The following is a 57,671-nucleotide window of genomic DNA, read 5'->3' as shown; positions in this document are numbered from 1 at the left end:
ATGAGCGTGATCAGCGGCGAAACCGGCGCCGGCAAGTCGATCATGCTTGACGCCTTGGGGCTGACGCTGGGCGACCGCGCCGACAGCAGCGTCGTGCGCATCGGCGCAGACAAGGCCGATATCCTTGCCAGCTTCGACCTGGATGACATCCCGGATGCACGCGCTTGGCTGTCCGAACGCGATCTGGACTCTGACGGCCCTTGCATCCTCCGCCGCGTGATCACTGCCGAAGGTCGCTCGCGCGGCTATATCAATGGCACACCCTGCCCGCAAGGCGACTTGAAGGCACTTGGTGAATTGCTAATCGACATTCATAGCCAGCATGAACACCAATCCTTGCTCAAGCTCGATACCCACCGACGTCTGCTCGACGAATACGGCGGCAGCCAGGACCTGGCCCGCCAGGTGCACATGGCCGCGCAGCGCTGGCGCCAAACTCGGCAAACACTCGAACGCCTGAGCAACAGCAGCGATGAGCAGCGCGCCCGTCATCAACTCCTGAGCTATCAGCTCGAAGAGCTGGAAACCCTAGCCCTTGGCGAAAACGAGCTGGAACAGCTGGAAAACGAGCACAAGAATCTCGCCAATGCGGAGCATTTGCTCGGTGCGTGCCGCCAAGTTATCGACCTATGTAGCGAGAGCGATGCAGGGAACGTGTTATCGGCACTTACCTCGAGCCTGCAGCGCCTCACCGGATTCCAGAACCAACCTGGAGCGCTCGGCGAAGCGGTCAATCTCCTTTCCAGCGCGCAGATCCAAGTGGAAGAAGCGGTTGGCGAGCTGAACCGTTTCCTCGACCACTTCGATTCCGATCCGCAGCGTCAGCAGGCCCTGGAAGAACGCCTGGACAGCATCTATACCCTGGCGCGCAAACACCGAGTGCAGCCACAGGAGCTTCCGAGCTTGCAGCAGAGCCTGTTCGAAGAGCTGGAAAGCCTGAATGCGGACGATGACGCGCTGGAGCAGCTGGGCGAAGAGCTTGAAGCCTACACGCGCCATTACCAGGAAAAAGCCGAGGAGCTGAGCAGCGCTCGCCAGCAGGCGGCCGAGTCTCTTGCGGTCGCGGTCGAAGCGGAGATACAGCGATTGGGCATGCCTGGCGGCAAGTTCAATGTAGTACTCAAACCCACGCCCACCGGCGACTTGATGCCGCACGGGCTGGAGCAGGTGGAATTTCTTGTCAGCGCCAACCCAGGGCAACCATTGCGCCCGCTGGCGAAAGTTGCGTCCGGGGGTGAATTGTCGCGAATCAGTCTGGCGATCCAGGTCATTACCGCGCAGACCTCGCGCACCCCGACACTGGTGTTCGACGAAGTGGACGTCGGCATTGGCGGGCCGACAGCCGAAGTGGTCGGGCAGTTGCTGCGCCGTCTCGGCGAGCGCGGCCAGGTGCTTACCGTGACTCACCTGCCCCAGGTGGCGGCGCAAGGGCATCATCATCTGTTCGTACACAAGGCCCGCGGCAGTGACGAGACGCACACAGCGGTGGCAGCCCTGGAAGGAAGCGAAAGAGTAGAAGAAATCGCCCGGATGCTCGGCGGCGTCGATCTGACCGAGCAGGCCCTGGCCCACGCCCGACAGATGATAGGCTCGGCCCAGGCTTCTTAAGCAGACAAAAAAAGGCGACCCGCGGGTCGCCTTTCTGTTTCAGTACCGCTAGTCAGTCCGCCTTCTTGCGCACATAGAGCACCAGATTGTGGTCGACCAGCTCGTAACCGTGGCGTTTGACGATTTCTTTCTGAAGCATCTCGATCTCGGAATCGAAAAACTCGATCACATCGCCACTGTCGACGCAGACCATATGGTCGTGATGGCCGCTATCAGCCAGTTCGAATACTGCATGACCACCGTCGAAATTGTGCCGAACCACAAGGCCGGCCGCCTCGAATTGGGTCAATACACGGTAGACCGTCGCCAGGCCGACATCCTCACCGGCTTCCATCAATGCCTTATAGACATCCTCGGCGCTCATATGGCGCTGATCGGTGGTATCCAGCATTTGCAGGATCTTGACCCGCGGCAGGGTTACTTTGAGGCCAGCTTTGCGTAGTTCGCTATTTTCAACCATGGTTGGCTTTCTCGCTGCTGCTGTTTCGCAGCCTCCTTCAATACGGGTATGATCCGGGCTTTGCCCAGCCAAGATAGTGGAAGTCACCTACCGATGCAAAACACCAAGCTCATGCTGTCCAGTCTCACCCTTGTGGGCCTGTTCGCACTCGCCGGTTGTTCATTCCCCGGGGTTTACAAGGTCGATATTCAACAGGGCAATGTCGTTACGCAGGACATGATAGACCAGTTACGTCCGGGAATGACCCGTTCGCAAGTACGGTTTATCATGGGCAACCCGCTGATCACCGATACTTTCCACGCCAATCGCTGGGATTACCTCTACAGCATCCAGCCAGGCGGCAGTCTGCGCCAGCAGGAACGGGTCAGTCTGGTATTCAATGCCAACGACCAATTGGCCGGCCTCGCTGGCGATTTCAAGCCCGGCGTGAGTCGCGACGAAGCCATCCTCGGTACCGATCGCCCTGCCAGCGAGACGCCAGCCCGCACCGCGCCGGAAACACCCGAGCCCGGTTCACTGCTCGAAGAGATCCAGCGCGACGTCGATGCGGCCGAGCCCGTACCGGTACCGACTCCAGGTCGCCTGGAAACCAACTAACACTAAAATCGGCAGCCACGCGAACGCTGGCGTGACGGTTAAAAACGTAGCGAGCAAACATCAGGCAAGGCGCAACGACCAAAGGTAACAGGCAGAGGCCGGCCCGAAGGGCGAGCGCCGCGAGCCAGATAGCCGAAGATTGCGATTTACGAGCTGTAAAATGAGCGTTGGCAGAGCTCGCAACCGAGCTTGCTTTATTAACGCAGCATGGCCGAGCGCAACAGCCCGCACAGCCAACGTGCGGGCTTTTCGCTGTCCGCAACAATGATTTTTATTCGGCCGACCCGGCCGCCTTGCTCTGCGCCGCCCTCGCCGCGCGCTGCTTACGCACTTCCTTGGGATCGGCAATCAACGGGCGATAAATTTCCACCCGTTCTCCCTCTTCAAGCACACGCTCTTCGGCCTTGGGCACCGCCTTGCCGAAGATGCCAAGCGGTGAGTTCGCCAGATCAAGACCGGGAAAAAAGCTATCCATCTTTGAGCGCAACGCGGCCTGGCGCACCGTTGTGCCTTGCGGAACCGTCAAGCGCAGCAGTTTCTGCTTGTCGGCCAGCGCATAGGCCACCTCGACCGCTATGACCGACTCCGGTTTATCCATAAAGCTGCTTCGCCCTGTCACAGAACGCATCCACCAACGTATTGGCGGCCTGATTGAACAACGGTCCCAAGGTAGCGCGGACCAGCGGTCCAGCGTAATCGAAGGTCAGATCGAGGCTGATTTTGCAGGCCTTTTCGCCCAGCGCCTTGAACTCCCAGACGCCGTGCAAGTGACTGAACGGGCCCTCTTTGAGCGTCATCTCGATGCGCTTACCTGCCTGCAGCTCGTTGTGCGTGAGAAAGCGCTGACTCATGCCGGCTTTCGCCACCGTCATACTGGCCTGCATCTCAGTCTCGCTGCTAGACAGAACCTCGGTCGCCGAGCACCAAGGGAGGAACTGCGGGTAGCTGGCTACATCATTGACCATGTCGAACAGCGCGTGCGCCGGGTATGGCAGCAGCGCCGAGCGTTGAATATGCGTCGTCATTCAGTCCTTCTAGTTCATTTCGACGTCGGCAACCGAAGCCGCCAACAGCAACAGCACCTACCAAAAGCAAGTGATAACGCAAATTCCACCGCTGAGCGACTCCAGCGGCCGAACAGACGTAAAGATGGCATATTGTCGAGGATAAACGCACCCCTCTCAAGTTTCACACGGTCGCAGCATACTGGTTGTCGCCAGCCGCAACGCGACTCCCTATAATGCGCAGCCTATGGCCAAACAGAAGAAACAGTCCCCTGGGACAATCGCGCTTAACAAGAAAGCGCTACACGACTACTTCATCGAACAGAAATTCGAGGCCGGCCTCGTTCTAGCTGGCTGGGAAGTAAAAAGCCTACGCGCAGGCAAAGCCCAACTGGTGGACAGCTACGTCCTGCTAAAGGATGGTGAAGCCTGGCTGATGGGCTGTCACATCACACCGCTGACGACGGCCAGCACCCACGTGATTGCAGACCCTACCCGCACCCGTAAGTTGCTGCTCAACAAGCGTGAGCTGGGCAAGCTGTTCGGTGCCGTGCAGCAGAAGGGTTACGCCTGCGTAGCGTTGTCGATCTACTGGAAGAAGCACCTGATCAAATGCGACATCGCCCTGGGCAAAGGTAAAAAGGAATTCGACAAGCGCCACACCGAGAAAGAGCGCGACTCGGACCGTGAAATCCAGCGCGCCATGCGCACCAAGGGCAAGGAAGACTGAACTGCCCTAGCGTGGAGCGGAACACTCCGCTCCACGCTCAAGACATCTGCCTCCCTCCAAGCCGCAATCATTCCCCTCCGGATTTCCCCACCGCACCTTGCCGTCGCTGCGCTCTTGCCAGCCGCTGCGCCTCCTGCTGCCCTTCGGCGAGCACTTCCTGCACATAGCTGATGTGGCGATGGATCACCTCGCGCGCCTCGCTGGCCTGCCGGGCAATGATCGCGTCGTAGAGTTCTTGGTGCTGTTGCATCAGCATGTTGCGGGTCTCCTTGCGCAGCGCGTACATGCCGCCGATGTTAGTTACCACGTTGCGCTTGAGGAGATCGAACAAGCCGCGGATCGTATGCAGCAACACCGCGTTATGGCTGGCCTCGGCGATAGCGAGATGAAAACGCGCGTCTGCAGCGCCCTCTTCGGCCCGGGTCACCGTTCCTTCACGGGCATAGCAGTCTTGCAGTGCGGCGAAGGCTTCGCCTAGTCGCTGCCGATCAACGTCGGTCGCCCTCAACGCGGCGTAATAGGCGCAACTGCCTTCCAACGTATGGCGAAACTCCAGCAAATCGCGTTGTGCATCGGCATTGTTTTCCAGGAGATGCAACAGCGGGTCGCTGAACGTCGAGCCCAAGGACTCGGCCACGAAATTGCCACCGCCATGACGACTCACCAGCAGACCCTTCGCTGCCAGCTTCTGGATCGCCTCGCGCAGTGAAGGACGGGACACTCCGAACTGCTCGGCCAGCAGCCGCTCAGCCGGCAGCCGCTCGCCGGCCTTGAGCGTGCCTTCGAGAATCATGCCTTCGAGTTGCTCAACGATGTTATCGGCCAGCCTCCGCTGACGCACCACTCCCACTTCCATGACACCCCTCGATTGGTTTGACCACTATACGAACACAAGCGTAGCCAGCCGCACTAACCACCGCAACCCGCATCACTGCGACCAAAGTCTATAGCTTGCTGATTGACGCAGATACGACTGAGCTCTTACGCTGGCCGAACCTCGATGAAGATTGGTAATACCACTTTACACCATCATCCAACAATAAGAGGACTACTGAATGCGGCCTCCAGCTATCTGCTCATCACCCGTCCGCTCGGGCCCCTACTCGCTCAACTCGACCATGGGAGCCTGAAATGTCCAACGGACTGCTCGCCCTATTCGCCTTTACCCCGATCCTGCTCGCTGCGGTACTGCTTATCGGACTGCGCTGGCCGGCCAGCCGCGCGATGCCTGTTGTATTTCTCTTCACTGCCGCCATCGGTCTGTTTATCTGGGACATGAGCTTCACCCGCATCATTGCTTCTACCCTACAAGGACTGGTCATTACCCTCGGCCTGCTATGGATCATTTTCGGTGCGATCCTGCTGCTCAATACTCTCAAGCACTCGGGCGGCATTACCGCCATCCGTGCGGGCTTCACGACCGTCAGCCCTGACCGCCGCATCCAAGCCATTATCATTGCCTGGCTGTTCGGCTGCTTCATCGAGGGCGCGTCCGGCTTCGGCACCCCGGCCGCCATCGCAGCGCCGCTGCTGGTCGCGGTTGGCTTCCCGGCTATGGCGGCGGTACTGATGGGCATGCTGGTGCAGAGCACGCCGGTGTCCTTCGGCGCGGTGGGCACACCCATCGTTGTCGGCGTGAACAGTGGTCTGGACACCGCCACCCTCGGCGTGCAGCTGACCGCACAAGGCTCGAGTTGGCCGATCTTCCTGCAGCAGATCACCAGCAGCGTCGCGATCACCCACGCCATCGTCGGCACCGTCATGCCGCTGGTCATGGCAATGATGCTCACACGCTTTTTCGGCAAGGAAAAAAGCTGGAAAGCCGGCTTCGAAGTACTGCCCTTCGCCCTTTTCGCCGGCCTCGCCTTCACGCTTCCCTATGTGGCCACCGGCGTATTCCTCGGCCCTGAGTTCCCATCGCTGCTCGGTGGCCTGGTCGGCCTGGCCATCGTTACGACGGCTGCTCGCTTCAATATTCTAGTGCCGAAAACCACTTGGGACTTCGCCGACGCCAAGGACTGGCCTGCCGAATGGATCGGCACCATCGAGATGAAGCTCGACGACCTGGCGGCGCGCCCGATGAGTGCCCTCCGCGCCTGGCTGCCCTATGTCCTGGTCGGTGCGATCCTGGTGATCAGCCGCGTTTTCCCGCAGGTCTCCGCTGCGCTGAAATCCGTTTCCATCGCCTTCGCCAATATCCTCGGTGAGACCGGCGTCAGCGCCAGCATCGAACCGCTGTATCTGCCGGGCGGCATTCTGGTCGCGGTCGTGCTGATCACCTTCTTCATGCATGGCATGCGAGCAGCCGAGCTCAAAGCGGCTGTAAAAGAATCCAGCGGAGTGCTACTCAGCGCCGGGTTCGTGCTGCTGTTCACCGTGCCGATGGTGCGCATCCTGATCAATTCCGGCGTCAACGCCGGCGACCTGCCAAGCATGCCGATCGCCATGGCTCGCTATGTCGCCGATAGCATCGGCGGCATCTATCCACTGCTGGCACCCTCGGTCGGTGCGCTAGGCGCCTTTCTCGCCGGCTCGAACACCGTCAGCAACATGATGTTCAGCCAGTTCCAGTTCGGCGTGGCGCAATCGCTGGGTATCTCCGGCGCCATGATCGTCGCTATCCAGGCGGTCGGCGCCGCAGCGGGCAACATGGTCGCGATCCACAACGTGGTCGCGGCCTCAGCTACCGTCGGCTTGCTGGGCCGCGAAGGTGTCACCCTGCGCAAGACCGTTTGGCCTACGCTGTACTACGTGCTGTTCACTGGCGTCATCGGCATGGTGGCGATCTATCTGCTAGGCGTGACGGACCCGCTCGTCGGCGTCTAACCCTGTACATCCGTTGCTCCGAGGAAACTCGGGGCATCGGCGTTCCGAAACCCGGCCGGCGTCACCGCGCTCTTTGCAAGTACGATCAGCGCAAGGCCATACCCGATAACGATGCCCTCGTGAACACGGGGCCCATCACGAGACATACTTCGTTTCAACTGGTGAGAACAACGATGATCATCTCTGCTTCCACGGATTACCGCGCTGCCGCGAAACGCAAGCTGCCGCCGTTCCTGTTCCACTACGTCGACGGCGGTGCCTACGCCGAATACACACTGCGGCGTAACGTCGACGACCTGGCCAGCATCGCGTTGCGTCAGCGTGTGCTGCGAAACATGTCCGAACTCAGCCTGGAAACCCAGCTGTTCGGCGAAACCCTGTCGATGCCGGTTGTACTGGCACCCGTCGGGCTGACCGGCATGCTCGCCCGTCGCGGTGAAGTCCAGGCAGCGCGCGCCGCCGACAAGAAGGGCATCCCCTTTACCCTGTCCACCGTGTCGGTGTGCCCAATCGAAGAAGTCGCCCCAGCGATCAAGCGGCCCATGTGGTTCCAGCTCTACGTGCTGAAAGACCGCGGCTTCATGAAGAACGCGCTGGAGCGTGCCAAGGCCGCCGGCGTCACCACCCTGGTGTTTACCGTGGACATGCCAACCCCCGGGGCGCGCTATCGCGATGCGCACTCCGGCATGAGCGGCCCCAATGCCAACGTGCGTCGCATGCTGCAGTCCATGATGCATCCGTTCTGGGCATGGGACGTGGGCCTGCATGGCAAGCCGCACGATCTGGGCAACATCTCCACCTATCGCGGCCATCCGACCGGGCTGGAAGACTACATCGGCTGGCTGGCGACCAACTTCGATCCCTCGATCTCCTGGAAGGATCTGGAGTGGATTCGCGAGTTCTGGGACGGGCCGATGGTCATCAAGGGCATTCTCGATGCCGAAGATGCCCGCGACGCGGTGACCTTCGGCGCCGACGGCATCATCGTCTCCAACCACGGTGGGCGTCAGCTCGACGGCGTACTCTCCAGCGCCCGTGCGATGCCAGCTATCGCCGACGCGGTGAAGGGCGACCTGAAGATCCTCGCCGACTCCGGTATTCGCAGCGGTCTCGATGTGGTGCGCATGATTGCCCTGGGCGCCGATACCGTCATGCTCGGCCGCGCTTTCGCCTATGCATTGGCGGCCGATGGCGAAGCCGGCGTGGCTAACCTGCTCGACCTGATCGAAAAGGAAATGCGCGTGGCGATGGTGCTGACCGGTGCCAAGTCGATCAGCGAGATCACCGCCGATTCGCTAGTTCGCGAGCTGGGTCAGTACCAGACCACCAAACACGTCGAATGAGCGTCACGAGGCCGCGCGAGTCCGGCGCGGCCCGTTTGATTCCTGGAGCCCGCATGAACGCGCCTACCACCCTGCCGAACGACTTTCTCGCTGCCGTCGAGCAGTTGATTCCGGCGGAGCGGCGCTTCGACGACCCGCTCTCCACACTGGCGTTCGGCACCGATGCCAGCTTCTACCGGCTGATTCCGAAGCTGGTGGTGCGCGTCGAGTCCGAAGCAGAAGTGGTGGGATTACTCAGACTGGCCCATGCCCAACAGGTCCCTGTTACCTTCCGCGCCGCCGGCACCAGTCTCTCCGGCCAGGCGATCTCCGACTCGGTGCTGATCGTCCTCGGTGACAACTGGAACGGCCGCGAGATTCGCAACCGCGGCGAACAGATCCGCCTGCAGCCGGGCGTCATCGGCGCCAATGCCAACGCAGTGCTGGCGCCGCTGCAGCGCAAGATCGGCCCTGACCCAGCCTCGATCAATGCGGCCAAGATCGGCGGCATCGTCGCCAACAACTCCAGCGGTATGTGCTGCGGCACGGCGCAAAACAGCTACAAGACGCTCGCCGGCCTCCGCCTGGTGCTGGCCGACGGCACCGTGGTCGACAGTGAAGACGCCGCCAGCGTCGAGTCCTTCCGTCAGAGCCACGGCGCGCTGCTCGATCAGCTCGCCGAGCTCGGCCGCGCCACTCGCTCGAACAGCGAACTGGCTGCGAAGATCCGCCACAAATATCGGTTGAAGAACACAACCGGCTTTTCGCTCAACGCGCTGATCGACTACGACGAGCCAATCGACATTCTCAACCACCTTATGGTCGGCTCCGAAGGCACCCTCGGCTTCATCAGCGCCGTCACCTATGACACCGTGCCAGACCACCCGCACAAGGCCAGCGCACTGGTCGTCTTCCCGGACGTGGAGACTTGCTGCCTCGCCGTACCGGTGCTCAAGCAACAACCGGTCTCGGCGGTGGAACTGCTCGACCGCCGCAGCCTGCGCTCGGTAGAAACCAAGGCCGGCATGCCGGAATGGGTCAAAGCGCTGTCGGCCAACGCCTGCGCGTTGCTGATCGAATCGCGCGCGGCCAGCCAGTCGCTGCTGCATGAGCAGATCAACCTGATCATGGCGTCAATCGCGCATTTCCCGGTGGAGAAGCAGGTCGACTTCAGCGAAGACCCAGCGGTCTATAACCAGCTCTGGAAAATCCGCAAGGACACCTTCCCTGCCGTCGGCGCAATGCGCCAGACCGGTACCACCGTCATCATCGAAGACGTGACCTTCCCCATCGAGCGCCTCGCCGAAGGGGTCAATCGTCTGATCCAGCTGTTCGACAAGCATGCCTACAGCGAAGCGATCCTGTTTGGCCATGCCTTGGAAGGCAACCTGCATTTCGTCTTCACTCAGGGCTTCGAAGATCCGCAGCAAGTCGCCCGCTACGAAGCCTTCATGCAGGACGTCACCCAACTGGTCGCCGTAGAATTCGGCGGCGCGCTGAAAGCCGAGCATGGCACCGGCCGCAACATGGCGCCCTTCGTCGAGCTGGAATGGGGCCACGACGCCTATCAGCTAATGTGGCAGATCAAGCGTCTGCTCGACCCGCAGGGCATCCTCAATCCGGACGTGATACTCAGCGACGATCCACAGATCCACCTCAAACACCTCAAGCCGATGCCGGCGGCCGACGAGATCGTCGATAAATGCATCGAATGTGGCTTTTGTGAACCGGCCTGCCCGTCCAATGGACTGACCCTGACACCCCGGCAACGCATCGTCGTCTGGCGCGACATTCAGGCGAAAAAGCGCGCCGGCATCGACACCGCCGAGCTTGAACGACTCTACGACTACCACGGCGTCGAGACTTGCGCCGCCACCGGTCTCTGCGCCCAACGCTGCCCGGTGAACATCAACACTGGCGACCTGGTACGCAAGCTGCGCGGTCGCAACGCCGACAACACCCGCGCGGCCAACTGGCTCGCCGAGCATTTCAGCACCGCAGTCCAGGGCACGCGCTTCATGCTGCATGTGGCCAACGGCGCGCACCTGATGATGGGTACGCGTCTGTTGAGCAAAACCTCCGCGGCCTTCAGCAACGCCAGCAAAGGGCGTGTGCCGCAATGGACATCGGCCATGCCGCAACCGTTGCAACGCTTGCAACTGCCCAAACCGACGGGGCAAGACGAACGTCCTCGCGTTGTCTACTTGGCCGCTTGCGTGTCTCGCGCCATGGGCCCTGCAGCCCGTGACCAGGAACAGGAGCCCCTGCTCGACACCACGCGGGCTTTATTGGAGAAAGCCGGCTATCAAGTGGTCTTCCCGGACAACCTGAACAGTCTATGCTGCGGCCAGCCATTCGCATCCAAGGGCTACGCGGAACAAGCCGAACGCAAGCGCCAGGAAACCCTGGAAGCGCTGCTCAAAGCCAGTCGCGGCGGACTGGACCCCATCTATTGCGACACCAGTCCCTGCACTCTGCGCCTGGTTCAGGAACTGGCGGATGAACGTTTGCAGGTTTTCGACCCGGTACGCTTCATCCGCACCCACCTGCTCGACAAGCTGGACTTCGAGCCGCAGGATGGCCCGATCGCCGTACACGTGACGTGCAGCACCCAACATCTCGGCGAAGCCCAGGCGCTCATCGACATCGCCCGGCGCTGCGCCAAGCAAGTCGTGATTCCGGAAGGCATCCATTGTTGCGGTTTCGCTGGCGACAAAGGTTTCACCACGCCCGAGCTCAATGCGCACGCCCTGCGCCACTTGAAAGATGCCGTACAGATCTGCGACGAAGGTATTTCCACCAGCCGTACGTGTGAAATTGGCCTGTCACAGCACGGTGGCATCGATTATCACGGGCTGGTCTATCTCGTGAACCGCAACAGTCGGGCCAGACTGCTCATCACCCCAGCTTGATCGTCCGCGACCGGCGTGCCGATCAGAAAGATGAAACGCTCGAGCGCAACCGCAGTCCGAAGTAATGAGCCCAATGTTGGAAAGTGGCTCGACTCGCCTCGGCGCCGCCGCGCAATAGCAGAATCTGGCAGGCCCGCCGGGAAGTTAACGCCCTGGAGGATCTCATGAAAAAATTTGCCCTACTTGCTGCAGCCGCTCTGATTGCCAGCCCCGCTGCATTTGCCGCCGACAAGGACCTCTGTCAGCTCAACATGCAGGAAATCGACGACAACATGGCGACCAGCCAAGCGACGCTCGGCGAGCCGGCACGCAGCGAAGTCGAGGACCTAGTCGAAAAGGCCCGTCAGGCACAGCAGTCCGGTGACACCGAGACCTGCATCGCCCACTCGACTAAAGCGTTGCAAGAGCTCGAAGGACCCGGCAGCTCCGGCAGCACTGGCTCCGCCGGCAGCGGTTCTGGCACTGGCAACTAAGCCTGCCCAGGCAGGGCCACCTCGGTGGCTCTTGCCGAAAGCCCTTGAATCTCGACGAAGTGTCCCAAACTAAGGCATCAAGCGTTCGACGAAGCCAGTGTGGTGGCGTACACTGCGCGACACATGAGGCATGCGACACGCTTCATGGGGCCGATTAGGATTCGACGCCGGTAACAAAACTCTAGGTGCATGCCGAGTTGGTAACAGAACTCGTAAATCCACTGTTGCAAACTTATAGTTGCCAACGACGACAACTACGAAGGGTACGCGCTAGCCGCCTAACCTTCATCTGGTCGCTTCGGCGCCAGCGGTCACTAGGGGATGCCTGTAAACCCGAAATGACTGTCAGATAGAACAGGATCGCCGCCAAGTTCGCTGCAGACGTAACGGCTAAAACTCATGCAGCTCGCTCCAAGCACCCTGCCAATCGGGCGGCGCGGAGTTAACTTAATAGATTTGGCTACGCATGTAGTACCGACAGTGGAGAGCTGGCGGACGGGGGTTCAAATCCCCCCGGCTCCACCATTACAAGCTCAGAGCCCCGTAATCCGGGGCTTTTTGCTGTCTGAGCCGGCTATGCCGCACGCTCCGTAAAGCCTGCCAACGCAACCTGCTATGCAGGCGCTGAGTTACCCGGCTGACATCAAGGCGCGATTTTCCGTTCATGCATGAACATGCGCACGCACCGTTGATGACGACTGAAGGGTTGGCACAGTCCATTGCCGGTTCCCTGCCCAGCGTTAAGACCGTTGGATGAGAGCGCCATGCCATTGAAGACTACCAGCTGCATTCGAATCGAGCGTTTCGCCCAAAATATAGTTCGCCCGGCAGCGGCTGAGGATGTGTCGACCTCCTGGCTCAGACGGCCGACATCAACGCTACAGATCATCTGGCTGATTGGTCTTGACAGGCCGCCGCTACAGTCCGATAGAGTGAGGAAATTCTACCCAGTGGTCCTTCGCAGACCGTCTAATCAGGGGCCTCCACACGGAACGGCCGAAATGTAAGGATGAGGCGACAAAATGGCAAAGCAGCAACTTCTCGACAGCACGGCGCGATACGGCACGGCAAGCCGCCTCCTCCATTGGAGCATGGGAGCCATTCTCGCTTGGCAGTTTGCGACCGCAGCGGCGCATTTGCTGTTCGAAGACACCGGAGTCGAGCGCTTCCTCTGGGGAACGCATAAGGTCGTCGGCACCTTGCTCATCCTGTTAATTGTCATCCGTGCGCTGTGGTCTATTTACAACCGTGGTCATCGCCCTCCTTCGTTGAACATCATGGCGCAGCTCGGGCATTTGGCAATGTACGCCCTCATGCTCGCGGTGCCGTTGTTAGCCTTGATTCGCCAGTACGGTTCTGGCCGTTCATTTGCTCCGTTAGGGATCCCTCTGATGTCCGGCTTCGAAGGAGACCCTATCGACTGGTTAACGGCACCTGGAAATTTATTGCATAGCTGGCTCGGGTGGCTGTTGATGATCCTAATCCTGGGCCATATAGCGATGGTCTTCATTCATCGCCGGCGCCCTCGTGACCACGACGTACTGGCCCGAATGGTCGGCGACCGGCACGGCTGACGTCTCGTCCGATTCTCCCGGCATTGCACATTGATCGGTTCGGCTCCGCTACTACGGCTAAAAACCAAGCTAAGGATTGGCAACGCGGCGGCATGAACCAGTGCTAGCGTCGAACCCCTGCTCCGCAATAAAGCCCTGAAGATCATACAGATCATCAGGGCTTTTTCTTTGGGGCGACGAAAGCTTGCCGATAGGCGGATGTCTGGCGTTGGCGAACCGCAAAAAACGCAGAATCGCAACGCCTCGCCCTTCGTCAACAAGCCGCTCCATTCCGAAACGGCATGCCCCGCATCGCACAGTTCTATTAGTTCCACTCGAAATCGCTTGGTTAGCATCGGCGTAGTTGTCCTGCCGATGAGAACAATAAATTGAACCTAGGAAAAATCATCAGTCGCAGCGCCGTCTACTGGCCCGACCACGAAGCCCTGGTCGACGCCCGACAGCGCATTACTTTCGCTCAGCTCGAACGACGCACCAACCGTCTGGCCTCTGGCCTGCTGGCGCTCGGCCTGGATCGGGGCGCTCATATAGCGATACTGGCGCTCAACCGTGTTGAGCTAGTGGAGGCTGAAGTCGCCTTCTACAAGTCCGCCATGGTCAAGGTGCCGATCAACGCTCGCCTGTCCATCGACGAAATCATCCAGGTACTGGACGACTCGCACAGCCAGGCGGTGATCGCCGATGGCCGCTTCTCGGCGGCCTTGCATGCGCGCCGGGCCGAGCTGCCGCGCCTGCGCTGGATCATCTCGCTCGATGACGACGCAGGCGACGCCAGCTATGCATCCGTACTGGAGCGCGGCAACAAAGCATTGGTGTATAGCGACCCGGCCGATGATGCGCTGGCGGTGCTGCATTACACCTCCGGCAGCTCTGGCGTGTTGAAGGCCGCCATGCTGTCGTTCGGCAACCGCAAGGCGTTGATCCGCAAAAGCATCGCCAGCCCCACCCGCCGCGCGGCGCCTGGCGACGTGATGGCGCATGTCGGGCCGATCACCCATGCCAGCGGCATGCAGATTATGCCGCTACTGGCGTTGGGTGCTTGCAACCTGTTACTGGAGCGCTACGACGATCAACTGCTGCTGGAAACCATCGAGCGTGAGCGGGTGACCCGTCTGTTCCTGGTGCCGGCCATGATCAACCGGCTGGTCAACTTCTCGGACGTGGAGCGCTTCGATCTTTCCAGCTTGCGCCTGGTGATGTACGGCGCAGCGCCGATGGCGCCGGCGCTGGTCAAACGGGCCATCAACGTATTCGGGCCGATTCTCGCGCAGGGCTACGGCGCTGGCGAAACCTGCTCGCTGGTGACGGTACTCACCGAACAGGATCATCTTATCGAGGGCGACGACCCCAGCCGCCTGGCTTCGTGTGGACGGTGCTATTTCGAGACCGATCTGCGCGTGGTCAACGAAGCGTTCGAGGATGTCAGGCCCGGCGAAATCGGCGAAATCGTGGCCAAGGGTCCGGACATCATGCAGGGCTACTGGCAGGCGCCGGAGCTGACCGCCGAGGTGATGCGCGACGGCTATTACCTCACCGGCGATCTCGCCACCGTGGACGAGCGCGGCTACGTGTTCATCGTCGACCGCAAGAAGGAAATGATCATCTCCGGCGGCTTCAATATCTACCCCACCGAAGTGGAGCAGGTGCTCTATACGCTGCCGCAAATCTTCGAGGCTGCCGTGATCGGCGTACCCGATGAGCAATGGGGCGAGGCGGTGCGGGCTGTGGTGGTGCTGAAAGACGGTGAGACGCTCAGCGCCGAGGCCATCATCGAGCACTGCGGTCGGACCCTGGCGGGCTTTAAAAAACCCCGCGCGGTGGACTTCGTCAAGGAGCTGCCAAAGAACCCCAACGGCAAGGTCGTGCGTCGCCTGATCCGCGAAGCGTACTGGCACAACAGCGAACGACGGATTTGAGGAAGCGCACATGATCAAACCAAGCGAAAAAGCCACTCGTCTCATCGACGGTATCAATACATTCGTACGTGACGAACTGGCGCCCCTGGCGCAACGCGAGAACATCTTATGGGGCGAGCCGGTCGCCAGGCCGTTGCTGAACGACATCTGGCGCCGCTCCTGCGAGCTGGGTTTCTACAACGTCATGTTGCCCGAGGCGCTTGGCGGCGCCGGGCTCAGCGTTGTCGATCTCTGTGCGCTGAAAGAAGCAGCCGTTCTGACCGGCTCGCCCCTCGCCCCGCACATCCTTGGCGAACTGTCTGGTCCACCGCGTGTAGGCCACCTGTTCAAGGTCGCCACTGAGCATCAGATCGAAGCCTTCCTGCAGCCGATCTGTCGCGCCGAGAAGGCCGTCTGTTTCGCCCTCACCGAGGCTGAGGCTGGATCCGATGCCACCGCCATCGGTACCGAGGCACGCCTCGACGGGGACCATTACGTGTTGCGCGGCGCCAAGCGCTACATCTCTGGCGCGCCTTATGCCGACCTCGCCGTGCTGCTCGCGGTTACCGGTCCGGGCCGCGGCCCGCAGGGCATCTCAGCCTTCTTTGTCGACCTGCACGCGGACGGCGTCAGCATCGACAGCGACTACTCGGTGATGTCCGGTGGCGGCGCCCACGGCAACATCCTGCTTGAGGATGTTCGAGTTTCCGTTGAGAATCGTATCGGCGACGAGGAAGCCGGCTTCAAGCTCGCCATGGGCAGGATCACCCTCAACCGCCTGCTGCATTGCCCCACCATGCTTGGCATGGCTGGCCTGGCCTTGAATCTATCGTTGGACCACTCTCGCACCCGCAAGCAGTTCGGCCAACCCATCGCCATGTTCCAGGCCATCAACCACATGCTTGCCGACATGGCCACCGAGCTGTACGCCGCGCGCAGCATGATGTACGCCACGGCAGCCAACAACGACGCCGGCGGCGACATCAAGGTGCAGGCGCCGATGTGCAAGTTGTTTGCCTCGGAAACCGCTTTTCGCATCGCCGACAAAGCGGTGCAGATCCACGGCGGCGCAGGGCTGATCAAGGGCCACCCGGTAGAGTGGTTGTTCCGGGCCACCCGTATGATGCGCGTGCTCACCGGCACCAGCGAGATCCAGCGCAATACAATCGCCAAGGGCATTCTGCTGCCCAACTAAGAGGCGATCTCACCCTGTCCGCCGTGAAGCCGGACGGGGCATTCAAACAACAAGAGAGAACTCCCATGACCCGACAAGCAACGGGCTTTCATCCGCGCAAAGCTTGGACCATCGCCATCCTGCTGGCCTTCATGATGCTGGTCAATTTTCTCGACAAGGTCGTGATCGGCCTGGTCGGGGTGCCGATGAGCCAGGAACTTGGCCTGACGCCAACCGAGTTCGGCCTGATCGGTGGCGCCCTGCATTGGCTGTTTGCCGTTTCGGCGGTGGTCGGCGGCTTTCTCGCTAACCGAAGGCCGACCCGTACACTGCTGCTCGGCATGGGCTTGTTCTGGGCGCTGATTCAGCTGCCCATGCTGTTCGTCAGTTCTTTATGGATGATCGTCGCCTGCCGCGTGCTGCTCGGCATCGGCGAAGGGCCGGCCTCGCCAGTGGCCACCCATGCCTTGTACAAGTGGTTTCCCGATGATCGCCGCAGCCTGCCGGTCGCCCTGCTCCATTCCGGCAGCGCCATGGGCCTGCTGGTCGCCGGCGCGATGATCCCGTGGATCAGCTTGAACTACGGCTGGCGCACCAACTTCGGCGTGCTCGCCGCCATCGGCCTGGTCTGGTGCGCGCTGTGGCTGATGCTTGGCCGCGAAGGGACGCTGGATAGCTTACGGGCCGGCCAGGTGGCCTCGGACAACCACGCTGTACCCTATCGTCGGCTCCTCAGTGACAGCAGCGTGCTCGGCAATTACGCCTGTCACTTCGCCGCCAACTGGTCGCTGGCATTGACCCTGACCTGGGTCCCCAGCTACCTGGAAATCGGCCTGGGCATCGACCCGCTGAAGACCGGCCACATGTTCGTCCTGTTCGTGGTCATCACCACGCCGCTGAGCCTGTTCATGGCGTGGCTGTCGCAGCGCCTGATGCGCCGCGGCATTCCCTCGCGCCTGGCGCGCGGCGCCTTCGTATCGATATGCCTGATCGCAGGAGGGCTGTTCTCCTCCTCGCTGATGCTCACCGAGCTGTCGGTGACCACACGCATCATTGCCCTCACCCTGAGCGGCGGCCTGGCTTTGGTGATGTACTCGGTCGGCCCGGCGATGCTGGCTGAATTCACCCCGAGTAGCCAGCGAGGCGGCATCCTGGCCATTGGCAACGCGGTGGCGTCGCTGGCTGGCCTGTCGGCACCCGTAATCACCGGTGTGCTGGTCCAGGGCGCCGGGGCCGGGCACCCGGAGGGCTATGCCCAAGGCTTCCTAGTCTGCGGTCTGGTGATGGTGGTTGCGGGTCTGATCGGTCTGGTCAGCATGAACCCGCAGCGATCGCGTGAGCGCCTGGCTCAGGACGAGGCTCCAGCGCTCTACTCCGGAGCCTGAGTGCCTTCGCCCGCGCTACGCTCGATCAGACTGCCACGCCAACGGCCGCTGCGCACCGTGTCCAGCAGAATGGAGCGCACCACTTCACGCATGCATGAAGCGGCGAACGACAGCGGTTTATGCACGGAGTAGGCGATGGACACGGTACGGGTAATGCGCGGCTCGACGACCAGTCGCGCGGCGGCGGGTTGATAGAGCTCCTCGAGTGGCGGCCAGTTGCAGATGGTCGCCGCCAGCCCACTGCGCACCAGGCTGGCGATGCCCGGTGCAGATTGTTGCTCGTAGGCCACATTGAGTACGACCCCCGCCTCCATCGCCGCCTGCTCGATGCGACGGCGAAGGTGCAACGCTCGGGGTGCCATTACAAGCCGTGTGGCGCCCGCGTCGGCCAGCGTGATAGGTGAGCCGTCATGCGAGTCAGCTCCTTCTCCAACCCAGTACAAATCCTCGGTGAAAATTGGCTCCGCGGTGACGTGCTCCAGCTCCTCGGCATTGGGAACCACGCCGAAGTCCACCTTCCCCAGCTCGATGGCCTGGCCGCCCTCGCGAGTAAGTCCGTCGCACACGGTCAGGGTGATGCTGGGAAACTTCTCCGCTGCCCGCGCGATGATCTCTGGCAGCAGCAGCGCTGAGGCCGTGGCGGGAATCGAGATGGACACGTGCCCCTTGGGATCGCCGCGGGTAGAGGTCAACTCATCCTTGACCGAATCGAGCTTCTGGACCACCGAGCGCGCAACCTCATAGAGCCTCCGCCCGGCATCGGTCAGCGCGACGCCATCGTGCTGGCGCTCCAACAGCTGCATCTCCAGCTCACTCTCCAGCAGGCTGATTTGCCGGCTCAACGCCGGCTGGGCGATATAGGCGCGTCTGGCAGCGGCGGAAAAGCTGCCCGCCTCGGCGATGGCAATCAGGTAGCGGAGTTGCTTGAGGGTCATGCGGTTCTCTTTGAGCCACGCCGAAGCGTCACGGCGACAATCCGAAGGCCATCTTATCGGGCTTTTCGAGGCGCTCTAGTATCCCTGAAAGACGGGGCCGAAGGGAGTATCCGAACCTCAACGCTTCGTTGCTGACGCTGAATGGCTGCATGAACATGTGTCCACGCCGGCCCGCCCAAGACTGGGCGGGCCGGTGTCTGAGGACCGCTAAGGGGTAACCAGATTGAACTGCGGGTTCGCCTCGTCAAGGCCGCCCAGCAGTTTGAGTAGTTTCATACGCGCGCCTTCAATGTCGATACCGCCACCTGGAATCGACTCTTTAAGGAAGCCCGTTTCCTTGAGGGCGATACGGTCGAGCAGCGCCTTGGTCATGCTCACGCCGATGTCCGGCTGCGCATGGTGTGAATCCTTACGATGGGTCAGCACGCCGTTGCGCAGCGTCAGGGCGTAATTTTCGTCGAGGTCGGTGAAACGCCAGTTGATCAGCAAATCCTGGTCAGCCGCCTTCATCGCATCGATGCGCACGGCCAGGTAATCGAAAAACATGCTGGGGGTCAGCGCCCGTACCATGTCCGGCGCACCGTTGCGCGCACGTGCTTTGGCCACACCCACGCGCAGTTCATGTGCACCGCTGAGGTAGACGTTGCGCCAGGTGGCATTCTCGCTCTGGTAGCCGAGCTGCTCCAGGGTGTCGGCCTGCAATCCGCGTGCGGCGGCATTGTCTGGCTCGGCGAACACCAAATGGTTGAGCAATTGCGCGGCCCAACGGTAGTCGCCTTCTGAAAAGGCCTGGCGAGCGCTGCTCAGCACTGCATCGGCGCCGCCCATTGCCGCCACGTAACGGCCGCCTGCATCCACGGGTGGCAGCGGGTCGAGATTGGCCGGATTGCCATCGTAGAAGCCCATGTATCGCTGATACACGGCGCGCACGTTGTGGCTGAGCGAGCCGTAGTAGTCACGGCTGTACCACTTATTGGCCAGGCGCGGCGGCAACGATCCCAGCTTGGCGGCGATCTCGGTCGGGCCCAGCCCCTGGTTGATCAGGCGCAACGTCTGGCTGTCGAGAAAGGCGTACATGTCTCGCTGATCGGCCAGATAGTCGCGAATCTCTCCGCCACCCCAGGTCGGCCAGTGGTGTTGGGCAAACAGCACTTCGGCCTTGTCGCCGTAGCGCACCAGCGCCTTGTCCAGGTAGTGGGCCCAGACCTTGGCATCGCGCACCAAAGCGCCGCGCAGCGTCAACACGTTGTGCTGGGTGTGAGTCGCGTTCTCGGCCATGCACAGGGTTTTGAACTGCGGAAAATACATGTTCATTTCCGCCGGAGCCTCGGTGCCCGGCGTGAGCTGGAATTCGATCTCTACACCGTCGACCTTGTGCGTTTCCAGCGGCTCGACGATCAGGTCAGTCGGTGCGATCAGGGTCACGGTCGCATTGGTCGGCGTGCCCTTGCCGAGGCCGGAGTCGACCTGCCCACGCTCGCCGCGCGGCAGCAGCGCCCCGTACATGTATTGCGCCCGGCGCATCATCGCCGGTCCGGCCAATACGTTCTCGCTGACGGCATGTTCATAGAAGCCTTCCGGCGCGATTACCTTCACCTTGCCGGCCTTTACATCGGCCTCGTCGATCACGCCGCGTACACCCCCGAAGTGGTCGACATGGGAATGGCTGTAGATCACCGCAACCACTGGCTTGCGCGGGCGATGCTTGTAGTACAGATCAAGGCCGGCACGGGCGGTCTCGGCACTGATCAGCGGGTCGATGATGACCAGGCCGCTGTCACCCTCGATGATGGTCATGTTCGACAGGTCTAGGCCGCGAATCTGATAGACGCGCTCGCGCACTTCGAACAGGCCGGCAATGTTGTTGAGCTGAGCGATGCGCCAGAGGCTCGGATTGACACTCGCCGGCGCGTCATTGCCATCAAGGAAGTTGTAGGCCATGCGATTCCATACCGGCTTGCCATCAGCGTTTTTGACCACGCCGTCGAAAGGCTCGATCAGCCCCCGTCGGGCATTGTCGAAATCGGCTCGATCCTCGAACGGCAGACGCTGCAGCCAGGCCTGGTTGCGCTGCTGGGTGATCTCGGTAGCCGGCTTGGCAGGCATTGACTGGTCGGCTTGAACGCCGAGAGCGAGGAGCGCCAGGGTGAGTGCGCTAAAGCGAAAACTGAGCATTAGGTGGACTCTTTTCGATCTCGTTATATGGGAATTTTTGAGTGTGCGCCGACTGCCGGGACAGCCCCACAGCGGCGCTGTATACCAGCGAAAGTTTGCAATCGTCTCGGCTCATGTATGCAGAAATAGGCACGGCGATCAGCTGATCGCCGCCGGCATCAGCCTTGCAGCCCACCCATCCGAGTGGCCGGACACTGCGCTTTTCTATTTACCCAGGCGCTTCAACCGTGCAGGTGTGAACTCGGATTTGGACAACGTTTCACCAAACTGTGCCTTGCTGGTGACCTCGTTGGCCAGGTAGTTGACCGCGTAGCGTCCCGAGATCAGGTCGTAGGTTGCTTCGACCGCCGTCATCGGCAACTGTATATCGTGCAGCATGACGATGTGCGATTCGTAGCTGCGCCACAGCTCTCCGCGACTGTCATAAATATCAGAGGCCACGATCTGCCATGTGTCCTCGTCGAGATAGAACCGACGTTTGGCGTACACATGCCGAACACCCATTTTGAGAGTTGCCTCGACAACCCACACGCGATGCTTTTCGTAACGCGTATGGTCCGGGTTGAGGTAGCCCGGTGTCAGCAGGTCGCGGTATTTGACCTGCTTACTGGTCACGCGGTAGGCATTGTAAGGAATCAGCATTTCCCGCTTGCCCTGCAGTTTCCAGTCGTAGCGATCAGGCGCGCCGTTGTATCCATCGACACTATCGGCGATCACCTGGCCAAAGCTGTACCGCGCACTGCTGTCGTAGGCTACGGTCGGTGCTCTGCGCACACGTCGCTGCCCTGGGTTGTACCGCCAGGCGGAGCGCGTACCCGCCGCCAGATTCAGCGGTTCGTGGACGAGCGTCACCTCACCTGCATAGCGTGACGGCGCGGTGGTGCGTACACGGTTGAGCAGCAGAACGTTCTCGCTCGGGTCGAGATCGCTGATGTTCTCACGAAAGACGGTCAGGCCGTCCGAGCGGACCAGCGTGTAATCGCCGGTTTCCTGCACGGTCGCGGATGCGAATTCCCGCCGAATCGAACCGCCGCGATAGCGCGTGAGGTGATTCCACATGACCTGCAGGCCTTCGGTTGGCTGAGGGAATGGCACACCGAACTCGTACCCGTCCAGGCCGTTTCCGTTGTCACTCAGCGTGACCTTGCCGAGATTTTCCCGGCTTTTGTCGAGGTAGGTCTGAGGCAGCGTGGCACTGCGGTGACTCGGGTATACCGGCATGCGGTAGTCCAGATAGCGGGCAAACATCGCCTGTTGGCCTGGGCTCAACTGGTCTTTGTACTGCGCCACGTTGTCGTTGGTGATCACGAACAAGGGCTGCTCATCGGCGAACGGATCGCTGTAATCGCCACTGGCACTGATCGGCGCCGCACCGGGCTTCATACCACCATCCCAGGCCGGGATGCTGCCGTCAGCATTGCCGGCGCGTTCGGCCCCTACCGGGGTGAGGGCGCTATCCAGGCGCGCTGGATCGTCTTCCTTGGCCTGAACCAGAGTGCAGGCAGTCAACAGGCCAAGGGCGAGAGGTAGAATCTTGAAGGCATTCATGGTCAGAAGCTCGCTTTGACAGTGACCGAGGCATAGTCGCGGTCATCGATGAGGGAAAACTCGTTCGAGCCGAAGAAGCTGTTGTAGGCCAGTTCGAGCGAGTACTCGTTGCGGTAGTCGACGGTCAGGGCCAGGCCCAGGGCTTGCTGGCCTTCCTGGAAATTCGGGCCATAACCCTCCACGTCATGGCGCCAGTTGACGGAGGGGGTTACTACCGTGGCCGGGAACAGGTTTTCGTAGTTCAGGCCTGCACGCAGGCGATAGCCCCAGGAAAACGCGGTCATCACCCCGTTGGTGTTGCAGTTGGTGGCGGCGGCGAGTTCAGCGTCCGTCAGCCCTGCGGGATTCTGTGCGGAAGGCGTCGAGCAAGGGCTGCCGTCGGACGTTGGCGTGCGGCCGAAGGACCCCGCGCGACCGAGGCGCTGATCTGCGGGATCAAGACCCCCTATCCAGTTGCCACCGAGCTCCGCTGCCCAGGCCAGGCGCTGAGCACCAAGCACGTTGGAGAAGCTGTCGGCGGCACCCAGGCTGAACTGCCAGACCTCCTTGCGGACATAACCGTTTACTCGGCTGCCTCGGGCCACCGCCAGTTCGTCAGGCGTCATCGGCATGATCCAGCTGTTGCGCTGACCGGCTAGCAGGTTGATCAGGTCGGCAGAGTTGTAGCCCAGCGGCATGTTCGGGCGGTAGCTCATCTCACCGAACACCGCCGTACCGCCCACTACGCCGCTGATGCTGGCGCCGAATAGTCGGATGTTCTCTGGATAAATGGTTGAGTAGTCGCCCGTGTTGAGGTTGGCCCCCGGATTGCCCCCGGCGTTTGGCGCCTGACGGGCAATCACTCCGGACAGCAGCGGCGTGCGACTGTGATAGTTGAGGTAGTAGAGGCCGAGGTCGGCATAGTCGAGTGACTCGATCAGATAATGCATGGCCAGGCCGTACTGGCCCGTGTCGCTGGACCGTTCGGTGGCCGTGCGACGCAGGTAGCGCTCCGCCGCCGATTGCATACCCGGCGGCGCATCGACGGCATTTTCGATACTGGAAATATCGGTGGTGGAAATGCCGCCGGCCACCAGCTTGTTGTATTGGCAACCCTCTTGGAGCGCGTCGTTGTTGCTAAAAAAGGTGCCGCAGCCTCCCAGGACGGAGGGACGATAATTGTATTGCCAGAAACCCTCGACGCTGAGGTTATCGGCCAGATCGTAGTTGAAGGAGATCATCTCGACCGGCAAGAGGCCTTCTTTCAGTTCTGTACCGGGACGATTAAACGCCGAGACGTCCAGCGGGTTGATCGCATTGACACCGTTTTGCAGGAACAGCGCCTCGCCCCAACTGAGAACCTGCTTACCGACCTTCAGGCTCAAAGGGCGCTCGGCCAGTTCGAAATCCTTCCAGACGTAAGCGTCGAGCACCTCGAACCCCTTGAACTTGGCGAGATCTTGCCAACCGGAGTCATCGAAGCGGCGGAAGTCGCCGTTTCCGGTTTCCATGGCATGGTCGTACCAGTACTTGAAGCGGATAAAGGCACCTTGTGAACCGTCATTCAGATCGAACTCAGTCAGCCCTTTGAATAGGGTCGAAATGGTGTCGTCCTTGCTGAAGTTGAGCTTTCCGTCATCACCGTTGTAATTCGTGCCTACGCCCACCTTGCCAATGCTGGCGGCGTCCGCCTTGTTCAACAGGCCCTTGTCGGCATTCTGCAAGGACCAACTGGTACCCAGTGACAGGGTGGTGTTGGTGGTCAGGCTCCAGTCATTTTCAAAGTCCCAGGTGGCCGCCAGCGAACTTTGGCTGGCGAGCGCAATGCCGAGCGTAAGGGCGGTGCGGGTGAAGCGCTGTCGATGTCTCGGGTGACAAGCAATCAAGTTGTTCATATAACCCTCTCGTTGTTTTTGTCGGGTCCGGGTTGCGGTCTTTTGTGGGCAATAGCTCGCCGATGCGCATGCGCCTGCGCAGTTTTTTCGGGGTAACGCTGTGTTTATTGCGGCATGGCGTTCAGCACTGCGCTGACCATGTTGTTGAAGGTAGCGGGTGAGTCGATCGCCCTGGATGCCACCTTGGCGGGTCCTTCGGCACTGGTCGCACGTCGTGCCAGGTCGGGGGTCGCCGACAGCTTGACGATCACCACTTCGCGTTTCGGGTTGATGTAGATCTTCTGGCCGAAACGGCCGCTGGCCTCGAGAGATCCGTCGCCGTCGTTTTTCTGCAGCCAGTAATTGCGGTAGGCGTAACCGGGACGTCCAGGGCCCAGATTGCCTTTGGCGAAGAGCTGCGCGTCTCCGCTATCCAGGAGACTGCGAACGGCTTGGTTGAAGCTGTCGTCCGCAACGTCACTCCCAAGCTCTCGGCGCACCAGCTCGGCGAAGCGCGCCGTATCGCGCAGATTGCTGCTGATACCGCCGCTGGCCATCTCGGTACCCAACTCGTCTACTTGAACATAAGCGTCTTCCTGGGCGAAGCGCGCCCAGATCCGCTCTGCCACCAGCTCGCTCCAGTTCTGCCCGGAAATGCGCCGCATCGCCCACGCCAGCGCCTCGGGCGAGCCATTTTGATAGAAGAATAACGGCTGCGAAGCGGAGCCCTCGGCGATCTTCGATACTTGCAGAAACGAATAGATGTCGGCCGGCATATCCGGTTTGCGCGGAATCAGCCCGGTCGCAGCGAACAGGCCCAGGTCGGGCGGAACATTCTCCGGATAGGTGACGGCCACCTGCATATCGAGATTCTGGCGCACCGTACTTTCACCAAAGGGTGTACCGCTCAGTTCGGGCACGTAATCGGCAAGCTTGGCTTGAGGGTCGAGCTTGCCTTCGGCGATGAATTGCGCGGCGAGCAGACCGGTGACCGACTTGGTCATGGACGCCCATATATGCGGTTGGCGGACGTCGAATTGATCGAGGTATTGCTCGAATACGATCTCGCCGCGATGTAACACGATCAAGCCGTCAGTTACGGTTTGCGCCAGATAAGCGTCTAGAGAAAGCGTTTCGTCGCCAGCAACGAATGTCAGCGAGCCAAGGCCTTGACGAGGACCGAACTGCAGCGGTAGCGGGCTTTCTGCGCGCGGGATATTACGAGTAGGCGACACCTCCCGCGCATGGCGCATGGACCAGCGCAGATAAGGAGGCTGGAAGGCATTAGTTTTGTTCACGCGCATCTCCGCAGCAGGTGGAAAGCCCTGCATGACTTCAGAGCTACCGGGACTGGCCGCCAACGCGGGTTGCAAGGCGGATGTGATGAAAAGCGTGGCGCCAAGCAGCATGCCGCAAGGGCTAGGTACGCGGATGACAAGGGTAAGAACGGCGCTTGGTTTCATTATTGTTATCCCAGTAGCGGAATGATCCGTGAAGGACTTCTGGGCGATCCTATCCAAGCATTTTCATGAAGAACTAATAGAACTGTGCGATGCGAGGCATGCCATTTTGGAATACGGCGCCGAGTGTTCCGGACATGCCACACCGCTTATATCGAAAACTCGAGACCGTGCTTTAGCACCCGCTAACCGCTCGAGAGCCAACCTGGGAAGCGGTACTGGCTCTGCAGCCAGCTCTGACGCTAGCGTCCACTGAGCTTCAGCGGGTGTGCATGGTTTAGCCGCTGAGGGATTCGATCCTTCTTAACATGCTCCACAGCGATCAGTTGCGCTTGCTAGAACTCTGCAGCAGCCACGACCTGAACGCCTCCAGCGATGGCAGTACGGCGTTACGAGGCGGATAGACCAAGCAGTAGGTGCGCTGGCTGGGAATGGGCTGGCCGACCGCCAGCAGATGCCCCTGGCGCAGCTCATCTTCCACCAGCAGCTGCGGTACCAGACCGACGCCGATGCCGGCGCGCACCGCCTGGATCAGGTGGGAGGTCAGCTCGAAGTTCGGCCCGCCGCGCATGCGTTCCGGCGCCAGGCCATGCCGAACGAACCATTCGGCCCAAAGAGGCGGATGGCTGGCAACCTGCAGCAGCACTTGCTCGGCGATGACCTCCGGCGCAACCGCCCTGCCCTCGCCGAATGTCAAAGGGCTGGCGACAACCACCATCGCCTCATCCACCAATGGATGCACTACCAGCCCGGGTTGATCCGGACTGCCGACACAAATCGCCGCATCGATCTCGCCCTCGTCGAAATCCACGGCCTGGATCCGCGAATGGATATGTACCTGCACGCCGGGGTTGGCCGCATAGAAATCGTTGAGCCTGGGCAGCAGCCATTTCGAGCCAAAAGTCGGCAGCAACGCCAGCCGCAGCGTACCGACACCGGAACCAAAGGCCACCGCCTGCAGCGTCGCTTTGCGGATCTGAGTCAGCGCGCCCTCCAGTTCGCGAAGATACAGACGGCCCACATCGGTCAACACGATATTGCGCCCTTCGCGACGGAACAGGGTGATGCCCAGCAGCGCTTCCAGCGATTGCACCTGCCGGCTCACCGCGCTCTGGGTCAGAGACAGTTCTTGTGCCGCGCGGGTATAGCTTTCATGGCGCGCCGCCGCCTCGAACGCCAGCAACAGGGACATGGACGGTGTCAGCCGGCGATAATTCATTCATAAACCTCATGGATTGGCGACGAAAAATACCGTTGTAGCACGGGGGCACGGCTCGGAGAATGCTCGCATCCCAATAAAGAGCTCGGCTTGAACACCTTCCGTTAGCGAAGGGATAGAACGCCGGCACGAGGAACCACCATGATTGCCCGTATCCCCACTACCGCGCCCGCTGCGCCCTACATCGCCTTTCTCGACGCCCTGCGTGCGGCCGGCTTTCGTGGCGAGATCGCCCAGGACCACGCCAGCCGCACGGTGCTGGCAACTGACAACTCCATCTACCAGCGCTTTCCGCAATCGGCGGTCTTCCCCGTCGACGCCGACGACGTGCAGACCCTGGCCCGCGTGGTCAGCGAGCCGGCGCATCAAGGCGTGCGCCTCTCTCCACGCGGCGGCGGCACCGGCACCAACGGGCAGTCGCTCACCGATGGCGTGGTCGTCGACTTGTCGCGGCACATGAACAAAATTCTCGAAATCAACGTCGAGGAGCGCTGGGTGCGCGTGCAGAGCGGCGTGGTCAAGGATCAGCTCAATGCCGCGCTCAAACCGCACGGGCTGTTCTTCGCGCCGGAGCTGTCGACCTCCAATCGGGCGACCATCGGCGGCATGATCAATACCGACGCCAGCGGTCAGGGCAGCTGTACCTATGGCAAGACCCGCGACCACGTGTTGGCGCTCGACAGCATCCTGCTCGGCGGCGAGCGTCTGCGCAGCGGCCCGGTGGACGAGGTGACGCTGGCGCTGGAACTGGGCCGGCAGGATCGCATCGGCGATGTTTACCGCTGCGCCGAAGGCATCCATCGCGAGAAAGCCGAGCTGATCGAAGCGCGCTTTCCCAAGCTGAACCGCTGCCTGACCGGCTATGACCTGGCGCACCTGCGCGAGCCCGATGGCCGCTTCAACCTCAACAGCGTGCTTTGCGGGGCCGAAGGCTCGCTGGGCTTCATCGTCGAAGCCAAGCTGAACGTGCTGCCGATCCCCAAGTACTCGGTGCTGGTCAACATTCGCTACGCAGGCTTCATGGACGCGCTGCGCGACGCCCGCGCGCTGATCACCATGACCCCGCTGTCCATCGAAACGGTGGACTCCAAGGTGCTGCTGCTGGCCATGAAGGACATCGTCTGGCACGGCGTCGCCGAATACTTCCCTCAAGAATCCGAGCGCCCGACGCTGGGTATCAACCTGGTGGAGTTCAGCGGTGATGAGGCCGAAGAGGTCGATGCGCGCGTCACGGCCTTCATCGACTACCTGCAACGCGACACCTCAGTCGAGCGTCTGGGCCACACCCTGGCCGTCGGCAACGCCGCGGTCACGCGTATCTACGCCATGCGCAAGCGGGCGGTGGGCCTGCTGGGCAACGTTAACGGTGAGGTGCGCCCGCAGCCCTTCGTCGAAGACACCGCCGTACCGCCGGAAAACCTAGCGGACTTCATCGCCGAATTCCGCGCCCTGCTCGACGGCCACGGCCTGGCCTACGGCATGTTCGGCCACGTCGATGCCGGCGTGCTGCACGTGCGGCCCGCCCTGGATATGAAGGACCCGGCCCAGGCGGCCATGGTGCGGCCAATCTCCGATGCGGTGGCCGAACTCACCCAGCGCTACGGCGGCCTGCTGTGGGGCGAACACGGCAAAGGCGTACGCTCGGAATACGCGCCGGCCTTCTTTGGCGAGCTGTATCCCTCGCTGCAGGCGCTCAAGCGCGCATTCGACCCACACAACCAGCTCAACCCCGGCAAGATCGCCACGCCGCTGGAAAGCGCCGAGCCACTGCTGAAGATCGACGAGGTCACCTTCCGTGGCGAGCTGGATCGGCAGATCGACGAGCGCGTCTGGCAGAGCTACGGCACCGCCGTGCACTGCAACGGCAACGGCGCCTGCTACAACTTCGACCCGGACGACGCCATGTGCCCGTCCTGGAAGGCGACCCGTGAACGCATCCACTCGCCCAAGGGTCGCGCGTCGCTGCTGCGCGAGTGGCTGCGTCTGCAAGGCCAGGCCGGCGTCGATGTGCTCGCCCCGGCAGTGGGCGGGCCGGTGAATTTCCTGCGCTCGCTGCCCACCCGCTGGCGCAACACGCGCGGCGGACAGGACGATTTCTCGCATGACGTTTATGACGCCATGGCCGGTTGCCTGGCGTGCAAATCCTGCGCGGGGCAGTGCCCGGTGAAAGTCAATGTGCCGGAATTCCGCTCACGCTTTCTCGAGCTGTATCACCGTCGCTACCTGCGCCCGCTGCGCGACTACCTGATTGGCTCGCTGGAATTCACCCTGCCGCTGTTCGCTCATGTGCCGTGGCTGTACAACGCGCCAATGGGGTCGAGCGGGGTCAGCAAATTGATGGCCGAGCACATCGGCATGGTGGACAGCCCGCTGATCAACCCTTTCGATTTCAAGGAAACCTGCCGCCGCTGGAACGTGATCACCGCGACGCCAAAAGCGCTGGCCAAACTGGACAGCGAGCAGCGTAAAAAAGGCGTGATCCTGGTGCAGGATGCCTTCACCCGTTATTTCGAAACGCCGGTCTTCGCCGCCTTTATCGAACTGGCCAGCCGAGCAGGCTTCCAGGTGTACCTGGCGCCCTACTCGCCCAACGGCAAGCCGCTTCAAGTGCAGGGCTTCCTCGGTGCGTTCACCCGCACCGCACGGCGCACGGCCAGTCGGTTGCAGGCGCTGGCGGGCTTCGACATTCCGCTGGTGGGGCTGGACCCGGCGATGACGCTGGTCTACCGCCAGGAATACAGGAAGATCCCTGGGCTGGAATGCCCTGAAGTGCTGCTACCGCAGGAATGGCTGGTCAAGGCACTGCAAGCGCTGCCCGTCACTGCCGAAGCAGCGCCGCAAGCCTATCGTCTGCTGGGTCATTGCACCGAGAAAACCAATGCCGCGCCGAGCGCCGCGCTGTGGAATGACGTCTTTGAGGGTGCGGGACTCGCCCTGGCGAGCCAGGCGACCGGTTGCTGCGGCATGTCCGGTACTTACGGCCATGAAGCGCGCAACCTGCCGACCTCGAAGGTGATCTTCGAGCAGTCCTGGGCGCGGGCGTTGACGGTAGAAAACGAAGCCGAGCCACTGGCGACCGGTTATTCCTGCCGCAGCCAGACCTCACGCTTCCACAACGCCAAGCTGCGCCACCCGATCCAGGCTCTGCTGGACCACTACCGCGCCAGTGCCTCGGTCATCTAAGCAATGCTGATCGGCCGCCTCATCTCGATGAGGCGGCCGATCACGTTAGCAGTCGCGAACAAGCAGCCGGTAAGGCGGGTATAAAAACTCAAGACAAAAAAAAGCTGCTCACCGGGGACCCTGGTGAGCAGCAAAGCGTGGTCGCACGGTTCAGGTCAGTTGATAGCTGGTCTTGACCTTGGTGAAGAAATCGCGCGCATGAGTGCCCTGCTCGCGTGCCCCATAGCTGGAGCCACGGTTGCCGCCGAAGGGCACGTGGTAATCGACGCCAGCGGTTGGCAGGTTGACCATCACCATCCCGGCGGACGAGTTGCGCTTGAAATGCTCGGCGTACTTGAGCGACTGCGTGCAGATGCCAGCCGACAGGCCGTAGGGCGTGTCTTCCGCCGCCGCGAAGGCTTCTTCGTAGTCGCGCACTTTCAGCACGCTCAGGACGGGTCCAAAGATCTCTTCGCGGTAAATCCGCATTTCCGGCTTCACGTCGAGGAACAGCGCAGGCTCGAGATAATAGCCACCGCCCTCGCGTTCCAGACGCTTGCCACCGCAGGCCAGACTCGCACCTTCGGCAACGCCGGATTGGATGTAACCCAGATCGACCTCAAGCTGCTTCGGATCCACCACCGGGCCGATGTCCGTAGCGGGATCCAGCGCATCGCCGACCTTCAGCGCCCGGGTGCGCTCGGTCAGCCGTTGGGTGAATTCGGTGTAGATGCCTTCGGTGACGATCAGCCGGGAGCTGGCCGTGCAGCGTTGGCCGGTGGAGAAGAACGAGCCCTGCAGCGCAACGTCCACGGCGATGTCCAGGTCGGCATCGTCCAGGACGATCAGCGGGTTCTTGCCGCCCATCTCCAGCTGCACCTTGGCCATGCGCTCGATGGCGATGCCGGCGATCTGGCGGCCGGTCTGCTCGGAGCCGGTAAAGCTGATGGCCTTGACCAACGGGTGACGCATGACGGTATCGCCCACGCTACGGCCCGGGCCGATGAGCATGTTGAACACACCGGCCGGCAAGCCTGAGCGAGAAATGATTTCAGCCAGTGCCCAGGCCGACGACGGCACCAGTTCGGCGGGCTTGAACACCACGCAGTTGCCAAAGCAAAGCGCCGGTGCAATCTTCCAGGCCGGGATGGCGATCGGGAAATTCCACGGGCTGATGATACCGACCACACCGACCGGATGGCGGGTGACGTCGATGCCCACGCCGGCGCGTACGGAATCGTACTTTTCGCCAGAGGCACGCAGCGCTTCCTGTGCATAGAATTTGAACGAGCGGCCGGCGCGATCAACTTCACCCAGCGCCTCACGCACCACCTTGCCTTCTTCTCGGGCCAGCAGCGTGGCCAGCTCTTCGCGGCGCGCCAGTATTTCGCTGCCGATGCGATCCAGCACATCGGCACGCAGCTGCGGATTGCTGTTCGCCCACTGCGCAGCGGCAGCGTGGGCCGCCTCGACCGCCTGGTTGGCGAGCTCGGCATCGGCGCGGACGAAGCAATCAACGATCTCGCTCGGATTCGACGGGTTGCGGTTCTCGAGGATCTGCTCGTCGCCACGCGGAGCTACGAACGCGCCATTGACGAAACTGCTTTTGATACCTGCGCTCATTGTGCTGCTCCGGCACGTTTTCCCTCATTTGGGCTCGCATTGACGAACGCCGTGATGTTATCGAGGGAGCGGCTGATCAACCCCTGCATAGAATCCTGACTGCTCCAGGCCACATGGGGGTTGAGAATGAAGTTATGACGGTCGATGAGGCGGAACAGCGGGTTATCCGGCTGGACCGGCTCATCGACCACCACGTCCAATGCAGCGCCACCGATACGACCCTGCTCGACGGCCTCGATTAGGGCGGCTTCGTTGACGATGCCGCCCCGCCCGGTATTGATCACCACCGCGTCTGACTTCATCTGCGCCAACTCATCGGCATCGATCAGGTTCAAGGTTTCATCCGTAAGCGGGCAGTTGATCATCACCACGTCACTGCGCTGCAGCAGAACATCCAGCGGTACGAAGTTCGCGCCTTCGTAACGGCCGCCGCGGTCATAGACGATCACGTCCATGCCGATGGCTTTGCTGAGTTCAGCGACGCGCTTGGCGATGGGCCCATTACCCACGATACCAATCACCCGGCCACGCAGATCGCGGATCGGGAAGTCGAAATAGATGTTCTTCGTTTCATGGCTGCCGTCACGCACCTGCTGCATCACGCGGTGGTAGCTCGAGACCTTGCGAAAGAGCTCGAACATCATCGCCAGGGAATGCTCGGCCACCGTATTGGTGGCGTAACCGGGCACGTTGGTGACTTCAATACCGCGGGCGCGGCAATAGTCCATATCGACGATATCGGTGCCGGTCAGCGCCAGGGAGATCATCTGCAGATCCGGCAATTGTGCGAGGTGCTCTTCGCGCAACGGAACGCTGCAGGTCATGGCGATGGTGGCGCCCTGCAAACGTTCCAGAACCTGATCGGGGCGGGTGTAAACGTAACTGGACCACTCGTGCTCGAAAGGCAGCTGGGGCGTAATGACCCCAGGGCCTATGCCTTCATCGTCCAGAAATACGACGCGATGCTTCATGGGCAGTCCTTATTTCTTCTGTGCAGGGACGTAACCGGCTGGAGCCAGTGCCGCAAGCTGATTGGTCAGGAAGCCGGCGTCCTGGTCGTGGTCTTCAAGCGACTCCTTGCGGACCAGGGCATTTCGCACCAAGTGCGCACCGACGAAGCGGAAGGGCTCCGGGGGAAACAACTGCATTTTCTGATTGACCAGACCGCAATTCGCCCACTCGTCGTTGGCCTCTTCGACCAGGGATTTGATGATCCGGCTGGCGAAGACGGTAGTCGCCACGCCATTGCCCGAGAAGCCGATGCCGAACACGATGTTCGGATGGCCGCCGAGCCGGCCGAAGTTCGGCAGGCCTTTCATCGCGCGGTCGATGGGCCCCGTCCAGTTGCTGACGATGGGCACATCGGCCAGTTGCGGATAGAAGCTGCGCATCTCTTCGGTGACCTTGTCGGCAGCCGGAGAGGGACGCTCGTACAGATCGCCAATCTTCCCGGCGAAGCCGAACTGGCCCAGCGGCTTGCCGAACACGATGCGGCCTTCGGTCGTGTTGCGGTAGTAATTGAGCACAGTGCGCGAATCGGTGATGCACTCGCCACCACTGAACCCCATCTGATCGAGGCGTTCCTTGACCGGCGCCGTTGCCACCATGTCACTGGACATGATCGCGATCATCCGACGCAATTCCGGGAACTGAGCGCCCCAAGCGTTCATGGCCACGACGACTTTCTTCGCCTGGATTTTTCCGCGCTCGGTATGGACGACCGGAACATCGGACCGCTCCAGATTCGTCAACGGGGTCTTTTCATAAATGCAGACGCCGAGTTCAAGGGCAACACGACGCAGGCCGCGGGCCAGCATCGCTGGCTGCACGGTCGCAGCATTAGGGTCAAAGATACCGCCCATCATCCGCGGCGAACCGGTTCGCTGGCGCACCTGCTCCGGCGTCAGCGTCTGGAACGGGTTCACTCCGTGGCGCTCGAGGCTGTCGGTGAGGATCTTCCAGGAATTGACCTGGCGCTTGTTGCTGGCCGTCCACAGCCAGCCATCCTTACGGTATTGAGCATCGATGCCATGCTCGCGGCAAAAGCTGCCAATCTCGTCGATGGCCGATTCGGCAGCCATACAGATTCGGTGGGCTTCTTTCTCACCGCAGATACTCATGACCGACAGGTACTTGGCCCACCAGTTGGTGGCGATGCCACCGTTACGGCCGCTTGCACCCGCGCCGCAGCGATCGCGCTCGATCACTACGATTCGCCAGTCAGGATGGGCCTGCTTGAGTCGGATGGCCGACCAGAGTCCGAGAAAGCCTCCGCCAATGATGCAAACGTCGGCTTGATCGTTGCCTTCAAGTGGTGGGGCAAGATGGCTCTCGCGATCGAGGGCCTGTGCATACCAAAAACCACGGTACATGTCTGTTCACCCAGAGTGAAAACGGTTCGAGACAATGGTGCCGAGTCCACCGGGTGGTCACTATCAGGATACGGACAATTGTTAGAAGCCCAATGCCGGAGAAACGGGCAACAGCTCACTTTGAGATGAAGGCGGGCAGCTGCGCGATGGCTTTTTGATAGCAAAACCAGCGAATGTCCGAAATCTTCTATACCACGTGTCGGATGTTATGTTTCAGACAGCCCGACAGGATTACTCTTACAGCTGGGCACAGCATGACGCGTAAGCGATTCGAGGCTGGATGCTCGAGCGATGCCTGATCCGCCCTGTCATCCGCGATGGAACATGGGCGCGAGGACAAAAATAATGAAGACTTCAAGCGCATACGAACCGTCCGCCGAGATCGCCGTGGACAACCTGATAAAGCCTGACCTGCGGGTCGGCTTCATCCTGATGAATCACTTCACCCTGGTCCCGGTCGCCGGATTGGTGGACTCGCTTCGATTTGCCGCCGACAAATCCTTCCGCAGCCAGCAGATCTTCTGCAAATGGGACTGGATGACCTGCAATGATCAACCGGTGACCGCAAGTTGTGGCATGCCGATCTCCCCAACCAAGCCACTCAGCGTCATCGGCGAATACGATTACGTGATCCTGGCGGGCGGCCTGCTGAGTGAAACACGCGATCCGCCGCAGTGGTTGCTGGATCTTTTGTGCGAACTGCATGCAGCCAAGACCCCGATCATCGCCCTGTGCTCCGGCTCTTTCGTGCTCGGCAAGGCCGGGCTGCTCAATGGTCGCCGCTGCGCCGTGCACTTCACCACTCGCGAAGAGTTCATGGAGCGCTTCCCGGATGCCGATGTATTGGTGGACAAGAGCTTCGTCGATGACGATGGCATCACCACCTGCCCGGGCGGAACGGCCATCGACCTGGCTGCCAACCTGATCAGTCGTCACTGCGGTTCGATACGCGCGCAAAAAGGTCTTGAATACCTGCTGGTCGATGACGAAGAAATCCAGCGCCTGGCGACGAACGAAAAGGCGCCCGTCACCGAGCTTCATGTCTACAAAAACGAGATGGTGGAACGTGCCATCGCCTACATGCGCAACCACATCGACACACCAAGCTCGCTGCGTGCAGTTGCGAAAAGCATCGGCACGAACGAGCGCCAGCTGCATCGCGCATTCATGTCCAACACCAACGAGTCGCCTGCTCAATACTGGCGGAAACTGCGCCTCGATCATGCAAAGAAACTGCTGATGAATACCAGCCAACACATCACCCAGATCGCCTATGCCACAGGCTTTTCGGATGCGTCGCACTTCATCCTCTGGTTTCGCAAACAGTTCGGCGAAACGCCTTGCTCGTTCCGCAAACGCCGCCACGACGTCGAGAAACTGATCAACTCCGGGCACTGAGCCCGGATCGGCAGGTCTGGCCTCCGAGCACCAGGGCAGATGTGATGCCCTGGCGACTACGCCAGGGTCGAAGCACAGCTTTCCACCACGAGCAACGTGCAGCCCCGTGGCGATGACAGCACGTGGGTCGAGCCGACCGAATACACCACGACATCGGCTGCGCGAAATACTGCGCCGTCGCAATCCGTCACCGAGCCCTCCACCACGATCAGCATTTCGGTCGCAGAGTGCCTGTGCATGATGGAGCGCGAACCGGCCTCCATTTTCATCCAGTAGCTGCGCCAACGGTCATCAGCCTCGACCAGCAGATGCATGGTGACACCATCAAGCTTGATGTCAGCGACATGCATGGGTTGCCAATGAGCATCCTTCGCGGCGATCGTTTTGCGACCTTGCAGCGCGCTTGATGCCGCCCGCTCAGTGCTCATCGAGTTTCGCTCTCTCATGAACGCGACCCTTTACCGCTGAGGACGATGCGCCCATCCCTGAATCTCGATCAGATAGTCCGGGCTGGCCAGTTGCGCCCCGACACAGGCTCGGGCTGGCTGATTTTCTCCACCGACCCAGGCGTCATATACCTGATTCATCGCTTCAAAATCCTTCATGTCAGCGAGCCAGATCTGCACACGAATCAGCCCCTCACGACCGACACCGGCGCGTTTCAGAAGCCCGTCGAGTTGCGCCAGCACATCCGCCGTCTGGCCGCTGATTGGCGCCGAGCAATCCTCGGCTACCAGACCGGACGTTTCCACACGATCACCGACGATGATCAGCTTGCTGGCTCTGGGTGATGCGTCGATACGTTCAATCATGGCGGTCGCCTTTAGAAGATGACGTAGGTCTTGCGGAACTGCTCACGAATGTCCCAGACGCCTTCGCAATTGGCCGGGAAGAACACCGCGTCGCCAGCCCGCAGTTCGACGGGCTCTCCGCCGTCCGGCGTGAAGATGCACCAGCCCGCGATCACATGGCTGAATTCGCGGTTCATGATGTGACGGCGAAACTTGCCCGGGCTGCACTCCCAGATGCCGACCGAGGCGTCGGACGCTTCAATGGTGGTGTCCTGTCCGAGACGCGACTGGGCAACCACCTCTCCGACAGGCAACTTGGCGGGCGTGAGTTCGCCGGTCAGCGGCGAGTTTTCAGCGTTCTTGATGACGGTTACTGTTTTGGACATCCGTATGGCTCCGTGCGATGTGCGCCTGACGACAGATTCGGGCGCGAATGAATGGTCGGGTTATGGCTGTAGGTAATCGATAAGACGTGGCACCTGGCGCACTGGAAGCCGATACGCCAGGTTCGTGGGAATACTTATGGGTGCAGCGCGTAACGAGAAAGAACGACGCTGCAACGTTGCCTGTGCTGAATAAGGACTCCAAGACACAGGCACGACTAGACGACCGCTTGCCCGGGTTGTGAGCACCGATCAACTTTCCATACCGGCCTTGTATTGCCCCCAGCGCAAATTGGCGTTGACGCCGATCGAAAGAAACGGCTCGGGGGGGTTACGGTTGGGCCCTTCAGCGGCGATCAGGAAGTCGATCAGCTCATTGCGCTCGCCCGCTAGCCAATCGGCGATGAGCGTTCCGGTAATGGTTCCGCGGGTAATACCCAGCCCGTTGCAGCCAAGGGCGCCATAAACATTCGTTGCCAGCGTCCCAAAGTGCGAGGCGTGGTTACGCGTCATCCCCAAGGCACCGCCCCACGTGTATTCAAACTTGACGCCCGGAAGCATGGGGAAACGTCGGTCGAACGATTCGCGATGGGCGGTCGCTACCCGGCGCAGGAACGCCTGATTGCTCTTGCCGCTGGGGTTGAAGCTGAAGCCATTGCGTACCAGTAGCCGCTGATCCGGCGTGCGCCTCAGGGTGCTGCCAAACGGATCGGCCGGAATGATGCCCCAGACAGGCTTGCCGCCCAGACGGGCCTGTTCGGACTCGGTCAGTTGGCGGGTCATGCTGGCGTAGGTGAAAACAGGCAGCAGACGACCCTTCAGGAAGCCGAATTCAGATGCGAAGGCATTGTTGGTCAGCACCAGTTTGTCAGCGGTGATGGTGCCGTGGTCATGCTTGAGTACGATCGAGTCGCCGTACTCGACGCCCTTGATCGGCGTGCCTTCGTACAGGCTGACGTTGTTCGGCAGGCTATCGGCCAGCCCTTTCGCCAGTGCGGCCGGCTGCAAAAGGATGGTGCCGGGCGTGTAAAGGGCCTTGCGGTAGAACGCGCTGCCAATGTGCTCCGGCAAATCGCGAGCTTCGATAATGTCGTACGCCTGCCCGAGTTTTTCCAGGCCAGCTCTATAGGCATCAAGGACCCTGAGGCCTTTCTCCTCGATTGCGGCCTGGTACTTGCCGACCGGATTCAACTGACAATCGATGCCGTGCTCGGTGACGAGGTTCCGAATGATGCCCTGCGCAGCGAGATTCAGCTTCAGGCTCAAGCGCGCCGTCGCGGGATCACCGATGTAATCAGGCGCGCCGATGTCGTGAGGCAGATCGATCGCGAAGCCTGAGTTCCTGCCCGAAGGGCCGAAGCCAACCTGCTGGGCCTCGACCAATACGACGCCGTCATTGGGGAATTTCAACGCCAACTGGCGCGCCGCGGCCAAACCTGTAAAGCCAGCGCCAATCACCGCCCAGCGCGTAGACGTATGACCGCTATGGGGCGGCCGAGGAATGCGTTGCTTGCTGAGATGAAACCAGCCACAGCCGTTATCGTCAGCAGGGAGTTGTTGTATTTGCACGACAGGCGACCTTCTCGATATGTAAGTCGATTCTGCGGCGGCGCCCTTTTCCCGCCTATAAAGAAAATGACGATTGTCAGCAAAATTGCCACACCCCGTATAACGCTGACAGGGCCATGGCACGGTGCGCTTGGCCGTTAGAAGCAGGCGCGGAAGCTGTTCCCATGGATCGGCGTAACCCAGCCGCCACAGGCAAAAGTGATTCACGCATTGGCGGGCCGTAGCCAACGCGCGCCAGGCGTTGCTGGCCCTTTAAAACCATTCAAACGGACGCTGCGTTTCGCGTCGCCCTAGCGCTTCAGTTGAGATTCCGGCGGCCAGATGCCAGGCACAGCGACTCGTCCGCAGCCTCTAGAACCTCATATCAGTTGTCCCGTCTGTTATATGGCGTCGATAGGAACCGGTGAGATAGTCATTCAACAGCGCGGCCTGTTGCAGCTAACGCTCGGCTTGAATTGAGCTCGGTTATTCAGCTTCAGGCTCGACGACACAATAAAAACTCGGTTGGCATACGAACGCATGCGTGTGCGTAGCCGAACCAAACGAGCACTGTTCCGCCTTGTCGAGCCGGCCACGCGCCGAGACCGAAGGCGGACCCGCCGAGGGAAGATTCATGCAGAACCTAGGCATTCTGGGCGTTGGCGAGTTAACCGAAAAGGTGGTTCTCGGCCTTCGCCGCGGTGGCTACGACGGCAACATCTATCTTTCACCGCGCAACCACGAGCGTGCCACATCACTGCTAGCCGATAGCGGATGCCATCTGATGGAAAGCAATCAGGCGGTCGTCGATCGTGCTGATTGCTTGCTGCTCGGCGTGCGCCCCGAAGCCGTGCCGGTGGTTGCCCGCGAAGTCACGCTGAAACCGGGGCAGTTGCTGATCTCGCTCGCTGCGGGCGTCAGCCTTGATGCACTGGCCGAGCACTTTCCAGAGGCGCGCTGCATCCGGGCCATGCTCTCGTACGCAGCGCAGATCAATCAATCCATGGTGGTGGTCTGTCCGCCCGATGCAGAGGCCGAGCGTGCCCTGAAATCACTTGGCAATCTGGTGGTGCTGGACCAAGAGCCGGCGTTCGAATTGGCCACTGTCGCGGCCTGCATGAACGGCTGGTTCTATTTCCTGCTGCATGATTTGCAGCAGTGGCTCACCGAAAAAGGCCTTCCTTCCGACAAAGCGAGGGATCTGGTGCTGGGCAATCTCCAGGATTGCGTGGCCAGCGCTCGGCATCAACCCGAACACGCGCTGAGCACCCTGGGACAGAACATCGCCACGCCAGGCACCTTTACCGCAAACGGCCTGGATGTACTGAACCATCAGCAAGCGAGCGCGCCCTGGGGCGCTGCCTGTGAAATCGTTCTGGATGCCTTGCTGACCCGACCAAACCGCTAGCCGCAACGACTCCGCCAACGCTCCGGATCGGCATGAACCATGCCGCCGAGCGCCTGTGCGTAACAACAACAAAAGAGGAGAGCCCTATGTCCAGGCCCCATCGATCCGTAGAGGATGCCCCGCTCAATAATTTCCACCGTAAGCTGGCCGTGTACTCGGCCGGCGGCCCGTTTCTGGACGGCTACGTCCTGAGCATCCTGGGCGTGGTGATGGTGCAGCTCAGCGCTGCATTGCAGCTCACGTCAATCTGGGAAGGCCTAATTGCCGCGTCCGCCTTGATCGGCGTGTTCCTGGGCGGTTTTCTCGGTGGTTGGTTCACCGACCGCTACGGCCGCAAAGTGCTCTATCTCATCGATCTGGTGGCGATCATGGGCCTTTCCGTCGCGCAATTCTGGGTCGAGTCGGCCTGGCTGCTGTTCGTCTGGCGATTGCTGATCGGTATCGCCGTCGGCGCCGACTACCCCATTGCCACCTCCTTGCTGGCCGAGTTCCTGCCACGCAAGCAGCGCGGCACGCTACTGGCGGCCATGGTGTTCATGTGGTTCGTCGGTGCGGCTGTGGCGTATCTGGTTGGTGAGCTCGTCCTGGCCTTTGGCGGCGCGGATGCGTGGCGCTGGGTGTTGGCCAGCTCCGTGGTGCCCGGCGTGTTGTTCCTGATCGCACGCAGCGGCACTCCTGAGTCGCCTCGCTGGCTGATCAACCGCGGCCGTGCAGCTGAGGCCGATGCCGTCATCAAGAAGGTCTACGGCCCGGATTACTCGATTACCGACCTGCCTGAGCCCGCCAAGGAAGACCGTGTTTCGGTATGGGCGCTGTTCCATTCCGGCTACGGCAAGCGCATGGCATTCATCACGCTGTTCTGGACCTGTGCCATCATCCCGCTGTTCGCCATCTACGCCTTCGCCCCGAAAGTGCTGCTGGCGCTGAAACTCACCGGGGACTGGGCCAGCTACGGATCGATCGCGATCACCGCGTTGTTCGCCGTCGGCTGCCTGGTTGCGACCAAACTGATGGGCTCGATGGGCCGCCGCACCATGCTGATTCACAGCTTTTTGTGGTCGGGCATGGCGCTGATGCTGCTGGGCATTTTCCCCGATCATTCGCCAATGCTCACACTGCTGCTGTTCGGTGCCTACGCCCTGTTCATCGGCGGCGCTCAGGTGCTGGAGTACGTCTACCCCAACGAACTGTTCCCCACCGAGATCCGTGCCTCCGCCGTTGGCCTGGCGACTTCCTTGTCACGCATTGGCGCCGCGCTCGGCACCTACCTGGTACCCATCTCGCTGGCATCGCTCGGGATCGCCAACACCATGTACATCGCCGCTGCCATCTCGCTGTTCGGTGCGCTGGCGTCCTGGTGGCTGGCTCCAGAAACGGGCTCGCTGGATCTGCAGCAGGCGGCGTCTCTGAACAACAGTCCGAAGCCGGCCAGGCAGCCGAGCAAGACTCGCAAGCTGGCGGGAAGCATGCGATAGCCGCTGTCGACATTTTTCAACTGCATCGAGGGCCGCGCAACAACGCGGCCCTTGAGCTATGTATTCAAGCGATGGTCTGGCTCCGTGTATGAGTCGGCTGTGCACGTTCACCCCAACCGAGGTACTGAGAGAAATGGCCAAGGCCGCCGATGTAGTGGTGCAATGTCTGGAAAACGAAGGCGTGGAATACGTCTTCGGCATCCCGGGTGAAGAGAACCTCGATCTGCTCGAATCGCTGCGCAGGTCCAAGATCAAGCTGGTACTCACCCGCCATGAGCAGTCGGCCGGCTTCATGGCCGCCACCTACGGTCGCCTGACCGGCAAGACCGGCGTCAGCCTGTCGACACTGGGCCCAGGGGCGACCAACCTGGTGACCGCCAGTGCCTACGCCTACCTGGGTGGCATGCCGATGCTGATGATCACCGGCCAGAAGCCGATCAAGAAGTCCAAGCAGGGCCGCTTCCAGATCCTCGACGTCGTCGGAATGATGCGCCCGCTGACCAAGTACACCCACCAGTTGGCGTCGGCCGACAACATTCCCTCGCGCGTGCGTGAAGCCTTCCGCCTGGCCGAGGAAGAGAAGCCCGGCGCCGTGCACCTCGAACTGCCCGAGGACATCGCCGCCGAGCAGACCGACAGCCTGCCGATTCCGCGCAGCCTGCACCGCCGCCCGGTCGCCGAGCACAAAGCCATCGAGGCCGCTGTTGCCAAGCTGCAGGCGGCGCGCAGCCCGATCCTGGTGATCGGTGCCGGCGCCAACCGCAAGATGACCGCCAAGGTACTCAAGCAGCTGATCGACAAGACCGGCATTCCCTTCGTCACCACGCAGATGGGCAAGGGCGTGGTCGACGAGCGTCACCCGTGCTTCCTCGGCAATGCCGCGCTGTCGGCGGGTGATTTCGTGCACCGCGCGGTGGAGAGCGCCGACCTGATCGTCAACGTCGGCCACGACGTGATCGAGAAGCCACCGTTCTTCATGGTGCAGGGCGGCGCCGAAGTCATTCACATCAACTTCCGCTCCGCCGAAGTGGACCCGGTGTACTTCCCGCAGATCGAGGTCGTGGGCGACATCGCCAACGCCGTCTGGCAGATCGACGAGGCGCTGACCGACACCTCGCACTGGGATTTCACCCGCCTGCTGGCGATCCGCGAGGCCAACGAGGCGCAGCTTGCCGAAGGCGCCGACGACCCGCGTTTTCCGATCTACCCGCAACGGCTGGTGGCCGACGTGCGCCGCGCGCTGCCCTCCGACGGCATCGTTGCGCTCGACAACGGCATGTACAAGATCTGGTTCGCCCGCAACTACAAGGCACACATGCCCAACACCGTGCTGCTGGACAACGCGCTGGCGACCATGGGCGCGGGCCTGCCCTCGGCCATGGCCGCGCACCTGGTTCATCCCGGCCGCCCGGTGCTGGCGGTGTGCGGCGATGGCGGCTTCATGATGAACAGCCAGGAACTGGAAACCGCGGTACGCCTGAAGATGAACCTGACCGTGGTGATCCTGCGCGATGACGGCTACGGCATGATCCGCTGGAAGCAGTCGAACATGGGCTTTGCCGATTACGGCCTGGACTACGGCAACCCCGACTTCGTGCAGTACGCGCAAAGCTACGGCGCCCAGGGCCATCGGGTCGAGAGCGCCGAGGGCTTCCTGCCGCTGCTCGAGCGTTGCCTGAGCACCCCCGGCGTACACGTCATCGACTGCCCGGTGGATTACTCCGAAAACGATTTCATCCTCAACACCGAGCTCAAGCGCCGCAGCCTGCTGGCGTGACGAGACGCGTCGGTCAGGCGCTCGTCAGAGCGCCCGACCGAATCAAGAATCTAGCGCTCATCACTTTTGAGGGATCCTCATGCAACTCAACGATTCCACGCTTTTTCGCCAGCAAGCCTATGTCGACGGTACTTGGCTGGACGCCGATAACGGCCAGAGCATCAAGGTCAACAACCCCGCCACCGGCGAGATCATTGGCCATGTGCCGAAGATGGGCGCTGCCGAAACCCGCCGCGCCATCGAAGCGGCCGACAAGGCCCTGCCCGCCTGGCGCGCGCTGACGGCCAAGGAGCGCTCCGCCAGGCTGCGTCGCTGGTATGAACTGATGCTGGAAAACCAGGAGGACCTGGCCCGGCTGATGACCCGAGAACAGGGCAAGCCGCTCACCGAATCCCGAGGCGAAATCGTTTACGCCGCCTCCTTCCTCGAATGGTTCGCCGAAGAAGCCAAGCGCGTCTACGGCGACGTGATTCCGGGCCATCAGCCGGATAAGCGCCTGCTGGTGATCAAGCAGCCAATCGGCGTGACCGCCGCCATCACGCCGTGGAACTTCCCCACCGCGATGATCACGCGCAAGGTCGGCCCGGCCCTGGCCGCAGGCTGCACCATGGTGCTCAAGCCGGCGTCGCAAACGCCTTTCTCCGCCCTGGCACTGGCCGAACTGGCCGAGCGCGCCGGCATTCCGAAAGGCGTGTTTAGCGTCGTTACCGGTAGCGCAGGTGACGTTGGCGGTGAGCTGACCAGCAACCCCATCGTGCGCAAACTGACCTTCACTGGCTCCACCGAAATCGGCCGGCAGTTGATGGCCGAATGCGCGCACGACATCAAGAAGGTCTCGCTGGAATTGGGCGGCAACGCGCCTTTCATCGTCTTTGACGATGCCGACCTGGACGCCGCTGTCGAGGGCGCGCTGATTTCCAAGTACCGCAACAACGGTCAGACCTGCGTGTGCGCCAACCGCTTGTACGTTCAGGATGGCGTGTACGACACCTTCGTCGAAAAGCTCACTGCCGCCGTGGCCCGGCTGAAGATCGGCAACGGCCTGGACGACGGCACCACTACCGGCCCGCTGATCGATGACAAGGCCGTCGCCAAGGTCCAGGAACACATCGAAGACGCGGTGAGCAAGGGCGCCCGAGTCGCCTTCGGCGGCAAGCCGCACGCGCTGGGTGGCAGCTTCTTCGAACCGACCATCCTCGTCGATGTGCCCCGAAACGCCGCCGTAGCGAGGGAAGAGACCTTCGGCCCGCTGGCGCCGCTGTTCCGCTTCAAGGACGAAGCCGAGGTGATTGCGCTGTCCAACGACACCGAATTCGGGTTGGCGTCGTATTTCTACGCCCGAGATCTGGGCCGGGTGTTCCGAGTGGCCGAGGCGCTGGAGTACGGCATGGTGGGAATCAATACCGGGTTGATCTCGACTGCCGAAGCGCCCTTTGGCGGCGTCAAGGCGTCCGGTCTGGGGCGCGAAGGCTCGCGCTACGGCATCGAGGACTACCTGGAAATCAAATACCTCTGCATGGGTATTGAATGACGATAAGCCGCTGCTGGCTCAGGTCAGCAGCGGCCTTCTTTTGCTTCCCAGGTCAACGAAACGCTTTGGGAGTCTGGCCTGCAGCAACTCACCGTTTATTAAAGCGGGTAAGGCTTCAGCCGACTTTGCTCCCCGCGCAAATCATGACTGCAACCATGATCAGCACGAACCGGTGCTCGCGTCACGGCATGACGCTGCTCGCCAAGGACTCCCGCTGGCCGTTCGTGAATCAGAATGTGGCCGCCGCCGGCGAGCGCGGCGGCCGGGTATTGCAATGCCCTGTTACCAGGCTGGGCGAAGCATCAAGACGCATCTATCCAGATCGTTTTGAGCTCGGTGTATTGATCGTGTGCCCAGATTGACTTGTCGCGCCCGCCAAATCCGGACTCCTTGTAACCACCGAAAGGTGTCGAGGCATCGCCTTCACCGAAGCAGTTGACGGTTACGATGCCGGCGCGGATCTCACGCGACAGCCTCAGCGCGTTGCGCAGGCTTCCGGTATAAGCCGAAGCGGCCAGACCATATACCGTGTCGTTAGCCAGGCGAATCGCCTCATCGATATCCGTGAACGTGGTAACCGTAAGCACCGGGCCGAAGATCTCTTCCCGGAACAATCGATTGTCCCGCCCTACTCCGTCAACCACTGTGGGTTCGATGAAAATACCCTGGTCGGTGTCACCGCCGAAGAGCACGTCCATGTTTTCGCTGGCGGCGTGCTCGATATAGGAACGAACCTTCTCGAAGTGCGTTTTGCTGACCATCGAGCCGAGGCGGTTTTCCGGATCCAGCGGGTCGCCCATTTTCCATTCGCGCGTGTAGACGCCCACCCGCTTGAGCAACTCGTCCTTGATGTCAGCATGAACGATCAGCCGCGACGAGGCCGAGCAGTTCTCGCCCATGTTCCAGAACGCGCCATTGACCACGTGCTGCGCGACCTGATCCAGGTCCTCGACATCGTTCATCACGACCGCGGGATTCTTGCCGCCACATTCGAGCACTACTCGCTTGAGGTTGGAGTCCGCGGCGTATTTCAAGAATAACCGGCCGGTGTCGGTCGAGCCGGTGAAGCTGACCATGGCAACATCCGGATGGCAGCCAATCGGTTCGCCCACCTGTTTACCGCCCCCGGGGACGACGTTGAACACGCCGGCCGGAAGACCAGCCTGCTGCGCGAGCTCTGCAACCCGGAGCGCGCTGAGCGTCGTTTCCTTGGCCGGCTTGACCACGATGGAGCAGCCCGCGGCCAGCGAGGGGCCGATCTTCCATGCCAGCATGAGCAACGGAAAATTCCATGGCAATACAAGGCCAACGACGCCGATAGGCTCGCGGACCACCATGGTCATTGCCGCTGAACCGACCGGGGCGGTGCTGTCGTAGATCTTGTCGATCAGTTCGGCATGCCAGCGCAGCGTATGGATCGTCTCTGGGACGTCGGTGTTCTGACATTCACGAATTGGCTTGCCACTGTCCAGCGCCTCCAGGACAGCCAGCTCATGGGCGTTATCTTCCAACAGTTGGGCAAAACGCAGCAGGACCGATTTACGTTCGCCTGGCGCCAGCGAATGCCAGCGGCCATCCTCGAACGCGGCTTTGGCGGCAGCGACCGCCACGTCGACATCGCGCTCGTCACAGGCAGCGACTTCGGCTAGCACGGCCCCGGTGGCCGGGTTGGTGGTGGTGAAGGTGTTTCCCGAAAGCGCGTCACGAAACTGCCCATCGATGAACGCCTGGGTACGGAACTCGAGCTTGGCGGCGAGGGCCGCATAATCGGCTTTGGACAGGAGCTCGGCCATTTCAGACACCCTCGGTGATTGAGGCGATGTTCCGCTTCATCGTAGTGACGACGCCTTTGAGCGTCTCTTTTTCCGCCTCGCTCAGGCCTTTGAGCGGTGCCCGCACGCCACCGCTGCGCAGCCCAGCGAGTTCGCTGCCGTACTTGATTGACTGGACGAACTTGCCGCCCTCCAGGAAATCCATCAGCGGCATCATTTCCGCCATGATTCGGCGACCCTTGGCGAAATCCTGTTCGATCACGCAGGCCTCGTAGAGCGCGACGTGCTCGCGAGGAATGAAATTCGAGCCCGCGCAGACCCAACTACGCGCACCCCAGGCGAAGAATTCGAGCGCCTGGTCATCCCAGCCACACGACAGCGCGATCTGCGGGTAATCGCAAGCCAGGCGATGTACGCGGTTCATATCACCGGAGCTCTCCTTGATCGCCACGATGTTTTTGCAGCCGCTAACCGCTTCAAAGAATTCGTCGCCCATCGCCACGCCCATGCGAGCGGGATAGTTGTAAAGCATGATCGGCAGATCCGCGGCACGATCGACCGCCAGGACGTGCTCGGCGTTTTCCTGCTGCGTTGGCAATGCGTAAGGCGGAGAGCCCACGAGAATGGCGTCAGCCTTGATCGCGCGGGCCGCTTCGGCATAGGCAATCGAATCTTCCGTACGGATCGCGCCGGTGCCGACCACTAAAGGTAGACGGCCGTTGATGACTTCCTTGGCGCGTGCAGCCAGATCGATACGCTCCTGGGATGTATGCGCGTAGTACTCGCCCGTGGACCCACCAATGATGATGCCGTGCACTTTCTGCTCAATCAGGTATTCCAGCACTTCGCCGAATGCCGCCGTGTCGATTGCGCCATCAGCCGTCAGCGGAGTAATTGCCGGGGTATAGATTCCTTCGAATTTCATGGTTCTTCTCCAGGTCAGTTCACCGCTTAGGGAGGCCTGTATTGCCGAAGCGGTTTGTTTATTAATTTAAATACGCAGCCCGCGCATTCGGACTGTCGTGACATATGTACACGGCGAAATACAAGCGCGACGAGCGGCAGTGGGATGCACATACACAGCCGTTGCTTGAAAAGGCCGATATTTGACTATCGTTTTGTACTTACGGAAGAGCCAGCTTAGCGGCGCTTACCCGCAACTTGGCTCACGAAGAGCACTGTACAAAACGCTAATGCAAAGTAAGGTCGGCAATGCCTACCTCATCGAGTTTGGAGCTAAGCGTTTCCCTTCTCGGAACAGGGCTCTATAGCCCTGTCATAAATTCGGGAAGCTTATTCAATGTAACCAAAGAACGTCGGTAGATAGAGTGCCAATGGTGACCAATAAGTCGTTACCAGCATCACCGGCAACGCGGCAAACGCCATAAAGCCCAATGCCGGCCGCATAACCTTGGTGATTCCCACATTACCAATCCGGCATGACATGAATAGAATCGGCGCCATTGGCGGGCTGTTACAACCGATCACAACGCTGGTACCGACAATGGCAGCGAAATGCACGGGGTGTACACCGATACTGACCATTACGGGGAGCAAGAGCGGACTGATGATCGCAACCACGCTAACGTCGTCCATGATCATCCCTAGCAGAATGAGGAATATATTGACGACCAACAGAATAAGAAGCTTATTCTGAAATATTGTCATCAGGACTTCCGTCAACTCCTGCGGAACGCGTTCAAGCGTAAAAATCCGACTAGCCACAAACGAGAAAAGCAGGATTACCATTATGACGCCCGTGGTGGCTGCCGCTTCCACCATGCAGCGGGCAATCTTCCTGACGTTGAGTTCCCGATATATAAACCAACCCACCGGGATGGAATAAACTACCGCGACGGCTGCTGCTTCGGTGGGCGTAAAAATACCGCCATAAATACCACCGAGAATGATCACAGGCAGCATCAAGGCCGGAAAAGCCTTCCAGATATTGTCGCTGACCAATTCAACCCGACGACGAAAGTTCATCCGCTCGGCCGCAGGATCTGGATGCTTACGCATTTTTAGCCAGTTCAGCGTACAGAGCATAATGATCAGCAATATTCCCGGGCCGATGGTGGCAAGGAAGCACGCCGCCACGGACTGTCTGGTCACCACAGCATAGAGAATCATCGTGATGCTGGGTGGTATAAGCAGCCCAAGTAGCGAAGAAATACCAAGGAGTGCGCTTGTATATTCCCGAGAGTAACCATGCTTTTCCATGGGGCCGATCATGATCGTGCCAATGGAGGCGACCGCAGCGGAAGCCGTCCCGGAAATCGCACCGAAGACGCCGCATGCAACGACCATGGAAGAGCCCATACCCACTCGTGACTTGCCCACCAAGGCCTCGACGAATGAAACAAGCCGTGCGGCAATACCGCCAGCCTGCATCAAATAGCCGGTCATTACGAACAGCGGGAGGGCCAGTAGAATCACCGAGTTTACTGACCAGAATCCGGTGGTCATCAGCGATGAAATATCCACCTCGTAAACGAACGAGAGGACCAGCGTCATCGCCGCGAATGAAAAGACGACTGGTACACCAATCATCATCAACACGACTACTGCAATTATTGCGATTACAGCTCCCATGATCTGATCCTGTTAGTTATGGATTTCATGACGACTTTGAAAACTGGCGAGATCATTCAAAAAGTCGCGGAGGAGATAGAAAATGAACAGCACACTTCCAAAGAACAAGCTGCTCTGAGAGACATACCATGGAATTTTTAATACGGTGCTGGTCTGGACTTTCGACAGCGACCACGACATCAAATCAAAACTCCACCGGGCAAACAGGATCGCCATGATCAGCGAGATTACAGTCGCCAGCAGGTGAAAGAAGCGCACCACAGATTTATTTGAGCAAACAACCTGTACGAAATCTGCGCTGAGATGTGATCTATCACGAGAGGCAATCGCTGCGCCGAACATGTAAAGCCACATTGCAGCCAGAAGCACCAACTCTTCAAGCCCGAAGACAGGTTTCTCCAGGACCGAACGGGTGAAAATCCCAACTACGAGTAGTACCGCTACGAAAACACTCAGGATCGCAACAACAGGCTTGATGACGAACATCAACGTGCGGTCGATCTGCCCCATCAAATATAAAATCTTTTTCATTTTTTTGGCCTGGGTATGCAGAGATGAAAACGACGCTCAGGAGTTAACCCTGATTGCCTGCGCTACCAATAGCACCTCATTGAGGCACGGATGCGTTAGCACGAATTTTTTCCATGACTTCGGCACCCAGGGATTTTTCAATTTCCGGCCAAACATTTTTGCGAACACGCTCAACCCAAGCTGCCATCTCCTCGGTTGTAGGCTCGATATATTTCATACCGTCCTTCTGGGCTGCAGCGATCCACTTGTCGTCTTCCGCCTTAGCATCCGCAAATTGCTTATCAATAACCTGCTTTGCCGCGTCAGCAATTATCTTTTGATCTTCCGCGTCAAGCTCGCTCCACTTTTCATCGTTCATCAAAAGCGCCCAAGCTGAGAAGTTATGCTTGGAGTGTACGAAGTAGTTCAGCTGATCGCGGAAATACTGGTAATCCCAATAAATAACGTTGCTCGAATCACCATCGACCACGCCGGTCTGGATGGAGGTATACACTTCTGCCCAATCAATTGGGACGGCTTGAAACCCCATGGCTTTTACCGTCTGAGGAATCGGGAATACCGGTTGAGAACGGACCTTGATGCCCTGCGCACCTTCAAAGGTGGTTGCATAACGCGCTTTCGTCGCGATACCCCCAAAGCCTTCGGGATATGGGCCGAAATATTTCAGGCCGATGTCAGTAAAGATGGGCTCGATGATTTGTTTAAGCCAGCCATTGTCACCGTAGGCTTTCAAGGCGTCTTCCCACCCGATCGTGAGGTAGGGAATAAAATTGACGGCAATGCGCTCATCGTAAGACGTCTGGGGCCAGCTGAGCATCATGTCGATGTTACCTTTCACCAACTGATCGAACAGCTCTTGCTGTCCGCCAAGCTCACCTTGATAAAAGATATTGACCTTCATACGACCGTCTGAGCTCTTTTTGATCAAATCGGCCCACAACTGCATCGAATGCCCCGCAGCGGAATCTTTGTCGCCTGATTCAAGTGCGAGATTGAATTTATGTGAATCCTGACTGGCAGACACGTTCATCACGCCCGCCAACGCAACGACGGTCGAAAGAGCAAAAGCCTTAGTGGTATTAATAAGTTTGTTTTTTAGAGTTATCATCTTATTCTCCTGCCTTTTTTGTGCTACTCAATCAGCATGATTTTTCGCCGAAACTTAACGCATTATTTGAACGACCATTCCTCTCATTAGGTTCGAATTCAACTGACTATTCATCACGCAGGCTTAACGCCAGTCTCTGGCTTTCTGAATGGCGAGCTGACTTACGATTAAATCCAAATGTGCACCACCAGCGTTTTTATACACGGTCAGGTCGCTCGCAGATCTACCGGAATAATTACCCTGACAAAGGTCGTATAAATCCCCTTCAATCTGAGCTTCAGCTATAAAGCCTTGCATTAGAGGAAGCTGAATATCACCCGAGGCAGCAGAAGTTTCCCTGTCGTCGACGAATATTCTGGCGGAACCTAAAAGCGCGCTCTCGGCTTCCTGCATATCTGAGCGATAGCCCCCTATCAAATCGACGTGGGTACCTTTACGGACGAATTCCGCACAGATCAGCGGCGTGCTTGTACTGGTTGCTGAGGCGATGATGTCCGCTTTCAGCGTTGCGGCATTCAGGTCTTCCATGATGGTCGCGTTCACGCCTTTCGCCAGAAGTTCTTGACGAACACTGTCTAGCTTGGAAGCTGTGCGATTCCAAAGCAGGACCTCTTGGATAGAGGGCCGAATAAAGAGATAGGCCTCGACGAGCGCTTTAGCGACAGGCCCAGCACCCAGTACCAGCAACACGGCGCTGTCTTCACGGCTAAGTTTCGTCGCGGCCAGCGCTGAATCGGCTGCCGTTTTCCATCGGGTTATCTCCGGGCCGTCCAGGATTGCTTCGATGGTCTTTGTCTTTTCGTCTATTACGATAAACGCAGCGTCTTCAACGGGCCGAGGCGGATTCGCATGGCTGTTCGCAGGGCACATCGACGCCAGCTTGAGGCCCGCGCCCAAGCCAGGGAGGATCACTCCGCGACTGAGCATTCCGTAGTCGGCATCTCCTATGAAAAAGCTATCTCCCACCGGGCGCGGACCCAGATGTGCAGCTTGCAAAGCACCCAGAACACTGTCCCAGTCAAGCAAAGAGCTAATGCGTTCAGCGGATAGAAACTGCATTGAGGTGCCCCGCGTCTAGTGGTTGTTCCGTTTGCGACCAGAGCACTCTGCTCAGTCCGCGAAAGGCGCTCAGGCCCAGATATCTCCGACCGTGAATCCTTCGGTGAAGGGGTCGTCATGATCCAGCACGAAGGTGTTCAGCCCGTAGATCCAACTCGTTCCCGTCACGGTCGGAATCACGGCCTTGAAATCACCGATTGAGGTCTCGTCTATCAGTCGCCCGGTGTAGATATTCCCGACGATGCCTTGATGTCGGAAATCCTGATTCAGTGGCAACTCGCCCTTGGCATGCAATGTGGCCATCTTGGCACTGGTGCCCGTACCACAAGGGCAACGATCCAGCGCGCCCGTCCAGGTTTTCGGGTCATCCCAGGAAAAATCGCCGGTCGCCATGGTTACTGTGTTTTTCCAGTCCGCTTTGGGATCGTCAGTCGGACCTGACAATTGCGAAATGGTGATGCCGATACCTGGGTAGTTGGGATGAGCCACCGGAAGTTGCTCAATCGCGGCTTCGCGAATCATCGACGACACGCGCGCAATTTCGGAGCCGTGCTCGGGGATCAACTCCAGGCCTTTGAACTGGCGGACGTCCGCGATCACGTAGAACATGCCACCCCAGCCGACGTCGACTGTCACTTTTCCCAAATGAGGAACGTCGATCACGGCGTCTAGGTGAGCAGCGAATGCGGGCACGTTGGTGAAGGTCACGCCTTTGACCTTTCCATTTTTGCATTCTGCCTTGATGCGAATTAATCCAGCGGGCGCTTCGAGCACTAATTCAGTTACGGGCTCCTTCATCGGCAGCATCCCCATCTCCAGCAGTACCGTGACCACGGAAATAGTGTTACCGCCCGACATCACCGGATATTCGATCTGCTCCATGATGATATAACCGGCATCCGCCTCGGGATGGCTCGGCGGAACGATGATGTTGCAACAATGAGCGGGATAACCACGAGGCTCGCGAAGCATCAACTTGCGCAGCTGATCATCATTGGCTTCCAGCCACTTCATCTTTTCGAAGACGCTATTACCAGGAATATGTGGAACACCGCCGGTGATGACACGCATCGGCGTACCAGCATGGGTGTCGACTGCATGTATTGTTCTTTTAAACGCCATTTCATTAATCCTGACTAAATAGTCGAAACTACTTCTTTACTGGCATGCACAGTCGAACCACTTTCAAAAAATGCAACAATTAAGTGCATTCCGTTCTTTTCTGGTTCTCGCCACATTTGTTTGTAACATCAACTTGGCAAATTCGGCCTGACATCCATACAGGGCCGTCTGCTTTCCGAATGCCGTTTTTCACAGCATAGGGCTCTGCCTGCCAGGCTCATATAAAGGAACGGGCAATTTTTAAGACAAGGCCGTCAGTGCGAAACGAGACGGCGACGGGACGCTGGCTCGGCAGGGGGCGTAGAAGGCCCAGAGGAAGCTGCCAAGGCATGGCCAGTCCAGCCGGAAACGTGACAGGCAAACGCTCAGCCTAGCGCCACAAAAATATTGCATGGATGGTAGTGGATTCAGGTGGCGATCCCAGGCGCATGTCTAATCCGCCCTCGCCTGCAGGACGTTCGCATTGAGCGCCTATACGATGCGGTAGATCCAAGAGGCGTGACCTCGATGAATCCACCGGCTCGTTCATGCTCTGCGTCGCTGACCCCTAGGTGAACAATGCAAAGACACGCGATCCTCGCTGCAGGACGCGGGCCTGTAGCTCAGATCATTCTCGGGCGGTTCCTGGTCTTCCATAGGCGCTGCAGAAAACCAGGCCGTCGGTCTGATGTCTTGACTTAAGACGTTCGCGATAAAGACGGAGCCGCATGTTGAGATCGCCCCTGATGCGGCAGGCAAGCCACGATAATCAGAGATCTAACACCAGCCGAGCACTTTTCGCGCGCGAGCAGCAGGGCGTGAACTGGTCGTTAGCCGCTTGCTCGGCTTCGGTCATGAACAGGTCACGATGATCCGGCTCACCCTCCAACACACGAGTCAGGCAGGTGCCGCAGATGCCCTGCTCGCAAGACAGCGGCACGATGACGCCCGCCGCTTCCAGCACCTGGGCGACGGTCTGGTCGGCTGGCACCTGTAGCACTTGCCCGCTGCTGCTCAGCTGAACTTCGAAGCTGCCGTCATCTGCCTGCGCGGTGGGCGCCGCGCTGAAATACTCGCGATGCAGGTTCGCCTCGTTCCAGCCCTGCGCTCTTGCGGTGCTCAGGACATGTTCCATGAAGCCACCGGGGCCACAGACATAGAGATGCGTACCCTCTTCAGGCGCCGCCAGCACTGTTGGCGCGTCGAGCGGCTCACCACCATCATCAAAGTGCAACTGCACCCGATCACCGAAGGCCGACTGCCGTATCCGCTCCACGAACGCAGCCCGCTCGGCGGATCGCGCACAGTAGTGCAGTTCGAAATCCGCGCCCATATGCGCCAAGCGCTCGGCCATGCAGAGGATGGGCGTGATACCGATGCCTCCGGCAAACAGCAGGCTTCGCTTGGCTTCGTGAGCGAGCGGGAACAGGTTGCGTGGTTCGCTGATCTGCAACTCCGCGCCTTCGGTCAGCCCATGCATGGCGATGGATCCGCCGCGTGATACGGGATCCTTCAGCACACCGATCTGGTAGCGATGAGACTCCTGCGGGTGGTTGCACAGCGAGTACTGACGAACCAGCCCGTCCGGCAAATGCACATCGATATGTGAGCCCGCGCTGAAGGCCGGTAGCGGCGCGCCATCAGCGCGAATCAATTCGAACGAGAGAATATCCAACGCTTCCTGCCGACATGCAGCGACCTTGACGGTAATCATGCCGCACCTCCGCCCATGACCTTGACCGGCACAGCGGCGGGGCCGGACTCCTCGGCGATCAGTCGCTCCAGAATCTTGCGCGCCTGCACGCCGCCAGCATCGATATTGAGCTTGAGCACTTTGCGATCCGGATAGGCCAGGAGGTTTCGCTGCTGCCGCTCGAGCATCTCCAGGTCTTCCGAGAAGATCTTGCCCTGCCCTTCTCGGATCGAGTCGGTCAGCGCCCTGTCTTGCGGATTGAAGTTGCGCGCCATGCCCCAGAAATACCAGATGGACGTCTCGGTTTCCGGCGTGATGAAGTCCACCACGATGCTCGACGCCTTGTACTGCGGATCCGCGTCATAGCCACCATTGCCCGCGTGGGCGACGCCAACCTCGATCAGCACATGGCTCGGCGGGCTGAAGCGGCAGATCTGCCAGCGATCCACCGGCACATTGTCGGCCAGGTTGTTACCGCGCAGCGCCATTTGCCAGAACGGCGGCGCCATGATGTTTTCCATGTGTCGCGCAGTGGTAACGGTATCGCCCTCGACCGTTGTCTTCGGTGCGGCCTCGTCGATTTCCTTCTGCCCGATGCTCGACGCATGGACGTAAGTTTCGTGAGTGAGATCCATGAGATTGTCGATCATCAGCCGGTAATCGCAGCCGATGTGGAACAACCCGCCGCCATAGGCCCACTCGGGGTTTTCGGCCCACTCGAGGTGATGAATGGTGGCGGGGTCGGCTTTTTCGAAATCACCTGGCCAGACCCAAATGAAGCCGTAGCGTTCCTCGACTGCGTAGCGCTTGTTGCAAGGGAAGCCACGCACCCGCTGGCCGGGCATCGAGATGGTGGCGCCGTCGCACCCCATGACCAGCCCGTGATAACCGCAAACCAGATTGCCGTCATCGACATACCCCAGCGACAAGGGCGCGCCACGGTGGGGGCAGAAATCCTCGACCGCTGCGACTCGACCTTCATGGCCTCGGTAGAAAACGATCCGCTCGCCACAGATCATCCGTCCGAGCGGTTTGGCGTCTATTTCATCGGGGGTGCAGGCGACATACCAGGCATTCTTGGGAAACATCACGGCCTCCTATGGGCGTTTGTTGTATTTGTATTGGATCCAATTAGGCTCCAAGAAAAACGCATCCGTCAACTACCTTTCGCCTTGCCCACGGACAACCGGTACACAGCGACTGAGATAGCGCGCGACCCATTCTGCGGTACGACAGACGTCATACCAGGAGCAAATCCGGCCGGCATGATCACCCTGCTTAAAATGTTCGCGTCCGGAGAGTTCCCGCTAAACAACACCTTGTCTAGGCCCGCAAGCGTATAGCCTCGGCGTATTCCGCCTGGCTGTACGCACCTCCTTTCGTACACTCGAGCAGCCAGAGCGTTTGGGCCGAACTGATCATGCGTGCGCATTCCAACATCACCCCGCGCTACCGGGACATGCGCAGCGCCATCAATCCGTCATGGCTAGTTTCCCGAGCAAAATGAACTGTGCGTTTACCGAACGCTTATCGCCAGCGCTTATTGCTCAATGGATCCATTAATGAAACGTTAGCACTCGTATACAAAAATAATTACGAGGACTTTACCGACATGCCATGTCTTGCGCTTTATCTCGCCTACCCGCCCGCCTCATATGTTTCTCCACGTCGTTCCCCTGACTGCCCGCTCTGACGGAGAAACCCATGAATAATCAACTGCGTCACGCCGTGGATGCCGGTGCGATGAACCGATTCCAATGGATCGCCATTGGCATCTGTATCGTGCTGAACATGATCGATGGCTTCGATGTGCTGGTGATGGCGTTTACCGCCGCATCGGTCTCCGCCGAGTGGAGCCTGAGCGGATCGGAGATCGGCATGCTTCTGAGTGCCGGATTGTTCGGCATGGCTGGAGGCTCGCTGTTCATCGCACCCTGGGCCGATCGATTCGGCCGCCGCCCCTTGATCCTGCTCTGCCTCGCCGTATCAGGCACCAGCATGATTCTCGCGGCCTACAGTCAGAGCCCGACCCAGCTGGGCCTGTTGCGCATGATCACCGGACTGGGAATCGGTGGCATCCTGGCCAGCAGCAACGTCATCGCCAGCGAATACGCGAACAAGCGTTGGCGCGGCCTGGCGGTGAGCCTTCAGTCGACCGGCTACGCCTTGGGCGCCACCTTTGGCGGCATGATTGCCATCTACCTGCTCGGGCAATTCGGCTGGCGCTCGGTGTTCCTGTTCGGCGGCCTGGCGACCCTCGCAGCCATTCCGCTGACGATCGTCTGCCTACCGGAATCCATCGACTACCTGATCTCTCGCCGTCCGGCTGACGCCCTGGCGCGCATCAACAAACTGGCCGCGCGTCTTGGCCAGGCACCCCTCGGCTCGATGCCGACCGCCAACACAAACGCTCAGCCTACTGGCGGCACCTTCAAGCGGTTGTTCGCGCCGGATCTGCTCGCCAGCACGCTGTTGCTGTGGCTCGCCTTTTTCCTGGTGATGTTCGGCTTCTACTTCGTCATGAGCTGGACCCCAAAACTGCTCGTCTCCGCCGGGCTGTCCACTGAACAAGGCGTCACCGGGGGCGTGCTGTTGAGCGTGGGCGGGATCTTCGGGGCAACGTTGCTGGGGCTGGCCTCGGCACGCTTCAAACTGCACCATATTCTGGCGTTGTTCATGATCGTCAGCGCGATCCTGCTCGCCATCTTCGTAGGCACAACCTCCAACCTGACCGCCGCATTTGTCGTCGGTGCCTTGATCGGTTTGTTTGCCAATGGCTGCGTTGCGGGGCTCTATGCCACGTCTCCGCTGGTCTACGACGCCTCGGTTCGCGCCACGGGGGTAGGCTGGGGCATCGGCATCGGTCGTATCGGTGCGATCCTCTCGCCGTTGGTCGCGGGCCACCTGATCGACGCCAACTGGCATCCCAACCAGCTATACCTGGCCTACGCCGTGGTGTTTATCGCGGCTGCTTGTGTCGTCCTGATGTTCAGGCTACCGAGCGCCCGCCCCGCAGTCGCGCTCGGCTAGCCTTAGGTGATCCGGTCCCGATTATTCCCGCTGCCAGACGACAGCGGGAATAATCGGCAGTAGTTTGCCCTCCGCAGGGGTTGGTGGTTCAGGCGAGCATCCCGACGCTGACTCGCCGCAAGCCCAACATCAGCTTGCTGTTCGGAAATCTCCGACCGCCTTGTTGA

General features: G+C 60.2%; 45 protein-coding genes and 1 other RNA gene (2 of these 46 running past the window's edge). 19 read left to right on the top strand and 27 right to left on the bottom strand.

What is annotated here, in order from left to right; translation table 11 throughout:
* Positions 1 to 1,608: the 3' portion of a DNA repair protein RecN gene (gene recN / locus CH92_RS04475; protein ID WP_025240579.1), read on the top strand. It extends 69 nt beyond the left edge of the window; 1,608 of the gene's 1,677 nt are visible here — the last part of the coding sequence; the start codon falls outside the window, past its left edge; it ends in the stop codon at positions 1,606 to 1,608.
* 52 nt (positions 1,609 to 1,660) lie between these two features.
* On the opposite strand, the gene fur is transcribed toward recN, so the two are convergent.
* Positions 1,661 to 2,068, bottom strand: coding sequence for a ferric iron uptake transcriptional regulator (gene fur, locus CH92_RS04470; RefSeq protein ID WP_025240578.1), 408 nt, complete (start codon positions 2,066 to 2,068; stop codon positions 1,661 to 1,663).
* Between the two features lie 93 nt (positions 2,069 to 2,161).
* Here fur and CH92_RS04465 point away from each other — a divergent pair, with 93 nt between their 5' ends.
* Positions 2,162 to 2,665, top strand: coding sequence for an outer membrane protein assembly factor BamE (locus CH92_RS04465; protein WP_025240577.1), 504 nt, complete (start codon positions 2,162 to 2,164; stop codon positions 2,663 to 2,665).
* 271 nt (positions 2,666 to 2,936) lie between these two features.
* On the opposite strand, the gene CH92_RS04460 is transcribed toward CH92_RS04465, so the two are convergent.
* Together CH92_RS04460 and CH92_RS04455 are read right to left on the bottom strand one after the other, a co-directional pair.
* Entirely contained in the window at positions 2,937 to 3,263 is a 327-nt protein-coding gene (locus tag CH92_RS04460; RefSeq protein WP_025240576.1) for an RnfH family protein, read from the bottom strand.
* The gene (locus CH92_RS04455; RefSeq protein ID WP_025240575.1) at positions 3,256 to 3,690 is read right to left on the bottom strand and encodes a type II toxin-antitoxin system RatA family toxin; all 435 of its coding nucleotides are present in this window, start codon (positions 3,688 to 3,690) and stop codon (positions 3,256 to 3,258) included. The genes CH92_RS04460 and CH92_RS04455 overlap by 8 nt, the downstream gene beginning before the upstream one ends.
* 226 nt (positions 3,691 to 3,916) lie before the next feature.
* On the opposite strand from CH92_RS04455, the gene smpB reads away from it, so the two are divergent.
* Positions 3,917 to 4,399 carry an SsrA-binding protein SmpB gene (smpB, locus tag CH92_RS04450; RefSeq protein WP_019340344.1) on the top strand — a complete coding sequence of 161 codons (483 nt, stop codon included), beginning with the start codon at positions 3,917 to 3,919 and terminating at the stop codon, positions 4,397 to 4,399.
* A 67-nt stretch (positions 4,400 to 4,466) separates the two neighbouring features.
* Here the strand turns inward: smpB and CH92_RS04445 are convergent, their stop codons facing one another.
* The gene (locus CH92_RS04445) at positions 4,467 to 5,255 is read right to left on the bottom strand and encodes an FCD domain-containing protein (protein ID WP_025240574.1); all 789 of its coding nucleotides are present in this window, start codon (positions 5,253 to 5,255) and stop codon (positions 4,467 to 4,469) included.
* A gap of 275 nt (positions 5,256 to 5,530) precedes the next feature.
* Between CH92_RS04445 and CH92_RS04440 the strand changes: the two genes are divergently transcribed.
* The 9 genes from CH92_RS04440 (at position 5,531) to CH92_RS04405 (ending at position 17,960) form a co-directional block, all read left to right on the top strand.
* Complete coding sequence (locus CH92_RS04440) at positions 5,531 to 7,225, top strand: L-lactate permease (protein WP_025240573.1); 1,695 nt, start codon at positions 5,531 to 5,533, stop codon at positions 7,223 to 7,225.
* A gap of 173 nt (positions 7,226 to 7,398) precedes the next feature.
* Positions 7,399 to 8,568, top strand: coding sequence for an FMN-dependent L-lactate dehydrogenase LldD (gene lldD, locus CH92_RS04435; RefSeq protein ID WP_025240572.1), 1,170 nt, complete (start codon positions 7,399 to 7,401; stop codon positions 8,566 to 8,568).
* 53 nt (positions 8,569 to 8,621) lie between these two features.
* Positions 8,622 to 11,459, top strand: a complete 2,838-nt coding sequence (locus CH92_RS04430) for an FAD-binding and (Fe-S)-binding domain-containing protein (RefSeq protein ID WP_025240571.1) — start codon at positions 8,622 to 8,624, stop codon at positions 11,457 to 11,459.
* A 164-nt stretch (positions 11,460 to 11,623) separates the two neighbouring features.
* Positions 11,624 to 11,932 (top strand): hypothetical protein, encoded by a 309-nt coding sequence (locus CH92_RS04425; RefSeq protein WP_025240570.1) that lies wholly within the window; start codon positions 11,624 to 11,626, stop codon positions 11,930 to 11,932.
* 146 nt (positions 11,933 to 12,078) lie between these two features.
* Positions 12,079 to 12,457: a transfer-messenger RNA gene (gene ssrA / locus CH92_RS21575) on the top strand.
* 497 nt (positions 12,458 to 12,954) lie between these two features.
* Positions 12,955 to 13,506: a cytochrome b gene (locus tag CH92_RS04420; RefSeq protein ID WP_025240569.1), complete on the top strand. Its 552-nt coding sequence runs from the start codon at positions 12,955 to 12,957 to the stop codon at positions 13,504 to 13,506.
* Positions 13,507 to 13,874: 368 nt separating this feature from the next.
* The gene (locus tag CH92_RS04415; RefSeq protein ID WP_025240568.1) at positions 13,875 to 15,422 is read left to right on the top strand and encodes an AMP-binding protein; all 1,548 of its coding nucleotides are present in this window, start codon (positions 13,875 to 13,877) and stop codon (positions 15,420 to 15,422) included.
* A 10-nt stretch (positions 15,423 to 15,432) separates the two neighbouring features.
* Positions 15,433 to 16,596 (top strand): acyl-CoA dehydrogenase family protein, encoded by a 1,164-nt coding sequence (locus CH92_RS04410; protein ID WP_025240567.1) that lies wholly within the window; start codon positions 15,433 to 15,435, stop codon positions 16,594 to 16,596.
* A 65-nt stretch (positions 16,597 to 16,661) separates the two neighbouring features.
* The gene (locus CH92_RS04405) at positions 16,662 to 17,960 is read left to right on the top strand and encodes an MFS transporter (protein ID WP_038622808.1); all 1,299 of its coding nucleotides are present in this window, start codon (positions 16,662 to 16,664) and stop codon (positions 17,958 to 17,960) included.
* Here the strand turns inward: CH92_RS04405 and CH92_RS04400 are convergent.
* The 6 genes from CH92_RS04400 to CH92_RS04375 form a co-directional block, all read right to left on the bottom strand.
* Complete coding sequence (locus tag CH92_RS04400; RefSeq protein WP_038622805.1) at positions 17,945 to 18,895, bottom strand: LysR family transcriptional regulator; 951 nt, start codon at positions 18,893 to 18,895, stop codon at positions 17,945 to 17,947. The genes CH92_RS04405 and CH92_RS04400 overlap by 16 nt on opposite strands.
* Before the next feature lie 207 nt (positions 18,896 to 19,102).
* Positions 19,103 to 21,070: an alkyl/aryl-sulfatase gene (locus tag CH92_RS04395; protein WP_025240565.1), complete on the bottom strand. Its 1,968-nt coding sequence runs from the start codon at positions 21,068 to 21,070 to the stop codon at positions 19,103 to 19,105.
* 204 nt (positions 21,071 to 21,274) lie between these two features.
* Positions 21,275 to 22,618: a DUF1329 domain-containing protein gene (locus tag CH92_RS04390; RefSeq protein WP_038622802.1), complete on the bottom strand. Its 1,344-nt coding sequence runs from the start codon at positions 22,616 to 22,618 to the stop codon at positions 21,275 to 21,277.
* 2 nt (positions 22,619 to 22,620) lie between these two features.
* Positions 22,621 to 24,492: a DUF1302 domain-containing protein gene (locus CH92_RS04385; protein WP_025240563.1), complete on the bottom strand. Its 1,872-nt coding sequence runs from the start codon at positions 24,490 to 24,492 to the stop codon at positions 22,621 to 22,623.
* 104 nt (positions 24,493 to 24,596) lie between these two features.
* A complete protein-coding gene (locus tag CH92_RS04380) occupies positions 24,597 to 25,775 on the bottom strand; it encodes a serine hydrolase domain-containing protein (RefSeq protein WP_423833160.1) in 1,179 nt (392 codons plus the stop codon).
* Between the two features lie 478 nt (positions 25,776 to 26,253).
* A complete protein-coding gene (locus CH92_RS04375; protein ID WP_025240561.1) occupies positions 26,254 to 27,150 on the bottom strand; it encodes a LysR substrate-binding domain-containing protein in 897 nt (298 codons plus the stop codon).
* A gap of 141 nt (positions 27,151 to 27,291) precedes the next feature.
* Between CH92_RS04375 and ydiJ the strand changes: the two genes are divergently transcribed.
* Positions 27,292 to 30,333, top strand: a complete 3,042-nt coding sequence (gene ydiJ / locus CH92_RS04370; RefSeq protein ID WP_025240560.1) for a D-2-hydroxyglutarate dehydrogenase YdiJ — start codon at positions 27,292 to 27,294, stop codon at positions 30,331 to 30,333.
* A 150-nt stretch (positions 30,334 to 30,483) separates the two neighbouring features.
* On the opposite strand, the gene CH92_RS04365 is transcribed toward ydiJ, so the two are convergent.
* Genes CH92_RS04365 through CH92_RS04355 form a run of 3 tightly spaced genes read right to left on the bottom strand, consistent with a single transcriptional unit; the run spans position 30,484 to position 34,307 of the window.
* Positions 30,484 to 31,935: an aldehyde dehydrogenase family protein gene (locus CH92_RS04365; RefSeq protein ID WP_025240559.1), complete on the bottom strand. Its 1,452-nt coding sequence runs from the start codon at positions 31,933 to 31,935 to the stop codon at positions 30,484 to 30,486.
* Positions 31,932 to 32,906 carry an NAD(P)-dependent oxidoreductase gene (locus CH92_RS04360; RefSeq protein ID WP_025240558.1) on the bottom strand — a complete coding sequence of 325 codons (975 nt, stop codon included), beginning with the start codon at positions 32,904 to 32,906 and terminating at the stop codon, positions 31,932 to 31,934. The genes CH92_RS04365 and CH92_RS04360 overlap by 4 nt, the downstream gene beginning before the upstream one ends.
* 9 nt (positions 32,907 to 32,915) lie before the next feature.
* A complete protein-coding gene (locus tag CH92_RS04355; protein ID WP_025240557.1) occupies positions 32,916 to 34,307 on the bottom strand; it encodes an NAD(P)/FAD-dependent oxidoreductase in 1,392 nt (463 codons plus the stop codon).
* Between the two features lie 345 nt (positions 34,308 to 34,652).
* On the opposite strand from CH92_RS04355, the gene CH92_RS04350 reads away from it, so the two are divergent.
* Complete coding sequence (locus CH92_RS04350) at positions 34,653 to 35,705, top strand: GlxA family transcriptional regulator (protein WP_025240556.1); 1,053 nt, start codon at positions 34,653 to 34,655, stop codon at positions 35,703 to 35,705.
* 56 nt (positions 35,706 to 35,761) lie between these two features.
* Here CH92_RS04350 and CH92_RS04345 read toward each other — a convergent pair whose 3' ends face one another.
* The 4 genes from CH92_RS04345 to CH92_RS04330 all read right to left on the bottom strand — a co-directional run bounded on the left by CH92_RS04345 (position 35,762) and on the right by CH92_RS04330 (position 38,448).
* Entirely contained in the window at positions 35,762 to 36,151 is a 390-nt protein-coding gene (locus tag CH92_RS04345) for a cupin domain-containing protein (RefSeq protein ID WP_080689967.1), read from the bottom strand.
* 12 nt (positions 36,152 to 36,163) lie between these two features.
* On the bottom strand, positions 36,164 to 36,517 hold the full coding sequence (locus CH92_RS04340; RefSeq protein ID WP_025240554.1) for a RidA family protein: 354 nt from the start codon (positions 36,515 to 36,517) through the stop codon (positions 36,164 to 36,166).
* An 11-nt stretch (positions 36,518 to 36,528) separates the two neighbouring features.
* Positions 36,529 to 36,882 carry a cupin domain-containing protein gene (locus CH92_RS04335; RefSeq protein ID WP_025240553.1) on the bottom strand — a complete coding sequence of 118 codons (354 nt, stop codon included), beginning with the start codon at positions 36,880 to 36,882 and terminating at the stop codon, positions 36,529 to 36,531.
* A 249-nt stretch (positions 36,883 to 37,131) separates the two neighbouring features.
* Complete coding sequence (locus tag CH92_RS04330; RefSeq protein ID WP_025240552.1) at positions 37,132 to 38,448, bottom strand: NAD(P)/FAD-dependent oxidoreductase; 1,317 nt, start codon at positions 38,446 to 38,448, stop codon at positions 37,132 to 37,134.
* 613 nt (positions 38,449 to 39,061) lie between these two features.
* Between CH92_RS04330 and CH92_RS04325 the strand changes: the two genes are divergently transcribed.
* The 4 genes from CH92_RS04325 (at position 39,062) to gabD (ending at position 44,618) form a co-directional block, all read left to right on the top strand.
* Positions 39,062 to 39,835, top strand: coding sequence for an NAD(P)-binding domain-containing protein (locus CH92_RS04325; protein WP_025240551.1), 774 nt, complete (start codon positions 39,062 to 39,064; stop codon positions 39,833 to 39,835).
* Positions 39,836 to 39,921: 86 nt separating this feature from the next.
* On the top strand, positions 39,922 to 41,310 hold the full coding sequence (locus CH92_RS04320) for an MFS transporter (RefSeq protein WP_025240550.1): 1,389 nt from the start codon (positions 39,922 to 39,924) through the stop codon (positions 41,308 to 41,310).
* A 133-nt stretch (positions 41,311 to 41,443) separates the two neighbouring features.
* A complete protein-coding gene (locus CH92_RS04315; RefSeq protein WP_025240549.1) occupies positions 41,444 to 43,087 on the top strand; it encodes an acetolactate synthase large subunit in 1,644 nt (547 codons plus the stop codon).
* A 79-nt stretch (positions 43,088 to 43,166) separates the two neighbouring features.
* On the top strand, positions 43,167 to 44,618 hold the full coding sequence (gene gabD, locus CH92_RS04310) for an NADP-dependent succinate-semialdehyde dehydrogenase (protein ID WP_025240548.1): 1,452 nt from the start codon (positions 43,167 to 43,169) through the stop codon (positions 44,616 to 44,618).
* 302 nt (positions 44,619 to 44,920) lie between these two features.
* On the opposite strand, the gene CH92_RS04305 is transcribed toward gabD, so the two are convergent.
* From CH92_RS04305 to CH92_RS04265, 9 genes are all read right to left on the bottom strand, one after another.
* Positions 44,921 to 46,411 carry an aldehyde dehydrogenase gene (locus CH92_RS04305; RefSeq protein WP_025240547.1) on the bottom strand — a complete coding sequence of 497 codons (1,491 nt, stop codon included), beginning with the start codon at positions 46,409 to 46,411 and terminating at the stop codon, positions 44,921 to 44,923.
* 1 nt (position 46,412) lies between these two features.
* Positions 46,413 to 47,315 carry a dihydrodipicolinate synthase family protein gene (locus CH92_RS04300; RefSeq protein ID WP_025240546.1) on the bottom strand — a complete coding sequence of 301 codons (903 nt, stop codon included), beginning with the start codon at positions 47,313 to 47,315 and terminating at the stop codon, positions 46,413 to 46,415.
* A 368-nt stretch (positions 47,316 to 47,683) separates the two neighbouring features.
* Positions 47,684 to 48,982 carry a TRAP transporter large permease gene (locus CH92_RS04295; RefSeq protein WP_025240545.1) on the bottom strand — a complete coding sequence of 433 codons (1,299 nt, stop codon included), beginning with the start codon at positions 48,980 to 48,982 and terminating at the stop codon, positions 47,684 to 47,686.
* Positions 48,983 to 48,994: 12 nt separating this feature from the next.
* The gene (locus CH92_RS04290; protein ID WP_025240544.1) at positions 48,995 to 49,513 is read right to left on the bottom strand and encodes a TRAP transporter small permease; all 519 of its coding nucleotides are present in this window, start codon (positions 49,511 to 49,513) and stop codon (positions 48,995 to 48,997) included.
* A gap of 76 nt (positions 49,514 to 49,589) precedes the next feature.
* Entirely contained in the window at positions 49,590 to 50,621 is a 1,032-nt protein-coding gene (gene dctP / locus CH92_RS04285) for a TRAP transporter substrate-binding protein DctP (protein ID WP_200869641.1), read from the bottom strand.
* Between the two features lie 123 nt (positions 50,622 to 50,744).
* Positions 50,745 to 51,680 (bottom strand): ornithine cyclodeaminase family protein, encoded by a 936-nt coding sequence (locus CH92_RS04280; protein WP_025240542.1) that lies wholly within the window; start codon positions 51,678 to 51,680, stop codon positions 50,745 to 50,747.
* A gap of 69 nt (positions 51,681 to 51,749) precedes the next feature.
* Positions 51,750 to 52,751 (bottom strand): proline racemase family protein, encoded by a 1,002-nt coding sequence (locus tag CH92_RS04275; RefSeq protein ID WP_235206193.1) that lies wholly within the window; start codon positions 52,749 to 52,751, stop codon positions 51,750 to 51,752.
* A 799-nt stretch (positions 52,752 to 53,550) separates the two neighbouring features.
* Positions 53,551 to 54,495: a PDR/VanB family oxidoreductase gene (locus CH92_RS04270; protein WP_025240540.1), complete on the bottom strand. Its 945-nt coding sequence runs from the start codon at positions 54,493 to 54,495 to the stop codon at positions 53,551 to 53,553.
* The gene (locus CH92_RS04265; RefSeq protein ID WP_025240539.1) at positions 54,492 to 55,562 is read right to left on the bottom strand and encodes an aromatic ring-hydroxylating oxygenase subunit alpha; all 1,071 of its coding nucleotides are present in this window, start codon (positions 55,560 to 55,562) and stop codon (positions 54,492 to 54,494) included. The genes CH92_RS04270 and CH92_RS04265 overlap by 4 nt, the downstream gene beginning before the upstream one ends.
* A 616-nt stretch (positions 55,563 to 56,178) precedes the next feature.
* Between CH92_RS04265 and CH92_RS04260 the strand changes: the two genes are divergently transcribed.
* Entirely contained in the window at positions 56,179 to 57,504 is a 1,326-nt protein-coding gene (locus CH92_RS04260) for an MFS transporter (protein ID WP_025240538.1), read from the top strand.
* A gap of 129 nt (positions 57,505 to 57,633) precedes the next feature.
* Here CH92_RS04260 and CH92_RS04255 read toward each other — a convergent pair whose 3' ends face one another.
* Positions 57,634 to 57,671, bottom strand: the 3' portion of a protein-coding gene (locus CH92_RS04255; protein ID WP_025240537.1) for a methyl-accepting chemotaxis protein. Its footprint extends 1,897 nt past the window's final position; only the last 38 of its 1,935 coding nucleotides appear in the window; its start codon lies beyond the right edge, outside the window; the stop codon is at positions 57,634 to 57,636.

This window comes from Stutzerimonas stutzeri (assembly GCF_000590475.1).
GTDB classification, from domain to species: Bacteria; Pseudomonadota; Gammaproteobacteria; order Pseudomonadales; family Pseudomonadaceae; genus Stutzerimonas; species Stutzerimonas stutzeri_D.
The sequence above is the reverse complement of the archived record's forward strand: the minus strand, read 5'-3'. Positions and strand labels throughout refer to the sequence as shown.

What these genes read in the sequence shown, in the direction of transcription:
- fur (WP_025240578.1), bottom strand. Translation starts at nt 2,068, where the DNA reads ATGGTTGAAAATAGCGAACTACGCAAAGCTGGCCTCAAAGTAACCCTG.
- CH92_RS04465 (WP_025240577.1), top strand. Translation starts at nt 2,162, where the DNA reads ATGCAAAACACCAAGCTCATGCTGTCCAGTCTCACCCTTGTGGGCCTG.
- CH92_RS04460 (WP_025240576.1), bottom strand. Translation starts at nt 3,263, where the DNA reads ATGGATAAACCGGAGTCGGTCATAGCGGTCGAGGTGGCCTATGCGCTG.
- CH92_RS04455 (WP_025240575.1), bottom strand. Translation starts at nt 3,690, where the DNA reads ATGACGACGCATATTCAACGCTCGGCGCTGCTGCCATACCCGGCGCAC.
- smpB (WP_019340344.1), top strand. Translation starts at nt 3,917, where the DNA reads ATGGCCAAACAGAAGAAACAGTCCCCTGGGACAATCGCGCTTAACAAG.
- CH92_RS04445 (WP_025240574.1), bottom strand. Translation starts at nt 5,255, where the DNA reads ATGGAAGTGGGAGTGGTGCGTCAGCGGAGGCTGGCCGATAACATCGTT.
- CH92_RS04440 (WP_025240573.1), top strand. Translation starts at nt 5,531, where the DNA reads ATGTCCAACGGACTGCTCGCCCTATTCGCCTTTACCCCGATCCTGCTC.
- lldD (WP_025240572.1), top strand. Translation starts at nt 7,399, where the DNA reads ATGATCATCTCTGCTTCCACGGATTACCGCGCTGCCGCGAAACGCAAG.
- CH92_RS04430 (WP_025240571.1), top strand. Translation starts at nt 8,622, where the DNA reads ATGAACGCGCCTACCACCCTGCCGAACGACTTTCTCGCTGCCGTCGAG.
- CH92_RS04425 (WP_025240570.1), top strand. Translation starts at nt 11,624, where the DNA reads ATGAAAAAATTTGCCCTACTTGCTGCAGCCGCTCTGATTGCCAGCCCC.
- CH92_RS04420 (WP_025240569.1), top strand. Translation starts at nt 12,955, where the DNA reads ATGGCAAAGCAGCAACTTCTCGACAGCACGGCGCGATACGGCACGGCA.
- CH92_RS04410 (WP_025240567.1), top strand. Translation starts at nt 15,433, where the DNA reads ATGATCAAACCAAGCGAAAAAGCCACTCGTCTCATCGACGGTATCAAT.
- CH92_RS04405 (WP_038622808.1), top strand. Translation starts at nt 16,662, where the DNA reads ATGACCCGACAAGCAACGGGCTTTCATCCGCGCAAAGCTTGGACCATC.
- CH92_RS04400 (WP_038622805.1), bottom strand. Translation starts at nt 18,895, where the DNA reads ATGACCCTCAAGCAACTCCGCTACCTGATTGCCATCGCCGAGGCGGGC.
- CH92_RS04395 (WP_025240565.1), bottom strand. Translation starts at nt 21,070, where the DNA reads ATGCTCAGTTTTCGCTTTAGCGCACTCACCCTGGCGCTCCTCGCTCTC.
- CH92_RS04390 (WP_038622802.1), bottom strand. Translation starts at nt 22,618, where the DNA reads ATGAATGCCTTCAAGATTCTACCTCTCGCCCTTGGCCTGTTGACTGCC.
- CH92_RS04385 (WP_025240563.1), bottom strand. Translation starts at nt 24,492, where the DNA reads ATGAACAACTTGATTGCTTGTCACCCGAGACATCGACAGCGCTTCACC.
- CH92_RS04380 (WP_423833160.1), bottom strand. Translation starts at nt 25,775, where the DNA reads ATGCGCGTGAACAAAACTAATGCCTTCCAGCCTCCTTATCTGCGCTGG.
- CH92_RS04375 (WP_025240561.1), bottom strand. Translation starts at nt 27,150, where the DNA reads ATGAATTATCGCCGGCTGACACCGTCCATGTCCCTGTTGCTGGCGTTC.
- ydiJ (WP_025240560.1), top strand. Translation starts at nt 27,292, where the DNA reads ATGATTGCCCGTATCCCCACTACCGCGCCCGCTGCGCCCTACATCGCC.
- CH92_RS04365 (WP_025240559.1), bottom strand. Translation starts at nt 31,935, where the DNA reads ATGAGCGCAGGTATCAAAAGCAGTTTCGTCAATGGCGCGTTCGTAGCT.
- CH92_RS04360 (WP_025240558.1), bottom strand. Translation starts at nt 32,906, where the DNA reads ATGAAGCATCGCGTCGTATTTCTGGACGATGAAGGCATAGGCCCTGGG.
- CH92_RS04355 (WP_025240557.1), bottom strand. Translation starts at nt 34,307, where the DNA reads ATGTACCGTGGTTTTTGGTATGCACAGGCCCTCGATCGCGAGAGCCAT.
- CH92_RS04350 (WP_025240556.1), top strand. Translation starts at nt 34,653, where the DNA reads ATGAAGACTTCAAGCGCATACGAACCGTCCGCCGAGATCGCCGTGGAC.
- CH92_RS04345 (WP_080689967.1), bottom strand. Translation starts at nt 36,151, where the DNA reads ATGAGAGAGCGAAACTCGATGAGCACTGAGCGGGCGGCATCAAGCGCG.
- CH92_RS04340 (WP_025240554.1), bottom strand. Translation starts at nt 36,517, where the DNA reads ATGATTGAACGTATCGACGCATCACCCAGAGCCAGCAAGCTGATCATC.
- CH92_RS04335 (WP_025240553.1), bottom strand. Translation starts at nt 36,882, where the DNA reads ATGTCCAAAACAGTAACCGTCATCAAGAACGCTGAAAACTCGCCGCTG.
- CH92_RS04325 (WP_025240551.1), top strand. Translation starts at nt 39,062, where the DNA reads ATGCAGAACCTAGGCATTCTGGGCGTTGGCGAGTTAACCGAAAAGGTG.
- CH92_RS04320 (WP_025240550.1), top strand. Translation starts at nt 39,922, where the DNA reads ATGTCCAGGCCCCATCGATCCGTAGAGGATGCCCCGCTCAATAATTTC.
- CH92_RS04315 (WP_025240549.1), top strand. Translation starts at nt 41,444, where the DNA reads ATGGCCAAGGCCGCCGATGTAGTGGTGCAATGTCTGGAAAACGAAGGC.
- gabD (WP_025240548.1), top strand. Translation starts at nt 43,167, where the DNA reads ATGCAACTCAACGATTCCACGCTTTTTCGCCAGCAAGCCTATGTCGAC.
- CH92_RS04305 (WP_025240547.1), bottom strand. Translation starts at nt 46,411, where the DNA reads ATGGCCGAGCTCCTGTCCAAAGCCGATTATGCGGCCCTCGCCGCCAAG.
- CH92_RS04300 (WP_025240546.1), bottom strand. Translation starts at nt 47,315, where the DNA reads ATGAAATTCGAAGGAATCTATACCCCGGCAATTACTCCGCTGACGGCT.
- CH92_RS04295 (WP_025240545.1), bottom strand. Translation starts at nt 48,982, where the DNA reads ATGGGAGCTGTAATCGCAATAATTGCAGTAGTCGTGTTGATGATGATT.
- CH92_RS04290 (WP_025240544.1), bottom strand. Translation starts at nt 49,513, where the DNA reads ATGAAAAAGATTTTATATTTGATGGGGCAGATCGACCGCACGTTGATG.
- dctP (WP_200869641.1), bottom strand. Translation starts at nt 50,621, where the DNA reads ATGATAACTCTAAAAAACAAACTTATTAATACCACTAAGGCTTTTGCT.
- CH92_RS04280 (WP_025240542.1), bottom strand. Translation starts at nt 51,680, where the DNA reads ATGCAGTTTCTATCCGCTGAACGCATTAGCTCTTTGCTTGACTGGGAC.
- CH92_RS04275 (WP_235206193.1), bottom strand. Translation starts at nt 52,751, where the DNA reads ATGCGTGTCATCACCGGCGGTGTTCCACATATTCCTGGTAATAGCGTC.
- CH92_RS04270 (WP_025240540.1), bottom strand. Translation starts at nt 54,495, where the DNA reads ATGATTACCGTCAAGGTCGCTGCATGTCGGCAGGAAGCGTTGGATATT.
- CH92_RS04265 (WP_025240539.1), bottom strand. Translation starts at nt 55,562, where the DNA reads ATGTTTCCCAAGAATGCCTGGTATGTCGCCTGCACCCCCGATGAAATA.
- CH92_RS04260 (WP_025240538.1), top strand. Translation starts at nt 56,179, where the DNA reads ATGAATAATCAACTGCGTCACGCCGTGGATGCCGGTGCGATGAACCGA.